At 71.7% G+C, this 56,378-nt stretch carries 52 protein-coding genes, 1 rRNA gene and 1 riboswitch (1 of these 54 running past the window's edge); of the genes, 27 read left to right on the top strand and 26 right to left on the bottom strand.

The window, feature by feature from the left end:
* Window positions 1-739 carry the 5' portion of an alpha/beta hydrolase gene (locus Q343_RS13880; RefSeq protein ID WP_029252755.1) on the bottom strand. It extends 311 nt beyond the left edge of the window, so the window shows 739 of its 1,050 coding nt (coding positions 1-739); it begins with the start codon at window positions 737-739; its stop codon lies beyond the left edge, outside the window.
* Window positions 740-827: 88 nt separating this feature from the next.
* On the opposite strand from Q343_RS13880, the gene Q343_RS0106320 reads away from it, so the two are divergent.
* From Q343_RS0106320 to Q343_RS0106300, 5 genes are all read left to right on the top strand, one after another.
* Window positions 828-1,832, top strand: a complete 1,005-nt coding sequence (locus Q343_RS0106320) for a formylglycine-generating enzyme family protein (protein ID WP_081829676.1) — start codon at window positions 828-830, stop codon at window positions 1,830-1,832.
* Between the two features lie 106 nt (window positions 1,833-1,938).
* On the top strand, window positions 1,939-2,310 hold the full coding sequence (locus Q343_RS0106315; protein ID WP_052366954.1) for a DUF4870 domain-containing protein: 372 nt from the start codon (window positions 1,939-1,941) through the stop codon (window positions 2,308-2,310).
* 86 nt (window positions 2,311-2,396) lie between these two features.
* On the top strand, window positions 2,397-3,677 hold the full coding sequence (locus tag Q343_RS0106310; RefSeq protein WP_052366953.1) for a cation:proton antiporter: 1,281 nt from the start codon (window positions 2,397-2,399) through the stop codon (window positions 3,675-3,677).
* A 117-nt stretch (window positions 3,678-3,794) separates the two neighbouring features.
* Entirely contained in the window at window positions 3,795-4,367 is a 573-nt protein-coding gene (locus Q343_RS0106305; protein WP_029252751.1) for a 1-acyl-sn-glycerol-3-phosphate acyltransferase, read from the top strand.
* A gap of 79 nt (window positions 4,368-4,446) precedes the next feature.
* Entirely contained in the window at window positions 4,447-5,142 is a 696-nt protein-coding gene (locus tag Q343_RS0106300) for an acetate uptake transporter family protein (RefSeq protein WP_029252750.1), read from the top strand.
* Between the two features lie 5 nt (window positions 5,143-5,147).
* Here the strand turns inward: Q343_RS0106300 and Q343_RS0106295 are convergent, their stop codons facing one another.
* The 4 genes from Q343_RS0106295 to Q343_RS0106280 are packed head-to-tail and all read right to left on the bottom strand — an operon-like array spanning window position 5,148 to window position 8,959.
* Window positions 5,148-5,735 (bottom strand): GNAT family N-acetyltransferase, encoded by a 588-nt coding sequence (locus Q343_RS0106295; RefSeq protein ID WP_162175469.1) that lies wholly within the window; start codon window positions 5,733-5,735, stop codon window positions 5,148-5,150.
* A gap of 55 nt (window positions 5,736-5,790) precedes the next feature.
* Complete coding sequence (locus Q343_RS0106290) at window positions 5,791-6,816, bottom strand: phosphotriesterase family protein (RefSeq protein ID WP_081829735.1); 1,026 nt, start codon at window positions 6,814-6,816, stop codon at window positions 5,791-5,793.
* Complete coding sequence (locus Q343_RS0106285; protein ID WP_052366950.1) at window positions 6,813-8,009, bottom strand: alanine racemase; 1,197 nt, start codon at window positions 8,007-8,009, stop codon at window positions 6,813-6,815. Before Q343_RS0106285 ends, Q343_RS0106290 begins: the two co-directional genes overlap by 4 nt.
* A gap of 32 nt (window positions 8,010-8,041) precedes the next feature.
* Entirely contained in the window at window positions 8,042-8,959 is a 918-nt protein-coding gene (locus Q343_RS0106280; protein ID WP_029252746.1) for an ROK family protein, read from the bottom strand.
* 46 nt (window positions 8,960-9,005) lie between these two features.
* Here Q343_RS0106280 and Q343_RS0106275 point away from each other — a divergent pair, with 46 nt between their 5' ends.
* Window positions 9,006-10,250 carry an ROK family transcriptional regulator gene (locus Q343_RS0106275; protein WP_052366949.1) on the top strand — a complete coding sequence of 415 codons (1,245 nt, stop codon included), beginning with the start codon at window positions 9,006-9,008 and terminating at the stop codon, window positions 10,248-10,250.
* Between the two features lie 74 nt (window positions 10,251-10,324).
* Here the strand turns inward: Q343_RS0106275 and Q343_RS0106270 are convergent, their stop codons facing one another.
* Window positions 10,325-11,842, bottom strand: coding sequence for a SulP family inorganic anion transporter (locus Q343_RS0106270; protein WP_407946468.1), 1,518 nt, complete (start codon window positions 11,840-11,842; stop codon window positions 10,325-10,327).
* Between the two features lie 158 nt (window positions 11,843-12,000).
* Window positions 12,001-12,381: a MerR family transcriptional regulator gene (locus Q343_RS0106265; protein ID WP_029252743.1), complete on the bottom strand. Its 381-nt coding sequence runs from the start codon at window positions 12,379-12,381 to the stop codon at window positions 12,001-12,003.
* A gap of 147 nt (window positions 12,382-12,528) precedes the next feature.
* Between Q343_RS0106265 and Q343_RS0106260 the strand changes: the two genes are divergently transcribed.
* From Q343_RS0106260 to Q343_RS0106250, 3 genes are all read left to right on the top strand, one after another.
* Window positions 12,529-12,810 (top strand): hypothetical protein, encoded by a 282-nt coding sequence (locus tag Q343_RS0106260; protein ID WP_029252742.1) that lies wholly within the window; start codon window positions 12,529-12,531, stop codon window positions 12,808-12,810.
* Between the two features lie 143 nt (window positions 12,811-12,953).
* Window positions 12,954-13,844, top strand: a complete 891-nt coding sequence (locus Q343_RS0106255; RefSeq protein ID WP_081829674.1) for a lytic polysaccharide monooxygenase — start codon at window positions 12,954-12,956, stop codon at window positions 13,842-13,844.
* A 386-nt stretch (window positions 13,845-14,230) separates the two neighbouring features.
* On the top strand, window positions 14,231-15,019 hold the full coding sequence (locus tag Q343_RS0106250) for a lytic polysaccharide monooxygenase (protein ID WP_052366947.1): 789 nt from the start codon (window positions 14,231-14,233) through the stop codon (window positions 15,017-15,019).
* 101 nt (window positions 15,020-15,120) lie between these two features.
* Here the strand turns inward: Q343_RS0106250 and Q343_RS0106245 are convergent, their stop codons facing one another.
* The 6 genes from Q343_RS0106245 to Q343_RS0106220 are packed head-to-tail and all read right to left on the bottom strand — an operon-like array spanning window position 15,121 to window position 21,695.
* Window positions 15,121-15,753: a histidine phosphatase family protein gene (locus tag Q343_RS0106245; RefSeq protein ID WP_029252739.1), complete on the bottom strand. Its 633-nt coding sequence runs from the start codon at window positions 15,751-15,753 to the stop codon at window positions 15,121-15,123.
* A gap of 37 nt (window positions 15,754-15,790) precedes the next feature.
* The gene (locus Q343_RS0106240; protein ID WP_081829673.1) at window positions 15,791-16,150 is read right to left on the bottom strand and encodes an RNA-binding S4 domain-containing protein; all 360 of its coding nucleotides are present in this window, start codon (window positions 16,148-16,150) and stop codon (window positions 15,791-15,793) included.
* 19 nt (window positions 16,151-16,169) lie between these two features.
* Window positions 16,170-18,461, bottom strand: a complete 2,292-nt coding sequence (locus tag Q343_RS0106235) for a beta-xylosidase/alpha-l-arabinosidase (RefSeq protein ID WP_029252737.1) — start codon at window positions 18,459-18,461, stop codon at window positions 16,170-16,172.
* A 53-nt stretch (window positions 18,462-18,514) separates the two neighbouring features.
* Window positions 18,515-19,411 carry a carbohydrate ABC transporter permease gene (locus Q343_RS0106230; protein WP_029252736.1) on the bottom strand — a complete coding sequence of 299 codons (897 nt, stop codon included), beginning with the start codon at window positions 19,409-19,411 and terminating at the stop codon, window positions 18,515-18,517.
* Window positions 19,408-20,409, bottom strand: coding sequence for a carbohydrate ABC transporter permease (locus Q343_RS0106225; RefSeq protein ID WP_052366946.1), 1,002 nt, complete (start codon window positions 20,407-20,409; stop codon window positions 19,408-19,410). The genes Q343_RS0106230 and Q343_RS0106225 overlap by 4 nt, the downstream gene beginning before the upstream one ends.
* Window positions 20,406-21,695 (bottom strand): ABC transporter substrate-binding protein, encoded by a 1,290-nt coding sequence (locus tag Q343_RS0106220; RefSeq protein ID WP_029252734.1) that lies wholly within the window; start codon window positions 21,693-21,695, stop codon window positions 20,406-20,408. The genes Q343_RS0106225 and Q343_RS0106220 overlap by 4 nt, the downstream gene beginning before the upstream one ends.
* Before the next feature lie 170 nt (window positions 21,696-21,865).
* On the opposite strand from Q343_RS0106220, the gene Q343_RS0106215 reads away from it, so the two are divergent.
* From Q343_RS0106215 to Q343_RS0106205, 3 genes are all read left to right on the top strand, one after another.
* Complete coding sequence (locus Q343_RS0106215; protein WP_248616763.1) at window positions 21,866-22,855, top strand: LacI family DNA-binding transcriptional regulator; 990 nt, start codon at window positions 21,866-21,868, stop codon at window positions 22,853-22,855.
* Between the two features lie 142 nt (window positions 22,856-22,997).
* The gene (gene pgi, locus Q343_RS0106210; protein ID WP_029252732.1) at window positions 22,998-24,686 is read left to right on the top strand and encodes a glucose-6-phosphate isomerase; all 1,689 of its coding nucleotides are present in this window, start codon (window positions 22,998-23,000) and stop codon (window positions 24,684-24,686) included.
* Between the two features lie 144 nt (window positions 24,687-24,830).
* Window positions 24,831-25,955: a hypothetical protein gene (locus Q343_RS0106205; protein ID WP_029252731.1), complete on the top strand. Its 1,125-nt coding sequence runs from the start codon at window positions 24,831-24,833 to the stop codon at window positions 25,953-25,955.
* 21 nt (window positions 25,956-25,976) lie between these two features.
* On the opposite strand, the gene Q343_RS0106200 is transcribed toward Q343_RS0106205, so the two are convergent.
* From Q343_RS0106200 to Q343_RS0106190, 3 genes are read right to left on the bottom strand one after another with little or no spacing between them, the layout of a single operon-like run.
* Window positions 25,977-26,954 carry an ABC transporter ATP-binding protein gene (locus Q343_RS0106200; protein ID WP_081829672.1) on the bottom strand — a complete coding sequence of 326 codons (978 nt, stop codon included), beginning with the start codon at window positions 26,952-26,954 and terminating at the stop codon, window positions 25,977-25,979.
* On the bottom strand, window positions 26,951-28,645 hold the full coding sequence (locus Q343_RS0106195) for an ABC transporter permease (RefSeq protein ID WP_029252729.1): 1,695 nt from the start codon (window positions 28,643-28,645) through the stop codon (window positions 26,951-26,953). Before Q343_RS0106195 ends, Q343_RS0106200 begins: the two co-directional genes overlap by 4 nt.
* Before the next feature lie 2 nt (window positions 28,646-28,647).
* The gene (locus Q343_RS0106190) at window positions 28,648-29,721 is read right to left on the bottom strand and encodes a thiamine ABC transporter substrate-binding protein (RefSeq protein WP_052366945.1); all 1,074 of its coding nucleotides are present in this window, start codon (window positions 29,719-29,721) and stop codon (window positions 28,648-28,650) included.
* 4 nt (window positions 29,722-29,725) lie between these two features.
* Window positions 29,726-29,830: riboswitch (TPP riboswitch) on the bottom strand.
* 104 nt (window positions 29,831-29,934) lie between these two features.
* On the opposite strand from Q343_RS0106190, the gene Q343_RS0106185 reads away from it, so the two are divergent.
* From Q343_RS0106185 to Q343_RS0106145, 9 genes are all read left to right on the top strand, one after another.
* The gene (locus Q343_RS0106185; protein ID WP_248616762.1) at window positions 29,935-30,246 is read left to right on the top strand and encodes a DUF4235 domain-containing protein; all 312 of its coding nucleotides are present in this window, start codon (window positions 29,935-29,937) and stop codon (window positions 30,244-30,246) included.
* Window positions 30,247-30,336: 90 nt separating this feature from the next.
* Window positions 30,337-31,569, top strand: coding sequence for an MFS transporter (locus tag Q343_RS0106180; RefSeq protein WP_052366944.1), 1,233 nt, complete (start codon window positions 30,337-30,339; stop codon window positions 31,567-31,569).
* Window positions 31,570-31,594: 25 nt separating this feature from the next.
* Window positions 31,595-32,086, top strand: coding sequence for a cyclic pyranopterin monophosphate synthase MoaC (gene moaC / locus Q343_RS0106175; RefSeq protein WP_029252725.1), 492 nt, complete (start codon window positions 31,595-31,597; stop codon window positions 32,084-32,086).
* Complete coding sequence (locus Q343_RS0106170) at window positions 32,083-32,319, top strand: MoaD/ThiS family protein (protein ID WP_029252724.1); 237 nt, start codon at window positions 32,083-32,085, stop codon at window positions 32,317-32,319. The genes moaC and Q343_RS0106170 overlap by 4 nt, the downstream gene beginning before the upstream one ends.
* Before the next feature lie 87 nt (window positions 32,320-32,406).
* Window positions 32,407-36,195 carry a nitrate reductase subunit alpha gene (locus tag Q343_RS0106165; protein ID WP_029252723.1) on the top strand — a complete coding sequence of 1,263 codons (3,789 nt, stop codon included), beginning with the start codon at window positions 32,407-32,409 and terminating at the stop codon, window positions 36,193-36,195.
* Window positions 36,192-37,856 (top strand): nitrate reductase subunit beta, encoded by a 1,665-nt coding sequence (gene narH, locus Q343_RS0106160; protein ID WP_029252722.1) that lies wholly within the window; start codon window positions 36,192-36,194, stop codon window positions 37,854-37,856. Before Q343_RS0106165 ends, narH begins: the two co-directional genes overlap by 4 nt.
* Window positions 37,853-38,611: a nitrate reductase molybdenum cofactor assembly chaperone gene (gene narJ / locus Q343_RS0106155; protein WP_052366943.1), complete on the top strand. Its 759-nt coding sequence runs from the start codon at window positions 37,853-37,855 to the stop codon at window positions 38,609-38,611. The genes narH and narJ overlap by 4 nt, the downstream gene beginning before the upstream one ends.
* Window positions 38,608-39,357, top strand: a complete 750-nt coding sequence (gene narI, locus Q343_RS0106150) for a respiratory nitrate reductase subunit gamma (protein WP_029252720.1) — start codon at window positions 38,608-38,610, stop codon at window positions 39,355-39,357. The genes narJ and narI overlap by 4 nt, the downstream gene beginning before the upstream one ends.
* A gap of 132 nt (window positions 39,358-39,489) precedes the next feature.
* Entirely contained in the window at window positions 39,490-41,052 is a 1,563-nt protein-coding gene (locus tag Q343_RS0106145; protein WP_029252719.1) for a 4Fe-4S dicluster domain-containing protein, read from the top strand.
* 249 nt (window positions 41,053-41,301) lie between these two features.
* Here Q343_RS0106145 and Q343_RS0106140 read toward each other — a convergent pair whose 3' ends face one another.
* Entirely contained in the window at window positions 41,302-41,829 is a 528-nt protein-coding gene (locus Q343_RS0106140) for a MogA/MoaB family molybdenum cofactor biosynthesis protein (RefSeq protein ID WP_029252718.1), read from the bottom strand.
* A gap of 96 nt (window positions 41,830-41,925) precedes the next feature.
* Here Q343_RS0106140 and Q343_RS0106135 point away from each other — a divergent pair, with 96 nt between their 5' ends.
* The 3 genes from Q343_RS0106135 to Q343_RS15715 all read left to right on the top strand — a co-directional run bounded on the left by Q343_RS0106135 (window position 41,926) and on the right by Q343_RS15715 (window position 45,103).
* Complete coding sequence (locus Q343_RS0106135; protein ID WP_029252717.1) at window positions 41,926-42,330, top strand: TOBE domain-containing protein; 405 nt, start codon at window positions 41,926-41,928, stop codon at window positions 42,328-42,330.
* Window positions 42,327-43,115 (top strand): molybdate ABC transporter substrate-binding protein, encoded by a 789-nt coding sequence (gene modA, locus Q343_RS0106130; RefSeq protein ID WP_248616761.1) that lies wholly within the window; start codon window positions 42,327-42,329, stop codon window positions 43,113-43,115. Before Q343_RS0106135 ends, modA begins: the two co-directional genes overlap by 4 nt.
* A gap of 74 nt (window positions 43,116-43,189) precedes the next feature.
* The gene (locus Q343_RS15715) at window positions 43,190-45,103 is read left to right on the top strand and encodes an ABC transporter permease (RefSeq protein ID WP_162175468.1); all 1,914 of its coding nucleotides are present in this window, start codon (window positions 43,190-43,192) and stop codon (window positions 45,101-45,103) included.
* Here Q343_RS15715 and Q343_RS0106120 read toward each other — a convergent pair.
* From Q343_RS0106120 to Q343_RS0106100, 5 genes are read right to left on the bottom strand one after another with little or no spacing between them, the layout of a single operon-like run.
* Window positions 45,100-46,260, bottom strand: coding sequence for an AGE family epimerase/isomerase (locus Q343_RS0106120; RefSeq protein ID WP_162175467.1), 1,161 nt, complete (start codon window positions 46,258-46,260; stop codon window positions 45,100-45,102). The genes Q343_RS15715 and Q343_RS0106120 overlap by 4 nt on opposite strands.
* Before the next feature lie 32 nt (window positions 46,261-46,292).
* Window positions 46,293-47,504, bottom strand: coding sequence for a sugar ABC transporter permease (locus Q343_RS0106115; protein WP_081829669.1), 1,212 nt, complete (start codon window positions 47,502-47,504; stop codon window positions 46,293-46,295).
* Window positions 47,501-48,253 carry an ATP-binding cassette domain-containing protein gene (locus Q343_RS0106110; RefSeq protein ID WP_043109721.1) on the bottom strand — a complete coding sequence of 251 codons (753 nt, stop codon included), beginning with the start codon at window positions 48,251-48,253 and terminating at the stop codon, window positions 47,501-47,503. Before Q343_RS0106110 ends, Q343_RS0106115 begins: the two co-directional genes overlap by 4 nt.
* The gene (locus tag Q343_RS0106105; RefSeq protein ID WP_043109719.1) at window positions 48,250-49,329 is read right to left on the bottom strand and encodes a substrate-binding domain-containing protein; all 1,080 of its coding nucleotides are present in this window, start codon (window positions 49,327-49,329) and stop codon (window positions 48,250-48,252) included. Before Q343_RS0106105 ends, Q343_RS0106110 begins: the two co-directional genes overlap by 4 nt.
* Window positions 49,326-50,525, bottom strand: a complete 1,200-nt coding sequence (locus Q343_RS0106100; RefSeq protein ID WP_172829000.1) for an ROK family transcriptional regulator — start codon at window positions 50,523-50,525, stop codon at window positions 49,326-49,328. Before Q343_RS0106100 ends, Q343_RS0106105 begins: the two co-directional genes overlap by 4 nt.
* 187 nt (window positions 50,526-50,712) lie before the next feature.
* Here Q343_RS0106100 and Q343_RS0106095 point away from each other — a divergent pair, with 187 nt between their 5' ends.
* The 3 genes from Q343_RS0106095 (at window position 50,713) to Q343_RS0106085 (ending at window position 53,921) form a co-directional block, all read left to right on the top strand.
* Window positions 50,713-52,011 carry an ABC transporter substrate-binding protein gene (locus Q343_RS0106095; protein WP_029252709.1) on the top strand — a complete coding sequence of 433 codons (1,299 nt, stop codon included), beginning with the start codon at window positions 50,713-50,715 and terminating at the stop codon, window positions 52,009-52,011.
* Window positions 52,012-52,119: 108 nt separating this feature from the next.
* Complete coding sequence (locus Q343_RS0106090; protein ID WP_029252708.1) at window positions 52,120-53,019, top strand: carbohydrate ABC transporter permease; 900 nt, start codon at window positions 52,120-52,122, stop codon at window positions 53,017-53,019.
* Window positions 53,019-53,921, top strand: coding sequence for a carbohydrate ABC transporter permease (locus tag Q343_RS0106085; protein ID WP_081829668.1), 903 nt, complete (start codon window positions 53,019-53,021; stop codon window positions 53,919-53,921). Before Q343_RS0106090 ends, Q343_RS0106085 begins: the two co-directional genes overlap by 1 nt.
* 94 nt (window positions 53,922-54,015) lie before the next feature.
* Here the strand turns inward: Q343_RS0106085 and Q343_RS0106080 are convergent, their stop codons facing one another.
* From Q343_RS0106080 to rrf, 4 genes are all read right to left on the bottom strand, one after another.
* On the bottom strand, window positions 54,016-54,216 hold the full coding sequence (locus Q343_RS0106080; protein WP_029252706.1) for a hypothetical protein: 201 nt from the start codon (window positions 54,214-54,216) through the stop codon (window positions 54,016-54,018).
* 167 nt (window positions 54,217-54,383) lie between these two features.
* Window positions 54,384-55,337, bottom strand: coding sequence for a sulfite exporter TauE/SafE family protein (locus Q343_RS0106075; RefSeq protein WP_052366941.1), 954 nt, complete (start codon window positions 55,335-55,337; stop codon window positions 54,384-54,386).
* A 208-nt stretch (window positions 55,338-55,545) separates the two neighbouring features.
* Window positions 55,546-56,007: an RrF2 family transcriptional regulator gene (locus tag Q343_RS0106070; protein WP_029252704.1), complete on the bottom strand. Its 462-nt coding sequence runs from the start codon at window positions 56,005-56,007 to the stop codon at window positions 55,546-55,548.
* A gap of 87 nt (window positions 56,008-56,094) precedes the next feature.
* Window positions 56,095-56,211: ribosomal RNA gene (rrf, locus tag Q343_RS0106065) — 5S ribosomal RNA — on the bottom strand.
* Window positions 56,212-56,378 lie beyond the last annotated feature (167 nt).

Genomic DNA, 56,378 nt, shown 5'->3' with positions numbered 1-56,378 from the left:
CGCCGAGCGAGCGCAACGAGTACCGGGGGTAGGCGTACGGCGGTGTCGCCAGATCCCCCTTCAGGTCGCTGTCCCACCACAGGTGCACGTCGGGCCCCAGCCGCGCGAGCCGGGCGAACGGCTCGACGACGGGGACGGGCAGCACCTTGGGCGCGACCAGCGGCGCGATGAGTACGGCCTCGCCGACGTCGTCGCGGTTGGCCGCGGCCCACGCGGCAAGGGAGCCACCGGCGGAGAGCCCCACGACGGTGACCTCGTCCCCGAGACCGGCCGCGATGTCGACGGCGTCCCCCGTCAGCTCGACGAGCTCCCCCGGCGTCAGCTCAGAGAGGTCGTCGGTGAGGCGGTCGCTCAGCCCGTGGTGCGGCAACCGCGGGACGACGACGCTCACGCCCTGGTCGGCGTACGCCTCGGCGATCACCTCGAACTGCGCCGGGCAGTTGGTGAACCCGTGGAGCAGGACGACGGCCTTCGCGGTCCGCTCACCCTGGTCGACCACCCTCGAGCGACACTCGGGTGCGACGTCGTCCCCGTCTCGTGCCTCGAGCGCCCTCGCCGCCGTCACCGCCTCGTCGTAGGTCAGCATCGCCTCCGGCTCGCCCGAGAGGTCGTCGTCGAAGAGCGGCGTGAACGCGACGACGAGCAGAGCGGCGAGGACAACCACGACGCCTCCGAGGGCCACCTTCTTCCACGGCGAGGCCGCGGGTGCGGCGTCGGACGGGGCCTCGGCGTCGGTCATCGGATCATCGTCGCGGGTGCTGCCGCGTCGCGCACCCGGACGCCGTCCCTAGACTGGCGTGGCCCGGACCGTACGACGAGGAGCACCCATGCCGCACGACGAGACCGACCACTCGACCGCGGCGCGCCCCAGCTGCTGCGCCCCGTCCGCGGACCGGGAGCACGCGACGTCGGGCGGACCGCAGCCCGTCACCCTCGGGGCACCGCCCACCGCCCGTCGGTCGCCGACCGGGGACACCCCGATGCCGACCCTCGTCCCGATCGAGGGAGGCACGTTCCTGATGGGGACCGACGACCCGCGCGGGTACGCCTCGGACGGAGAGGGGCCGCCCCACGAGGTCGAGGTGCCGTCGTTCGCGATCGCGGCCCACACGGTGACCGTCGAGCAGTTCGCCGCCTTCGTCGAGGCCACGGGGTACGTCACGACGGCCGAGCAGTTCAACTCGTCCTTCGTCTTCGCGGCCTACCTGCCGCCCGACCACCCGCCGACGCGCGCCGTCGCCGCCGTGCCGTGGTGGCGCGAGGTGATCGGCGCGAGCTGGCGTCACCCGTACGGCCCGGGCAACGACGTCGTCGGCCAGGAGGACCACCCCGCGGTGCACGTCAGCCACGACGACGCGCTGGCCTACTGCGCCTGGAGCGGCACCCGCCTGCCCACCGAGGCGGAGTGGGAGTTCGCGGCACGTGCCGGCGAGCGCGGCCACTACCCGTGGGGCGACGAGCGCGAGCCCGGCGGCGAGCACCGGATGAACGTCTTCCAAGGAGTCTTCCCCCGCGAGGACACCGGCGAGGACGGGTGGCGCGGCACCTGTCCGGTCGGCACGTTCCCGCCCAACGGAAACGGCCTCTACGAGGTCACCGGCAACGTGTGGGAGTGGTGCGCCGACTGGTTCGACCCCACCTGGTACGCGCGCTCGCCACGCCACGCCCCCACGGGGCCCGAGCACGGGCAGGCACGCGTCACCCGCGGCGGCTCGCACCTGTGCCACGACTCCTACTGCTGGCGGTATCGCGTGGACTCGCGAAGCTCGAACACCCCCGACTCCAGCACCGGCAACATGGGGTTCCGCGTCGCGGCCGACGTCGCCCCGTAGGCCGCGCGGTCGGGCAGCAGGTCCGCGGGTTGGCCCCGGGACCGGGTCAGGAGGCGGGATCGGTAGGTTGGCCCCCATCCACCCGACCTGATCACCAGGAGAACCCATGTCCCAGACGCCTCCCCTGCCCCCGCCCGCCTCGGCGCCGCAGCCCCTGTCCGACTCCGACACGCGGCAGTGGGCCGGCCTCTCCCACCTGCTCGGCGGGATCCTCGGGTTCCTCGCACCGCTCGTGATCTGGCTCGTCTTCCGCGAGCGCAGCGCCTACGTCGCCGAGGAGAGCAAGAAGGCGCTGAACTTCCAGCTCCTCGCCCTGATCGTCTACGTCGTCGCCGCGGTCCTGCCCCTCGGGTTCCTGGGAACGCTCGTCACGTTCGGGGTCTGGGTCGTCTCCGTCGTCTTCGGGATCATCAACTTCCAGAAGGTCCAGCGCGCCGAGGCCACGGAGTACCCGGTCACGGTTTCCTGGGTCAGGTAGCGCTCCGGCGGGAGCCGGGTAGCGTCAGGATCCAGACGTTGACCCGGCGGCCCGCCGCCTCCCCTACCCGCTGAGGAGGTCGAGCGATGAGCGTTGCACTCCTCGCTCCCCTGGCCCTGCTGATCCTCGGCTGGTCCGCACTGTCCGGGGCGCTCGCCCGGCGGGACATCACCGGCCCGCTGATCTTCGTGGCCGCGGGCGCCCTGCTCGCCAACGACGCGTGGGGCATCCTGCCCGTCAGCGTGGAGACCGGCTCGGTGCACACCCTCGCCGAGCTCTCCCTGGCGCTCGTCCTCTTCTCCGACGCCGTCCGGATCGACCTCAAGAGCCTGCGCCGCTCCGCCGGGCTGCCCGCGCGCATGCTGCTGATCGGCATGCCGCTGACCCTCGTGCTCGGCACCGGGCTCGCCGTCCTGATTCTCACCGACCTGCCGTGGGAGCTCGCGTTCTTCGTCGCCGCGGCGCTCGCCCCCACCGACGCCGCGCTGAGCGCCCAGGTGATCAGCGACCGGCGGGTCCCCGCCAAGCTCCGCACGGCGCTCAACGTCGAGAGCGGGCTCAACGACGGGCTCGCGACCCCGGTCGTGGCGCTCGCGATCGCGCTGGCTGCCGAGTCCCTCGACGGAGCCGACGCGCAGGAGCTCGGGATCCCGGAGGCGCTGCTCGAGCTCGGGCTCGGGGTCGGGATCGGGCTCGCGATCGGCGCGCTCGGCGCCTGGGCGCTCACCGCCTCCTCGCGGCGCGGGTGGGCCGAGGTCGGCACACTGCGGATCGGCACCTTCGCCACCGCGATCGCCGCATTCTCGGCCGCGGTCGCCGTGGACGGCAACGGGTTCGTGGCCGCGTTCGCGGGTGGTCTGATCTTCGGCATCGTGGCCGACCGGGAGGAGTGCGAGCAGGAGCAGTTCGCCGAGCTGAGCGAGCTCGGCGGCGAGCTGCTCACGCTCGTGGTCTGGTTCCTGTTCGGTGCAGCCCTGGTGCCGATAGCGGTCACGCACCTGTCCGTCGCGACGGTCGGGTACTCGCTGCTGAGCCTGACCCTGATCCGCGCGGTGCCCGTCGCGATCTCCCTGATGGGCACGCACCTGAGCTGGCAGGACGTCGCGTTCCTCGGCTGGTTCGGCCCGCGCGGGCTCGCGTCCGTGGTGTTCGCCCTGCTCGCCCTCGAGGAGCTGACCGAGCGGCCCGAGGTCGAGTTCGCCGTCGGGACGATCGCCACGACGGTCCTGCTCTCCGTGATCCTGCACGGCGCGACCGCCGGCCCCGCCGCCGCACGGTACGGAACCACGAGCGGGATGGACCGACCCGGAGACCGGCGGTCGGCCGACGTCGTGACGATGCGCCCGCGGGACAGCAAGATGGGCTGACGCGGCCTCGGCCGCCGAGCGGCACGTTGCTGCTGCCACCCGGGTCGCGTGACGACACCAACGTGCCGCTCGGCACGCACGACGACCGTGCGCCACGACCCCGAGTACCGTGAGCACATGATCCGCCGCAGACTCGCAAGCGCCTACTGGCGGTTCAGCCGCTGGACGTTCGTCCCCGAGGACCCGCCCGTCACCGAGCCGCGCCTGCTCATCGGCGCACCCCACACCTCCAACTGGGACTTCGTGCTCATGCTCGCGATCACCTGGCAGGAGGAGATCCCGATGCGGTGGCTCGGCAAGCACACCCTGTTCACCGGGTGGCGCGGGCCGATCATGCGCAGGCTCGGCGGCATCCCCGTGGACCGCCGGGACCCGAGCAGGGTGGTCGACGAGGTGCTCGAACGCCTCCGTGCGGGTGAGAAGTTCTCGCTCGTGGTCACCCCCGAGGGCACCCGCAGCGCCGGCGAGTACTGGAAGTCCGGCTTCTACCGGATCGCCCAGGACTCCGGGCTGCCGATCACCCTCGGGTACGTCGACCGCACGACCATGACGACGGGTCTCGGCATCACGCTGCGTGCCACCGGCGACGTGCGCGCCGACATGGACGCGATCCGCGCGTTCTACGCGGACAAGGCCGGGCTCAACCCGGCCAACCGCACCGAGCCGAGGCTGCGCTCCGAGCCGACGTAGCGCCCCGGAGCGCCCCGGAGCACCCCCACCGGCTCGTCGCCCGTTTGTGGGCAGGCCAGCGACCGTGTTCGGTGGGGCGATGGACGACACCACCGACACCGACCGGACCCGCAGCGAAGAGCTGCAGCTCACCCGGATCGTGCTCCGCCCGACCGGCAACCCTCTCCCCCTCGGATTCATGGCGCTCGCGCTCGGGACCGTCGGCTTCAGCACCCTCCAGCTCGGGATCGTCGGCGAGGGCGAGGCGTCGACGATGGCGCTCGCCGTCCTGGTGCTCACGGTGCCGCTCCAGCTGTTGTCCGCGATCATCGGCTTCGGTGCGCGCGACCCGATCGCCGGCACCGGCATGGCGATGGTGTCGGGGGTCTGGGCGATGCTCGCGGTCACGACGCTGACGTCGCCGCCCGGGTCCACGAGCCCGGCGCTGGGCGTCCTGCTGCTCACGGCGGGCGTGGCGATGCTCGTGCCCGCCTCCGCCGGACGGGGCAAGCCGCTGGCCGCGGCGATCATGATCGGCTCCGCGGTCCGGTTCGCGCTGACCGGCGTCGCCCAGGTCACGGCGGTGAGCGCGTGGGACGTCGCGGCCGGCGCCCTCGGGCTGGCGCTCGCCGCCCTCGCGCTCTACGCGGCCTTCGGGTTCGTCCTCGAGGAGGGCGGGTCGCGCACCCAGCTGCCCGTGATGCGGCGCGGCGACGGCCGCAAGCCGCTGCGCGACGACATGGAGGAGCAGGTCGAGGGCATCGCCCGGGAGGCGGGTGTGCGCCAGCAGCTCTGAGCGGGCTACGGCTCCTCGGGCCCCGGACCGAGGTGCATCTGCATGATGGCGGTGTCGAGCCACTGGCCGTGCTTGTACCCGACGTCGGTCAGCCGGCCGATCTCGTGGAACCCCAGCTTCTCGTGGAGCTTGCGCGAGGCGGGCGAGGCCCCGGAGCTGATGATCGCCACGGCCTCACGGGCACCGGCGGCCCGGGACCCGTCGAGGACGCGCTGCAGGAGCGCGCTCCCGAGGCCCTTGCCCGCCTGTCCGGGCAGCAGGTAGATGCTCGTCTCGACCGTGTACCGGTAGGCGGGGCGGGGACGCCACCAGCCGACGTAGGCCCAGCCGAGGATGGTTCCGTCCGGCCCCTCGGCGACCACGAACGGCCACCCCTCGGACTGTGTGGAGTGCATCCGTTCGCGCCAGAACTCGACGTCCGGAGGGTCGGTCTCGAACGTCGCGGTGGACTCACGGACGTAGTACTCGTAGACGGCTCCGATGCCGGCCGCGTCGTCGTCGGTCGCGTCGCGCACGGCGTGGTCGACCGTCCCGAGTGCGGCCCGTGCCGCCTCGGCGTCCGTGTGATGGGCTGTATCTTCGCCGTCGTTCACACCCCTAGTGTGCCAAAACACCCGTCCGGTGCGGGGGATTGCCCACCGGAGCACGTCAGACGCCGAGGATCTCCTGGGGTGTGCGGCGCAGCATCAGGTCGATCTGCTCGTCCGTCACGCCGTGCGCGCGGAGCAGGTCGCAGAACGGCCCCGCGAGGTAGCGGTAGCCCCAGCGCCCGTGCGTCTGCGGGTTGAGGTAGACCTCCTCGCCCGTGAGGTCGTGGGCCAGGACGATCCGCTCGGCCCAGCCGTCCGCGACGAGCGCGGCGATCCGTGCGGCCCGGGTGGCGTCGGCCCGGTGATAGGCGTCCTTGACCATCGGGCCGTCGGGGAGCCGGTCGGGCAGAGGCTCGACGCGGAAGTCCCAGAGCTGCTTGCCGACCGTGTCGAACGCGACGCGCACCCCGGTGTCGAGCACGCGGCGGACGTAGTCGGTCTCCGGGTGGGTGTCCATGTGCCCGACGACGACACGGTCGAGGTCGGCACCCTCCGAGCGGAGGATCCGCACCTGCTCGAGCGCCATCGTCCCGTGCGTGGTGTGGGTCATCAGGGCAAGTCCGGTCTCGGCGTGCGCGCGTGCCGCCGCACGCAGGCACTTCTCCTCGTGCGGCGTGACGACGCCGAGACCGGTGGCCTGCTCCCCCAGCACTCCGGCGCGGACCCCAGTGCCCGCGACGCCCCCAGTGGCATCGCGGACGAACCGCGCCGTCATGTCGTCGAGACTAGCCTCGACGGCCCACCGCGGGCTGAACGCCTCGAGGTACACCGCTGTCCCCGTCACGACGTGCAGCCCGGTGCGGCGGGAGATCTCCTGCAGCCATACGACGTTCTTCCCCTCCTCGTCGCGTCCGACGACGCCGTAGGGGCTGAGGTCGACGACCGTCCCGAACCCGTCCTCCCGCACCCCGGCGAGGGCTGCGACCGCGCGCTCGACCTGGTCGGCGGCGTGCGCGGCGTCGTCGTCCCCGCGGGCCCCGGCGAGCCACGGCCCGGGGGTCAGGGCGAGCAGGTGCTCGTGGACGAGGACGCGCCCGAGCTCGGCCGTCGGGACCGGGCCGAGGACGGTCTGGGCGGTCCTCACGCCGGCCACGCGACCGCGCTGCCGTCGGACGCCCAGATGCCGGCGACCTGCGGGTCGCCCGTCGAGACCCCGGTGACCCCGGCCGTGCAGGCACGGGTGACGAACGCCTGCCCGCGGAAGCCGAGCACCACGGTGTCGCCCGCGGCCGCGCTGCCGCGCTCCCGGTCGAGCTGACCGTAGTAGTCGATCGCCTCGCGCGGCGGGAGCTCTGCCCGCACGCGGGTCAGCCCGTCCGGGTCGGACCCGACGAGGCCGTGGACGGGGCTGCGCCCGAGCACGGGGTCGACGTAGAGGCCGCCGCCGAAGAAGTACGCGCGCCCGCCGTGGTGGTGGCTGACCTCGCTGACGTGCACGGCCGCGGGGATCTCGGGCAGGTCGTCGTCGCCGTCGGTGACGGCGTGCCACGGCGTGGTCCCCGTCAGCGCGTGCCCGGGCTCGACGTGGGTGACGCCCAGCTCGGCCAGTGTCGCGAGGGTGCGGGTCGACGTCGTCCCGGGCCCGTTGACGACGACGTCGCGGCCGGAGTCCCGCAGTCGCGCGGCGGCCCTGGCCAGGGTTGCGGCGTTGCGCGTGGGCCGGACGGTGCGGACCTCGGCGTCGAAGAGCAGGGCGGGGAACGTGGTGACACCGGCCAGCCGGGCACCGTCGAGGGCGTCGACGCGGTCGGCGACGGCGAGGACGTCGTCGGCGGCGAACCCTCCCTCGTGGCCGGCGTAGAACTCGTCGCCGTCGGCGTGGATGCGTGCGAGGAGGTCCTGCTCGCGGCCGATCTCCCGTGCGGCGCGTGCGGCCTCGGCCGCCTTCTCGTGGGAGAAGACGGTCCACTGGGCCGGCTGCATCGCCGCGACGGCCGCCGCCTCGTGCCGGGGAACCTGGACGAGGTGCCCGACGTGCCCGAGCGGCATCCCGGCGGAGGTCGTGGCCCGTGCGCAGGCGGTGTCGACCGCGACCGAGGCGCCGATCCCCGCGGCCCGGACGGTGCGGGTGAGGTCGGGGTTGCGGCCGACCTGCTTGAGCATCGCGTACGGCGTCAACCCCAGCCGCGCGGCCTCCGCCGCCAGCGTCCGGGCGTTGTGCCCGACGGCGTCGAGGTCGTAGACGTACGTCCCGGCGGGGATCTTGCCCGCCTGGTGCAGGGCGACGGCGGCGGCGATCAGGCCGGGGTTGCGACGCCGGACGGTCTCGAGGAACACGGTCTCTCCTTTGAGCGGTGGGTGTGCCGGCGCTACGACGCGGCCGGGATACGGTCGACGGCACCGAGCGCCAGGGCGACCGCCCCGTGCAGCGCCGCGTCGGTGCGGTAGGACGCCAGGACGACGGCGGGCGGGAACGGGACGCGACGGCGCACCTCGGCCTCGACGACGGGCAGGATCAGGCCGGCCGCGGCGGTCATCCCCCCGCCGATCGCGACCACGGCGGGGTCCAGCGTGACCGCGATGTTCGCGATCTCGCGGGCGAGGGTGAGGACGGCCTGGTGGACGAGCCCCTGGACGACGGGGTCGGTGCTCGCGAGCACGTCGGCCGACGTGAAGGCACGCCCGGTGAGCGCCCCGATCCGCGGGCCGAGGAGCCCGCCCCCGACGATCTCCTCGAGCGGCGCCGTCCCGACGGGCGTCAGCGCGGACTCGTGCGGCGTGAGGTACCCGATCTCGCCCGCGGCACGGTGCGCGCCGCGCAGGACGGTGCCACCGACGACGATCGCGGCGGAGACGCCGGTGCCGAGGTTCACGTAGAGCCCCGGGTCGGCGTCGACGAGGGCCCCGCTCCGTGCCTCGGCGAGGCCGGCGGCGTGCACGTCGTTCCAGACAGGGACGTCCGAGAATCCGAGCTCGGTGCCGACCTCCTGCGCGAGGGGGTAGTCGTCCCACCCGGGCATCGTCGGCACCAGCTGCAGGCCGCCGTCGTGCACCACCCCCGGGCTGACGGCGGCTGCCCCCGTGACCGTGAGGCCGAACCGGCTCGCGTCGGCGCCGAGATCCCGCGCCGTCGACCCGATGCGGGCGATAGCCTGGCGGGGACCGTCGCCCGCGCGGGTGGGCAGGCGCTGGCGGTCGTGCACGGCACCGTCCGGGCCTGCCAGGGCGACGTCGATCTTCGTCCCACCGATGTCGATGGCTATCACGCCGTGCGCGAGACCTGTCATGATGAAGAGTCTTTAATAAAGTCTCCTACCTGTCAATGAGGAAGCAATGACCGCGACTCCCCCGGGCGGCCCGACGGACCGCCTGCGCGCCCGACCGACCGCAGCGCTCGCCGCCGCCGTCGAGCCCGCCGGAATGCGCACCGTCAACCGCCAGGTGCTCCTCGGGCACCTGTACGAGGCCAGCCCTCTCAGCAGGCCGCAGCTCGCCCGACGCGCCGGCCTGTCGCAGCCCACGGTGCTCGCCGCCCTCAGCGACCTCGAGCGTGGCGGCCTCGTCCGCGCCGCCGGCCGGCCCGAGACGACGACCGGCCGACCGGCCGTCGTGTACGAGCCGGACCCCACCGCCGGCTCGGTGACCGCCGTCGACATCGGCCGCCGATGGATCCGGCTCGCCGTGGCCGACCTGGCGGGTGACCGGCTCGCGCGCCTCGACATCCCCAACACCGCCGCCCCGGACGACCTCGTCGACGCCGTCGGCGCAGCCGCCGAGCAGGTACGGGCCCAGGCGGGGATCACCGGCCCGTCCACCCACACGCTGATCGCCGCGCCCGGCGTCTTCCAGGCCGAGGAGCAGGCGCTGATGTTCGCGGCCCAGCTCCCGGCGTGGCAGCGGCCGGGGCTCGCGGGCGCGCTCGCCGCACGGATCGGCGGGTCGTTCGCCATCGAGAACGACGCGAACCTGGCGGCCGTCGCCGAGCACGCGACCGGCGCCGGCGTCGGGACCCGCCACATGGCCTACCTCCACGTCGGCACCGGGATCGGGCTCGGCATCATCGTCGACGGCGAGACCTACCAGGGTGCGACCGGGGCCGCCGGAGAGATCGCCTTCATGCCCGTGGGCGAGCGCATCGACGACCACGCCGCCGAGGGCAGGCGTGGCGTGCTCGAGTGGAGGTCGGCCGCCGACTCGGTGGTGCGGTACGCCGTCGACGAGGGGCTCGACGACGACGTCACCGCCGCCGAGGTGTTCCGGCTCGCGGCCGCCGGGGACCCGCGCGCGGTCGCGGCGGTCGAGACCGAGGCACGCCAGCTCGCCGACGTCGTCACGGGCGTCGCCGCGCTCCTGGACCCCGAGATGATCGTCGTGGGCGGCGGCGTCGGGCAGAACCTCGACGCACTGCTGCCCGCCCTGACCGCACGCATGGAGCAGATCACCCCGATGCGGCCGAACCTCGTGACGGCCTCGCTCGGCGAGGAGTCGGTGCTGCAGGGGGCGCTGATCAGCGGCCTGCGCGTGGCCCGCGACATCGCGTTCCTCGAGGCGACCGAGCGGCTCAGCGCCGCGACCTGAGCAGCGCTACGGGCCGGGCCGCGACCGGCGCGACGGCTGCGCCCGCCGTCAGTGCCCGTCCTCAGCGCCCGCGGTCAGTGCCCGGCGCCGAGGTTCCCCGCGAGCCGCTCGTGGCGTGCCGCGGAGTCCTCGTTCAGACCGCGGATCGTGACGGTCTTGCCCTTCGAGGCGTACTTCTGGGTGATCGCGTCGAGCGTGGCGACGGTCGAGGCGTCCCACACGTGCGCGCCCGACAGGTCGATGACGACATCTGCGGGGTCGCCGACGTAGTCGAACTGGTAGACCAGGTCGTTCGACGAGGCGAAGAACAGCTCGCCGGTGACGGCGTAGACGCGCTGGCCGTCGTCGTCCGAGGCGTCCAGGCGGGTGACGGTCGTGAAGTGCGCGACGCGCTGCGCGAAGAGCACGGACGCCACAACGACGCCCACGACCACGCCGATCGCGAGGTTGTCCGTGGCGACGGTGACGACGACCGTGGTCACCATGACCGCCGTCTCCGACTTCGGCATGCGGCGCAGCGTGCCCGGCCGGATCGAGTGCCAGTCGAACGTGCCGACCGAGACCATGATCATCACGGCGACCAGCGCGGCCATCGGGATCATCGCGACGACGTCGCCCAGCCCGACGACGAGGATCAGCAGGAACACACCCGCGAGGAACGTCGAGATCCGGGTGCGCGCGCCCGACACCTTGGTGTTGATCATCGTCTGCCCGATCATCGCGCAGCCACCCATGCCGCCGAAGAAGCCGGTGATGATGTTGGCGGCGCCCTGGCCCCAGGCCTCACGGGTCTTGTTCGAGTGCGTGTCGGTCACGTCGTCGACGAGCTTCGCCGTCATCAGCGACTCCATCAGGCCCACGAGGGCCATCCCGACGGCGTACGGCAGGATGATCTGGAGCGTCTCGAGGTTCATCGGCACGTCGGGGAAGAACAGCGCCGGCAGCGACTCCGGCAGCGCGCCCTCGTCGCCGACGGTCGGGACGGCGAGCGCTCCGACGACGGTGACGACGGTGAGCAGCACGATCGCGATCAGCGGGGCGGGGATCACGGTGGTGACGCGCGGCAGGTAGACCATGATCGCGATGCCGACGGCGACCATCGGGTACACCAGCCACGGCACCCCGAGCAGGTGCGGGACCTGGGAGGAGAAGATCAGGATCGCGAGCGCGTTGACGAAGCCGACCATCACCGAGCGGGGGATGAACCGCATCAGCTTGGCGACGCCGAGCACGCCCAGGAGCACCTGGATCAGCCCGCCGAGGAGCACGGTCGCGATCAGGTAGTCGTACCCGTACTCGGCCATCACCGGGGCGATGACGAGGGCGATCGCACCCGTGGCCGCCGAGATCATCGCCGGGCGACCGCCCAGGAACGCGATCGAGACGGCCATGGTGAACGAGGCGAAGAGCCCGATGCGCGGGTCGACGCCCGCGATGATCGAGAAGCTGATCGCCTCGGGGATCAGGGCGAGCGCGACGACGAGCCCGGCGAGCACCTCGGTGCGCAGCCGCCGGGGCGACCTGAGCGCGGCCAGGACGGAGTTCGCCTCGTCCGCCTCGGGGACGGCAGGGCTCACGGGAGCGGCAGACACGATGTGGATCCGTTCGTTCGGGCGGGACGCCCGCGCACGGGTATCCCTCGATCAGGGCAAGAGGTGGGGCGCGTCGACGCGCACGCCTCCGGGTGCGCACGGACGACGGCGCACGCGACGGAGACGACCAGAGCCTACCCTGACGTAGCGGGAGGGTTCTACCCCCCGCCGCCCTCCAACCGTCGACCGAGGTCCTCGGTCAGCGCCTCGGCGCTCGCGAGCTTGCGCCGCAGCGACGTGCACCGGTCGACCGCCCGGGCGTGGAACTCGGCGAGCGTCGCCTCGCTCGACCGCCCGTCCGCGCCCCCGTGTCCGTCGAGGACGTCGACGAGCTCGCGCATCTCGTCGAGGGAGAAGCCGAGCGGCTTCATGCCCTTCAGCACCTCGAGCCGGGCGACGTCGTCGTCCGTGAAGAGGCGGAACCCGCCGTCCGTCCGGGCCGTCGGCCGGACCAGGCCGACCTCCTCGTAGTAGCGGATCGTGCGGAGGGAGAGCCCTGTCCGCTCGGCGACCTCGCCGATCTTGTGCCGGTTGCTCACGTGGCTCCTTCCGCCGGTGGTCGATTCTATCGATCAGGTCACGACCCGGTGACGATCGGGTGCTGCGGTGGCGACCCGCGCCGATCCGACGTGTCATGGAACAGGTAACCAGGAACGACCACCACACCAAGCACCTCAGGAGCCACGATGATGCGCACGACTCTCGCAGCGGGCGTCACCGCCCTGCTGGGTGGCGTGGGCGCCGGATTCGCCTGGGCGCACGGGAACGGATTCCTCGTGATCCTGGCTGCCGTCGTGACACTTGCAGCCGCACTCGTCGCCATCTGGCCGGTCGGCACCACGGACCACACCGACGCAGCACCGGGCCACCCCCGCGCCCGGACCACGGCGCGCGAACGGCAGAATGCCCGGAATGCCGCGCTCCCGGAGCGCTCCGGCGCACGCGCCGAACGTCCCGCCGGGGCCTGACTACGCACTCCTGCGTACGCATTTCGCACAATTGTGCCCACCTGCAGCCATCCATAGCGTTCCCCGGGTGGTGAGCGCCGGCGCCGACGTCGGCCCCTGAGGGACTCCTCCCTGCCGCCACTTCACCCGACCAGGGAGTGTTGATGACGAGCACGACCATGACCAGTAGCGCCGCACGGCGCGTACGCACCGCGGTGGTGACGCTGGCGCTTGCGATCGGAGGCGCGATCGTCGCCCCGGTGGCGCTCGCACCGTCTGCCGAGGCGCACGGCTGGATCACCTCGCCACCGAGCCGCCAGGACAACTGCTCGACCGGCGCGACGCCGTTCGACTGCGGTGGCATCAAGTACGAGCCCCAGTCCGTCGAGGCCGTCAAGGGCTCGATGAAGTGCTCCGGGGACAGCGGATACGACATCCTCGACGACGAGTCGCTCGCGTGGCCGAGCACCGTCACCGGCCGCGACGTGACGTTCCAGTGGAAGCTCACCGCGAACCACTCGACGAGCACGTGGGAGTACTTCGTCGACGGAGAGCTCTTCGACACCCGCAGCCAGGGTGGCGCGCAGCCGCCGAAGGACATCAGCCACACGCTGACCGGTCTGCCCGAGGGCGACCACACGATCTTCGCGCGCTGGAACATCGCCGACACGCCGATGGCGTTCTACAACTGCGTCGACATCACCGTGACCGCGGACGGGACGGACCCGGGCACGGACCCGACGACCGACCCGACCACGGACCCCACGACGGACCCCACCACGGACCCGACCACGGACCCCACCACGGATCCCACGACCGACCCCACCACGGACCCGACCACGGACCCCACCACCGACCCGACGACGGATCCCACGACGGATCCCACGACCGACCCGGGCCAGTGCTCCGGTGAGCCGTGGTCCGACTCGGCGGTCTACGTCGGCGGTGACGTCGTGATCCACGACGGCCACTTCTGGCAGGCCAAGTGGTGGACCACCAACTCGGCCCCGGTCGCGAGCGACTGGGGTGTGTGGCGGGACCTCGGCGCCTGCTGAGCCGATCCACCGATAGACCCGGCATGACGTGAACTCCCCCTCACGTCGCGCCGGCGGCGGGGTTGTCGACACGGTCGGCAACCCCGCTGTCGTGTCTCTGCCCCTGTCGCCTCTCGGCGGCCGCGAGCGCCTACGTGGTTCCCGCAGATTGCCCTACGCCCCACCCGAATCGATTCGACGAGGCCGCGCCCCGAACTGCACGCTCACCTGCGCAAAGGCCTGTGTACGCACCCTGCGGGGCGGCCCGTGCGGGTGTCCCCGTACGGAACCTCCACGATTGCCGGGCGCACCCGGCCTCCCTAGCGTCGACAACGGTTGCGGCACCGACGCCGCCCACGTCTCGGACGAGGAGGTCCGAGATCCCGTCGACCCGAGGAGCGCCCTTCATGTCCTTGAGATCAACAGTCCGTTCCACGCCGATCGGCCGCGTCCGTGCCGCCGTCGTCGTCCTCGCTCTGGCCTTCGCGGGCGCCGTCGTGGCCCCTGCGTTCGTCGCGCCGTCCGCCGAGGCGCACGGCTGGATCACCTCGCCGCCCAGCCGCCAGGACAACTGCGCCAACGGCGCGACGTCGTTCGACTGCGGCGCCATCAAGTACGAGCCCCAGTCCGTCGAGGCCCCGAAGGGGTCGATGCAGTGCTCCGGCGGCAGCGGGTTCGACATCCTGGACGACAGCTCGAAGCCGTGGCCCCGCACGACCACGGGGTCGTCGGTGACGTTCAAGTGGAAGCTCACCGCCGCGCACAACACGAGCACGTGGGAGTACTTCGTCGACGGCAAGCTGTTCAAGACGTTCAACCAGAACGGCCAGCAGCCGCCGAGCAACATCTCGCACACGCTGACGGGCCTGCCGAGCGGCAACCACACGGTCCTCGCCCGCTGGAACGTCTCGAACACCGCGATGGCGTTCTACAACTGCGTCGACCTCAACGTGAACGGAACCGGGCCGACCGACCCGACGCCGGACCCGACCACGGATCCGACGACCGACCCGACGACCGACCCGACGACGACCCCGCCGGACTGCTCCGCAGCGGCCTGGTCCGGCTCGACCGTCTACACCGGTGGCAACCAGGTCAGCCACGACGGGCACCTCTGGCGAGCCAAATGGTGGACGCTCGGCGACACCCCGGCTCCGAGCCAATGGGGAGTCTGGCAGGACCTCGGGGCCTGCTGACCGAGAACCGCTGAGCCCGCACCCGGCCCCGGGGTGCACGGCGTCCGCCCTCACGGATGCCGTGCACCCCGGGGCCGTCCGCGTGAGCGAGCCGTGCGCAGTCAGTCCTCCCGCACGTTCCAGCCGGCGATCACGTGGCGCTCCCGCTCGAACGCGAGCGTGCTGACGGTGGCCGTCTCGAGCACGAACCGCGACCCGTCGACCGGCGCGAGCTCCAGCCACATCGCGGTCAGGACCCGGAGCAGGTGCCCGTGCGCGACGATCAGCACGTCCTGCCCGTCGCGGAGGTGCGGCTCGATCCGCCGCACGACGGCGCTGGCCCGCCGCGCGACGTCGTCGACGGTCTCCCCGGGGCTGGGCGGGTCCACGACCTGGGCGCTCTCCGGCAGGTCGATGTGCACGCCGTCGGACCACAGCTCCCAGTCGTACCCGACGATCTCGCGGATCTGCAGCGTCGAGATCCCCTCGGTGACCCCGTAGTCCCACTCGACGAGGTTGTCGTCGACCTGCACGTCGCTGAACCCGGCCAGCTCGGCCGTGCGCCGTGCACGCTGCAGGGGGCTGACGAAGACGTGGCTGATGTCGCGGTCGGCGAGCATCGGCCCCGCGGCCCGGGCCTGCCGCTCACCCCGCTCGGTCAGGGGAAGGTCGGTCAGGCCCGTGTGCCGGCCGTCGCGGCTCCACTCGGTCTCACCGTGGCGCAGCAGATAGGCCCGTCCGTACTGGTTGCTCATGCCGCCACTGTGACACCGGGTGCACGACGACGCGCGCTCAGTCGCGTCCCCGGAGCCGGTCGATCTCCCGGCGTTCCCGCTTGGTGGGCCGTCCGGCGCCCCGGTCACGGACGCCGGCGGGAGCGACGGCCTCGGGCGGCGGAGGCGGCGGCGAGTGGTCGACGTACGCCGCGACGGCGACCGACGCACCGACCCGCTTGGCGAGCAGCTGCACCACCTCGACGTCCCGGAACCGGTGGTCGGCCCCGCGGAACGAGACACGGCTGCCGATCACGACCTTGGCCGACGGCTTGACCCGTACCCCGTCGATCCGGACGTGACCGGCCCGGCACGCCGCCGTCGCGATCGACCGGCTCTTGGTCAACCGCACGGCCCACAACCAGCTGTCCACGCGCATGGTCCGAGTCTGGCACGCCTCAGGCGCGCTCCACCCTGACTCCCACGACCCGCGGGTCGTCGACCGTGACCGCGTGGGCGGGGCTGTCGACGACGATCGAGGCCTCGGACTCCCGGGTCGCGCAGTCGGGGCCGACCCAGAGCTCGACCTCTCCCGGCTCGACCACCCGCACCATCGAGCGATCCGTGAAGGCCAACCTCGTCGTGGGGACCTCGAGGTGCACGACGGCGGACTCCCCCGCGGCGAGGTCGACGCGCGCGTACCCGAGGAGCAGCGCGACGGGGCGCGGGATCGAGCCCACGACGTCGTGCGCGTAGAGCTGGACGACGTCGGTCCCGGCGCGGTCGCCGGTGTTGGTCACGCGCACCGAGGCCGCGAACGTCCCACCGCTCGCCACCCGGGCGTCGGCGACAAGACCGGTGCGCTCGAACCTGGTGTACGAGAGCCCGAAGCCGAACGGCCGGGCGGGGGTCGAGTCCGTGCTCGTGACCTCGCTGGGGCCGCCGAGCGTCGGGTGCAGGTACGAGTACGGCTGGGCGCCGCCAGAGCGCGGGAGGGAGACCGGCAGGCGGCCCGACGGGCAGACCCGCCCGGTGATGATGCCCGCGAGCGCCGTCCCGCCCTCCTCCCCGGGGAAGAAGGCCTGCAGCACCGCCCCGTCCTCCAGCATGGGGCCGACGGCGTACGGTCGTCCGGTCAGGAGCACGACGACGGTCGGGGTACCGGTCGCGCGGACGGCCTCGACGAGGTCGGCCTGCACGCCAGGGAGCTCCAGGCTCTCGGCATCGTTGCCCTCGCCGACGGTGCCGCGCCCGAAGAGGCCCGCCTGGTCCCCGAGGACGAGCACCGCGACGTCGGCCGCGGCGGCGTCCTCGACCGCGGCCGCGAACCCCGAGCGGTCGTCCCCGTCCACGTCGCAGCCCGCGGACACGGTGATCTCGGCGTCTGGGAGCTCGGAGCGCAACGCCTCGGCGACGGTCGGGATCTCGAACCCGAGCTCGGTGCCGGGGTGGTGGGCCAGGACGTGGTTGGCGAACGAGTAGCACCCCATGAGCGCCTCGGCGCGGTCCGCGTTGGGCCCGACGACGGCGACACGAGCGGGCGCCGGACGCCCCGGTGCGACAAGGGGCAGGACGCCGTCGTTCGCGAGCAGCACCACGGACTCCTCGGCGAGCCGGCGCGCGATGGCCCGGTGGCCCGGCGGGTCGAGGTCGACGACTGCCGGGGGCTCGTCGTCGAACGTCTCGTCGAGCAGGCCGAGCTCCTCCTTCTGACGCAGGGCCCGGAGCACGGCACGGTCGACCAGGTCCTCGTCCACGAGCCCGTCCCGGACACGCGCCGCCAGCGGTTCCAGGTACGCGTCGCCCGTGGGGAGCTCGATGTCGACGCCGGCGGCGAGCGCGAGGCCCGCGGCCTCGCCGAGATCGGCGGCGACCTTGTGCATGACGTGGAGGAAGGCGACCCCGAAGTAGTCGGCGACGACGGTCCCGTCGAACCCCCAGCGGTCGCGCAAGATGCCGGTGAGGTACTCCTCGCTGGACGCCATCGGGACGCCGTCGACGTCGACGTACGCCTGCATCACCGACCGCACCCCGCCGTCGAGCACGGCCATCTCGAACGGCGGCAGCAGCACGTCGGCCATCTCCCGGGGGCCCGCGGACACCGGGGCGTGGTTGCGCCCCGCGCGGGAGGCCGAGTACCCCGCAAAGTGCTTGAGGGTGGCGTGGACGCCGGCGCCCTGCAGTCCGCGGACGTAGGCGGTGCCGAGCGTGCCCACGACGTACGGGTCCTCGGCGATGCACTCGTCGACGCGACCCCAGCGGGGGTCCCGGACGACGTCCAGCACCGGGGCGAGCCCCTGGTGGATGCCGAGCTCCCGCATGGATCCGCCGATCGCCGACCCCATCTCCTCGACCAGCCCCGGGTCGAACGAGGCGCCCCAGGCGAGCGGGGTCGGGAACGTGGCGGCACGCCACGCGGCCAGCCCGGTCAGGCACTCCTCGTGCACGAGCGCCGGGATCCCGGTCTCCGCCACCAGCCTCCGCTGCTCCGTCCAGAGCCACCGGGCGCGTTCGGCCGCGTCGACCGGGCGGGTCCCGTACACGCGGGTGAAGTGCCCGATGCCGTGCCGGGTGATGTCGGCAAGGTCCTCGGGCACGCCGGACATCTCCCCCTGCATCGGGGCCACGACCTCACCACCCTGGTCGAGCCAGTACCCGACGATCTGGGCGAGCTTCTGCTCGAGCGTCATCCGGGCGACCATCGCCCGGACACGGTCAGATGCGGCGGCCGAGGCCGTCCGGTCCGTCATCGGAGTACTCCTTCGTGGGTCGGGTGCACGGTGCACCTCTACAGTCTGATAGCTCATCCCTTGACCGCTCCCTGGAGCCCGTTGACGATCCGCTTCTGCATGGCGAGGAAGAAGATCAGGGCCGGGATCATCGCCAGGGTCGTGAATGCGAAGACACCTGCCGTGTCGGCCGAGTGTTCGCTCGAGAAGTCGGCGACGCCGAGCGGGAGCGTCTTGGTCTCGTCCTGGAGCAGCAGCAGCGGGAGCAGGTACGAGTTCCAGGACCCGACGAACGCGAGCACCCCGACCGTCACCATGCCCGGGCCGGAGAGCGGCAGCAGGATTCGCCAGAAGAAGCCGACGCGCGTCGCACCGTCAAGGAGTGCAGCCTCCTCGATCTCGTCGGGCAGCGCCATGAGGAACGGGCGCAGGATTACCACCGTCATCGGCAGCCCGAACGCCGCCTGGGGCAGTGCGACACCCCACCACGTGTTGCCGAGGCCGAGGTCTCGCGACACGAGGATGAAGAGCGGGATGATGGCAACGGTCGCGGGGAACAGCAGGCCGGTCACGAAGACCATGAACAGCTTCTCGCGACCGCGGAACCGGTAGCGCGCGAGCGGGTAGGCCGCCATGACGCCGAAGAGCACGACGAGCGCGGTCGTGATCACCGCGATGGCCGTCGAGTTGAGCGTATAGCGCCAGAAGTCCGGGTTCGAGAGCACACCGACGTAGTTCGTGAGCACCCAGGGGTCCGGCATCGCGGCAGGTGCCTCCGCGAGCTGCGCGTTGGTCCGGAAGCCCCCGAGCACCCCGTAGACGACGGGCCCGAGCGTGACGGCCACGACGACGAGAGCGATCCCGTACACGAGCGGACCGGCGTCGTGGCGGGGCCGACGGCGCCGGGAGCTGGTCTCGGCCCGGTGGGCGGGCCCGGTGGTCACCGGGCCGGGTCGGGTCGTGGTGCTCATCGCTTCACCTTCTTCTCAGGACGGTCCGCGGCCGTGTCGCGGCGCAGAACGAGTCGCTGGTAGAGCAACGCCATCACGAGTGCGACGACGAAGAGGATCACGGACGCAGCCGCAGCAGTGCCGTAGTTCTGCCTCTTGGTCCCCTCGGTGATGAGGAACGTCGCCATCGTCATGGTCGAGTTCGCCGGCCCTCCCTTGGTCAGGATCCAGACCATGTCGAAGAGCTGAAGCGAGCCGATCATCGACAGGAACGCCCACGTCCGGATGGTCGGGCCCAGGAGCGGGATCGTGATGCTCCGCTGGGACTGCCACCAGCTCGCGCCGTCGATCTGTGCGGCTTCGTGGAGCTCCGGCGGGACGCCCTGCAGCCCGGCGAGGAAGAGGATCACGGCGAGACCGAGGTACTTCCAGGTCAGGACGACGATGACTGTCGCCAGCGCGTAGCGCGGGTCACCGAGCCAGCCTTGCTCGGGGCCCTGGAGCCCGACCGCCGCGAGCAGCGTGTCCACGACGCCGTAGCGCGGCTGGAGGAGTTGGAACCAGATGACCCCGGCAATTACCTCGGCCAGCACGTACGGCACGAAGATGATGGTTCGCAGTGCTCCCTGCCCCCACATCGTGCGGTTGAGCAAGAGCGCGATCGCGAGGCCGAGCGGCAGCTGCAGCGCGATCGACGCGACCACGATGATCAGGTTGTGCACGAGCGCGTCGGTGAAGACCTCGTTCTGCAGCACGGCAACGTAGTTTTGGAGCCCGACGAAGTCGACGAGCGGCCCAAAGCCCTTCCAGCGGTAGAGCGAGAACTGGATGGCCTTGGCGATCGGCCAGACGACGAAGAACCCGAACAGGCACAGTGCGGGCGCGACGAAGAAGAGGATCTCAAGCCGCATCCGCAGGGACGTACCGCCACCGCTGCGGAACTGCCGCGGCGCGGCCGCCGGTCGTGCCGCAGCACGATCGGCGACCGCGGTCGAACCGTCGAGGGACACCGGACTCACTTCTCCGCGTCGGCCGCGGCCTGCGTGGCGTCCACGACGTCCTGCGGGCCGGCCTGGCCGGCGAACATCAGCGCGATCTCGTCGTTCATCGCCCCGCCGACCGAGGGGCCGAACGCGGTGTCGAAGTAGAGCTGGACGTAGGGTGCTGCGTCGCGCACCTCGAGAAGCTGGGCGAGCGCGGGGTCGGCGACGAACTCTGATGCGCTGCTGTTCGTCGGCAGTCCCATGTCTAGCTCGGCAAATCGCTTCTGCACGTCATCCGACAGCAGGTACTCCGCGAGCTCGACGGCCTCGTCAGGTGCGTCCTGTGAGACAGCCCACGCATCGCCGCCGCCGAGCGCCGCGTCCGGAGCGCCCTCTCCCCCGTCGACCGATGGGAAGGCGAACCATCCGGTGTCGTCACCAAGACCCTGCTCGTCCTCGGTGAGACCCTGCATGACGCCAGGCTCCCAGTGCCCGGCGAGCTCCATCGCGACCTTGTCGGTGGCCAGGAGACCCGAGGCGCTCGTCGGGCCCGACTGCGCCGGGGTCGAGAGGAATCCGGCGTTGAAGGGTTCAGTGCCGACCAGTTGCTCCAGGTCGCCGCCTGCGCGGACAAAGCAGTCGTCAGAGAAGTCGAGCGTGCCGACCGCGTCAGAGAGCACCTGCTCGGAGCACTCGCGCATCGCGAAGTAGTACCAGTAGTGCGCTGCTGGCCACTTGTCACCCGCGCCCACCGAGACCGGCGTGATTCCGGCGTCCTTGAGCTGAGCAACGGCGTCGTCGAACTCGTCGACAGTCGTCGGGGGCGTGTCGATGCCGGCGTCCGCGAACAGCGCCTTGTTGTACCAGAATCCGACGACTCCGACGGAGAAGGGCAGGCCGTACGTGCGGTCGTCGACCTGCCACCCGGCGATCGAGCCGCCGATGCTGTCGATCGTCTCGGGGACTAGGTCGGTCAGGTCCTTGGTGAGGCCCGCCTCCACGTGGTCCTGCAGCTCACCGCCACCACGTTCCATGTAGAGCGACGGCGCCTCGCCGCTCTGGAAGGCAGCGTCGAGCTTGGTGAGCATGTCCTCGTGCTGCATCGCGCTGACCTCGACGACGACGCCGGGGTGCTCCGCCTCGAACTCCGCGGCCACGTCGTCGTAGAACGTCTTGCCCTCGCCGGTGTTGGCGTTGTGCCACCAGGTGATGACGACATCGCCGTCGGCGTTCGTCGTGGAGCCGTCGTCACCGCCGCAGGCGGTCAGCAGCCCGATGCTCGCCGTCAGCGCGACGGCGGTTGCGAATCGTGCGGTCCTCATGGGATTCCCCTCGGTCGTCATTGACTGAACGGTCGAAGTCTCACCCCGGGTCATGGTGCGTGTCAATCGTTATCGATAACGTTTTCGACACGTGGCGTTCTCGTCCCCGAATCAGGTCGAGGCGGCACGGGTGCGCGGGTAGGGTCACCCTCGTGCAGCCAACGGGAAGAGTGACCATCGGAGACGTCGCACGCGACGCCGGCGTCTCGGTCGCGACGGTCTCCAAGGTGATCAACGGTCGCTACGGAGTCGCGGTCGCCACGTCGGCGCGCGTCCACGAGGTCATCGAGAGGCTGGGGTACGAGTCGTCGCTCGTCGCACGAAGCCTGCGGTCGACCCGCACCAACGTCATCGGAATTCTCGTCGCCGAGTTCGAGCCGTTCAGCACCGAGCTCCTCAAGGGAATCTCCGACGCCGTCGCCGACACCGGGTACGAGTTGCTCGCCTACTCCGCCGGCGGCCGCCCCGGGGCGGACGTCGGATGGGAGCAGCGATACCTCTCCCGGCTGAGCGGAACGCTCATCGACGGTGCCATCCTCGTCACCCCCACGGTGGTCGACCCGCACCCGGGAATCCCCGTCGTCGCCGTCGACCCGCACCTCGGCCCCGAGGGGCCCCCGACGGTCGACTCGGACAACCTGGGCGGGGCGCGCCTCGCGACCTCACACCTCGTCGGGCTCGGCCACCGACGCATCGGGTTCCTCGGTGGACGCGAGGACCTGGAGAGCTCGCGACTGCGCGAGGAGGGGTACCGGGCCGCGCTCGCCGAGGCCGGGATCGCCGTCGACCCCGACCTGCTGCGTGTCGGCGGCTATCGCTCCGACACGGCCGACCTGCCCGCCCACGAGCTGCTCACGCTGCCCGACGCACCGACCGCCGTCTTCGCCGCCAACGACCTCACCGCGATCCGGACCGTCGAGGTGGCCCGGTCGCTCGGGCTGGACGTCCCGGGCGACGTCAGCGTCGTCGGGTTCGACAACGTCCCCGAGTCCGCGCTCTGCACCCCGCCCCTGACGACCGTCGAGCAACCCCTGCGGCGGATGGGCGCCGAGGCGCTGCGACTTCTGCTCGACCTCCTCGCCGGAGGCGACCGTCCGCACCACGTACGCCTCGAGACCACGCTCGTCGAGCGCGCGTCGACCGCACCGCCCCGCCGGTAGCCCGACCGTCTCGGGAGCACCCCTGCCTTCTGCTCGCACTGCGGCTACGGCGGCGCGCGCACCGCGCACGTCATACGGTGGTGGGTGGCGGTCGACGACGACGCCTCCCCCGAGACACAGCGACCGAAGGCAGGCACCTGGCGTGAGCACGGCACCCATCGATGCGACGACGACCACGGCCTGGGCGGACCTGACCGCCCACCACTCCGACCTCACGAGCGACCTGCGCGGATGGTTCGCCGCGGACCCGCAGCGCGCCGAGCGCTTCACGCACCGGGCGGGCGACCTCTACGTCGACCTGTCGAAGAACCTGATCACCGAGGAGACCGTCGCCCTGCTGACGCGTCTCGCGGACGAGGTCGGTCTCGCCGGCCGCCTGGACGCCATGTTCACCGGCGAGCACATCAACGTCACCGAGGACCGCGCCGTCCTGCACACCGCCCTGCGACGCCCGCTGCCCGAGGACGGCGACGCGCACCTCGTCGTGGACGGCCAGGACGTGGACGAGGACGTGCACGAGGTCCGCGCGGCGCTCGCCGAGTTCGCCGACAAGGTCCGCTCCGGCGAGTGGACCGGCGTCACGGGCAAGCGTGTCGAGACGGTCGTGAACATCGGCATCGGGGGCTCCGACCTGGGCCCCGTCATGGCGTACGAGGCGCTCGAGCCCTACGTCCAGGACGGCCTCGAGGTGCGGTTCGTCTCCAACATCGACCCGACCGACGTCGCGCAGAAGACCGCGGACCTCGACCCCGAGACCACGCTGTTCATCGTCGCGTCCAAGACGTTCGGCACGCTCGAGACCCTGACCAACGCGCGCCTGGCCCGTGAGTGGCTGTGGACGTCGCTGGCCGGGGCCGGGGCGCTGGCCGACACCGACGACGCCCGTCGTGACGCCGTCGCCAAGCACTTCGTCGCCGTCTCGACGGCGCTCGACAAGGTCGCGGACTTCGGGATCGACCCGGCCAACGCGTTCGGGTTCTGGGACTGGGTGGGCGGTCGCTACTCCGTCGACTCCGCGATCGGCCTGTCGCTGGCCATCGCGATCGGCCCGGACGGGTTCGAGGAGTTCCTCGGCGGCTTCCACACGATGGACGAGCACTTCCGGACCGCACCGATCAGCGAGAACGTCCCCGCGCTCATGGGCCTGCTGAACATCTGGAACGTGAACTTCCTCGGTGCCGAGACGCACGCCGTGCTCCCCTACGCGCAGCAGCTCAACCGCTTCCCGGCGTACCTGCAGCAGCTCACCATGGAGTCCAACGGCAAGTCCGTGCGATGGGACGGCTCACCCGTCACGTCGCAGACGGGCGAGGTCTTCTGGGGCGAGCCCGGCACCAACGGGCAGCACGCGTTCTACCAGCTGATCCACCAGGGCACCCGCCTGATCCCCGCCGACTTCATCGCGTTCGCGCAGCCGGCGTACCCGCTCGCGGACGGGGACACGGACGTCCACGGCCTCTTCCTCGCCAACTTCTTCGCCCAGACGAAGGCGCTGGCGTTCGGCAAGACGGCGGACGAGGTGCGGGCCGAGGGCACCGACGAGTCGATCGTGCCCGCCCGCGTGTTCTCGGGGAACCGGCCGACGACGTCGATCCTCGCCCCGGCCCTCACCCCGGCGGTCCTGGGTCAGCTCGTCGCGCTGTACGAGCACATCACGTTCGTCCAGGGCGTCGTGTGGGGCATCGACTCGTTCGACCAGTGGGGCGTCGAGCTGGGCAAGAAGCTCGCGCTCGAGGTCGCCCCGGCCGTCGCCGGCGACGCCGAGGCGCTCGCCGCCCAGGACTCGTCGACCAAGGCCCTGATCGAGACGTACCAGGCGCTGCGCGGCTGATCCCGCGCGTCGTCGGCCCGCCCGCTGCCGACCACGCGGTTTTGTCCACTTCCCGCCCCCGGAAGTACACGGAACCACGTGGTCGGCGGTGACGCGGACGGTAATTGTGTGGACGACGCCGACCCACCGGGTGACGATTGACGGGTGACCTCCGGCCCGCGCGTCGTCCGCGCCCCGCATCCCCCGCACCTGGACCACCCCGACGCGTGGGCGTACAAGGGGCGTGCCGACGTCGAGGTCGAGGCCGAGCTCGCGACGTTCGGCCACGACGACCTCGTCTTCCCGGCCGACCAGATCCTGGTCATCCAGGGGAACCAGCGGTACGCCCGGCGCGCCGTGCTCGTCGCGGTCGACCCCGCGGCCACCGCCGACCCTCCGCGACCGCGCGACGTCGTCGGGTTCGCGTCCTACGCGATGCCGCTGACGGACAACACGCACCTGCTCGACGCCACGCTCACGGTCCGTCCGGGGCACGAGGACGGCGTGGTGCACGACGCGCTTCTCGCCGCGGTGGAGCGCGACGCGGCGGAGGCCGGGCGCCGGACGGTCGGCCTCGCGACGGACCACGCACCCGAGCCGCCTCCGGGACCCGGTGCGATCGAGGCACCGACCGGCAGCGGCCGCGTTCCGGCCGACGACCCGACCGTCCGTGCCGCGCTCCGCGCCGGGTTCACCCTGCGCCAGGTGGAGCGGTACTCGGTGCTGACGCTGCCGGTGGACACCGGCCTGCTCGGGCGCCTGCACGCGGAGGCCGCGGAGCACGCCGGTGACGACTACCGCACGCACGTGTGGGACGACGTCGTGCCGGACGAGTGGATCGACCAGGTCGCCCACCTGCAGCAGCGGATGAGCACCGACATCCCGCACGGCGACCTCGAGGTCTCCGAGGAGGCGTGGGACGCCGAGCGCTACCGGTCGCTGATCGACGAGCAGCACGCGCGCGGCAACGTCTTCCGCATGGCGGTGGCCGAGCACGTCCCGTCGGGCACGCTCGCCGGGTTCACGATCGTCGTCGGCCCGGCGACCGACCAGTTCGCGTTCCAGGAGGACACGCTCGTGCTGTCCGAGCACCGGGGGCGCCGTCTCGGCATGCTGATGAAGGCGGCGAACCTGCTCGCGCTGCAGGCCGACCGCCCGGGGATGACGCGCATCCACACGTGGAACGCCGAGGAGAACGGCCCGATGCTGGACATCAACGTCGCGCTCGGGTTCCGCGGAGCGGGCGTCTGCGCGCTGTGGGAGAAGCCGCTCGCGTCGAGCGGGGGCTGACCGAGCTCTGGCCGCGCGCGGTCACGGGGCCGGGAGGGGCGCGCACCCGTCGGCGCGCAGGCGCAGGCCGACCGAGGTGTCGCTGCCGTCGGTGAGCTCGGCGCCCGGCACCGCCGTGTAGCGTCCGACGCCGCCTCCCAGGTCCACGTCGACCGTCACCTCGGTGCGGCCGCGCCGCCGGACCGACCGGACGACGTCGCCCACCCACCGGCCGACGTCGGGCACCGTCGTCTCGAGCCCCGTCGGGCCGACGGCGACCCGCTCGTGGTCGACGTCGGCGACCGCCTGGTACCCGAGGAAGTCTGCGACCCGCCACGACACCGGTGCGGCCCAGAGCTCCTCCGGCGGGGCGACCTGCAGGATCGTGCCGGCGTCCATCACGGCGACGCGGTCCGCGACGGCGAACGCCTCGTCGTGGTCGTGCGTGACGAAGATCCCGGTGGTGCCCGTGGCCGTGAGGATCTCCCGGAGCTCGGCCGCGAGTCGCTCCCGCAGCGCACGGTCGAGCGCGGAGAGCGGCTCGTCGAGCAGCAGCAGGCGGGGCCGGGGCGCGAGGGCACGTGCGAGCGCGACGCGCTGCCTCTCCCCTCCCGACAGCGCCGTGACCGCCCGGGACCCGTACCCGGAGAGCCCGACGAGCCCGAGCAGCTCGTCCACCCGGGCCTCGCGGTCCGTACGGCGTACGCCGGCGACGCGCAGCCCGTACCCGACGTTGCTCGCGACGTCGGCGTGCGCGAACAGCTGTCCGTCCTGGAAGAGCAGCCCGAACGCCCGGCGGTGCACCGGCACGGCCGCCAGGTCCCGCCCGTGCCACGCGACGGACCCATCCGCCAGCGGCTCGAGGCCGGCGACCGCGCGCAGCAGCGACGACTTGCCGCAGCCGCTCGGACCGAGCAGGGCGAGCACCTCGCCCTCGGCGACGTCGAGGCTCACCCCGTCGACCGCCGTCGTCGTCCCGTACCGCACGACGGCGTCGCGCACCTCGAGCCCGCGGCTCATAGCTCTCCTGCACTTTCTCCGCGCAGCCGCTCCGCGAGGAGCATGACCGTCGCGGTGACGAGGGCGAGGACGACGCTCGCGGCGAGCGCCATCCCGTAGTTCTCGGCCCCGGGCTTGCCGATGAGCCGGAAGATCACGACCGGGAGGGTCGCGGTGTCGGGGCGGGCGAGGAACGACGTGGCGCCGAACTCCCCGAGGGAGGTCGCGAACGCGAACCCCACGGCCAGTCCGACAGGGCGGAGCACGACGGGCAGGTCCACGGTGGCAAGAACCCGGCCCGGCCCGGCGCCGAGCGTCGCGGCGGCCTCGCGCAGGCGCGGGTCGATCGCCCGCAGCACGGGCAGCACCACACGGACCACCAGCGGGATCGCGACGACGGCCTGCGCGATCGGGACGAGGAGCCCGGAGGTGCGCAGGTCGACGTCGAGCCCCAGCGGCCGGTCGAGCGTGATCAGGAACCCGAAGCCGACGGTGACGGCGGAGACGCCGAGCGGGAGCATGAAGACGGAGTCGAGGGCTCGCAGGGCACGCCTGCCGACGCGTGCCCGTGGTCGGCGCGAGACCACGAGGGCCACCAGACCGCCGACGACGACCGCGATCAGCGCTGCGAGCGCAGCGGCCCGCAACGAGTTGCCCGCGGCCTCCCACACCGTGACGGACAGCGCGTTGGGGCCACCGGTCGTCGCGAGGTTGCGGTAGTTGTCCAGCGTCCAGGTGCCGTCGGCGGCATGCAGGGAGCGGGTGACCAGGGTGGCGACCGGCAGGGCCAGGAGCAGGATCACGACGGCGGCCGTCACGGCGGTCGGCACGGCGTCGGCGCGCAGGCTCAGCCGCCGCCCGCCGTGCGCCTCGGGGAGCAGGCCCAGGGCGTTCTCGCGGCGCGCCCGGGTGCGGTCAGCGGTGACGAGCGCCCCGGCCACGACGACGAGCTGGACCACGGACAGGACGGCCGCCGAGCGCAGGTCGAGGAACTGCGTCGTCTGGACGTAGATCTCCGTCTCGATGGTGCCGTACCCGGGCGGGCCGAGGACGAGGACGGTGCCGAACGCCGTCGCGCAGTAGAGGAAGACGAGCGATGCGGCGGAGGTGATCGCGGGGGTCAGGGCGGGCAGGGTGACCGTCCGGAACGCCCGGGCCGGGGAGGCTCCGAGCGCCCGCGCGGCCTGCTCGGCCCGGGGGTCGAGCCGTTCCCAGAGGCCGCCGACAGTCCGGACGACGACGGCGTAGTTGAAGAAGACGAGCGCGAGCACGATCGCGGTGAAGGTCTGGTCGATGCCGAGGAACGCGAGCGGTCCGCCGGGGGCGAGGAGCGCGCGGAACGCGACGCCGACGACGACGGTGGGCAGGACGAAAGGCACCGTCACCAGACCGCGGAGGAACGTACGACCGCGGAACTGGCATCTGTACAGGACGTAGGCGCCGGGGACTCCGAGCACCAGCGAGGCGACGGTCCCGGCCACCGCCTGGCCCAGCGTGATCCCGAGCAGACGCCAGGTGCGCGACTCGCCGAACACCTCGGCGACCCCGCTCAGGTCCAGGGATCCGTCGGTCACGAAGCCTCGTCCGACGAGGGCGAGGACGGGCCACGCGAAGAAGATCGCGAGGAAGGCGAGCGGCACGCCTGCCGCCAGCCCCCAGAGCACGACGCGTGCCACCGGGGGCCGGCTGCGGCGCGCGCGAGCCGGGCGCATGGTCAGCCGAGGACCGTGGCGGTCCAGGTCTCGATCCAGTCGCCGCGGTGCGCGGAGATCTCGGCCGGGTCGACGTCGAACGGGTCGTCGGCGAGCGGGGCGAACTGGGCCCACTCGTCGGGCAGCGCGGCGTCGCCGTCGACGGGGTACATGTACATCTGGCCGGGGATGTCCTCCTGGACCGTGCGGCTCACGAGGAAGTCCACGAGCTCCCGGGCGCCGTCGGGGTTCTCCGCACCGGCGAGCACGCCCGCGTACTCGACCTGGCGGAAGCAGGTGTCCAGCAACGCCGTGGTGGTGGTCTCCGAGCCGTCCTCGGTCACGGTGAACGCCGGTGAGGTGGCGTAGGAGAGCACGAGCGGACGGTCACCGGCTCCGCCGGCACCCGTGAAGTCCACGTAGTACGCGTCCTCCCAGCCGTCGGCGATCTTGACGCCGTTCTCCGAGAGCGCCGTCCAGTAGTCGGTCCACCCGTGCTCGCCCTTGGCCCCGACGGTCGCGAGCAGGAAGGCCAGTCCGGGCGACGACGTCGCGGGGTTCGTGACGACGAGGAGGTCCTGGTAGGCGGGGTCTGCCAGGTCGTCGAGCGTGGTCGGGGCGTCGAGGTCGTTCTCCTCGAACCAGGCGAGGTCGGCGTTGATGCAGACGTCCCCCCGGTCGACCGGGGTCAGGCTCTCGCCCGCGGGCACCTCGGCGGCCGCCGACTCGGGGAGCGCGGAGGAGAGGTACGGGTCGAAGACGCCCTCGTCGACGGCGCGGCTCGCGTAGGTGTTGTCGACCCCGAAGACGGCGTCGCCGAGGGGCGAGTCCTTCGTGAGGATCAGCTGGTTGACCAGGGTGCCGCCGTCCCCGGGGGCGACCAGTTCGACGTCGTACCCCGACTCCGCGGTGAACTCGTCGAGCAGGCCGTCGCTGAGGGCGAACGAGTCGTGGGTGACCAGGGTGACGGAGCTGCTCCCCGTCTCGGCCGACGAGCCCTCGGCGTCGCCGGTGTCGCTGCTCGCGCAGCCCGTCAGGGCGAGCGCGAGGACCGCGCCGGACGCGGCGACGGAACGGGTGGTGATGGTGGTGCGCAAGAGTCCTCCTCGGACGTCGACTTCCTCCGCCGGTGCTGACCGGATCAGGTTCAAGGGTCTGCGGCGTGCCGCACTCTCAGCGCTCTGGGGCGCTCCCCTGTCGTACAGCCGCAGTCTACGACGCCGCGCAATGCCCGTGGGTCCGTGGTCCGGCGGAGTCGCCCCGGTCGCACTACGGTGGGAATCGTCCAACGGAGCGGCTGAGGAGACGACGTGTCGAAGAAGAAGCAGAAGAAGAACGACGACCAGGACATGGCGACCAAGGTCGCGACCCTGGCCCTGACCTTCGCGGCCGGGTGGATCGCCACCAAGGTGGTCTCGACGATCTGGAAGAAGGCCTCGGGGCACGACGCCCCGACCGACACCGACGATCCCGACATCTCCCTCCCCGAGGCGATGGCCTTCGCCGCGATCACGGGTGGCGTCGGCGTGCTGGCGCGCCGTCTCGCGGCCGGGCAGGCGACGAGGGTGAGCGCGCGGCTGACCGGCGGCAACCCCCACGCGGTTCCTGACGTCGAGCCGTAAACACCCTTTTTTACGAGATTTTCAAGATCAATAGACGGAGAGACACCAGAACGCTACGTTGAAGCCACGCATCCAGCCGAGGAGAGCACGATGACCACAGGTTCGACGGCACCCCCGCAGGCCATCCCCGACGAGGGGTACGGCAGCCGGGCCACGGTCCAGCTGGTCCTCTCCACCGTCGGCTTCGCGCTGAACTTCTGGGCCTGGGCCCTGCTCAGCCCGCTGGGCGGGACGTTCCAGGAGGCGCTGGGCCTGTCCGACGTCGAGACCTCCGTGGTCGTGGCGGTCCCGGTGATCGTCGGCTCGCTCGGGCGGATCCCGGTCGGCGCACTGACCGACCGCTTCGGCGCCCGCATCATGTTCCCGCTGGTCAGCGCGCTGACGATCCTGCCGGTGCTCTACCTCGGGTTCCTCGCCGACAGCCTGCCGGGCCTGATCGTCGGCGGGTTCTTCCTGGGACTCGGCGGCACGACGTTCGCGATCGGGATTCCGTTCAACAACGCCTGGTTCCCGCCGTCACGGCGCGGGACGGCGCTCGGGCTCTTCGGCGCCGGCATGGGTGGTACCGCGATCGCGGCGTTCACCACGGTGCCGATCCGCGACGCGTGGGGCGAGGAGGCCCCGTTCGTCCTCGTCGCCACCGTGCTCGCGATCTTCGCGGTCGTCTCGTGGATCTGGCTGCGCGACTCGCCCAGCCGCCCCGCGCCGGCCTCGGGCGGATTCTGGTCCCGGACGTGGAGCACGTTCAAGCTCCCTGCGACGCTGCAGCTCTCGTGGCTCTACGCGATCGGGTTCGGCGGGTTCGTCGCGTTCTCCGTCTACCTGCCGACGTTCCTGACGAACGCCTACGGGCTCGAGGCGGCCGACGCCGCCAACCGCACGGCCGGGTTCGTCGTCCTCGCCGTCATCATGCGCCCGATCGGAGGGACGCTCTCCGACCGGTTCGGTGGTGTCGCGGTCAACGTCGTCTGCTTCGCCCTGGTGACCCTCGGCGCCGCCGTGATCGCGTTCCAGCCCTCCCTCTTTCCGGTGGGCACGATCGCGTTCCTCACCATGGCGGCGGCGCTCGGCGCATCCTCCGGCGCGACGTTCGCCCTGGTCTCCGACCTCGCACCGCCCGACAAGGTCGGCGGTGTCACCGGCCTCGTCGGCGCGGCCGGCGGCCTCGGCGGCTTCATCCCGCCGCTGATCATGGGGGCCGTCTACGGCGCCCAGGGCGACTACGACATCGGCTTCATCCTGCTCGCCGTCACCGCGCTGGCGACGCTGCTCTTCACGCTCGGCCCGGTCAGGCGCCGTGCCGCACGCGGCCGGGCATCCTGACCGCCCGATCGAGCATGATCACCCCATGACATTCACGCACCTGGACGACGCCGGCCACGCCCGCATGGTCGACGTCACCGAGAAGACGCCCACCGTCCGGTCCGCGACGGCCGCCGGCACCGTCCTCGCACCGCCCCCCGTGGTCGCCGCACTGCGCGACGGGACCGTCCCCAAGGGCGACGTCCTGGCCGTCGCGCGGATCGCCGGCATCGCCGGGGCCAAGCGCACCGCCGAGCTCCTGCCGCTGGCCCACGTCATCGGGGTGCACGGCGCGACCGTCGACCTCACCGTCACGGACGACGGCGTCGAGATCACGGCGACCGTCCGGACCGCCGACCGGACGGGCGTCGAGATGGAGGCACTCACCGCGGTGAGCGTCGCCGGCCTCGCGACGGTCGACATGCTCAAGGGCCTGGACAAGTCGATCGTGCTCACGGACATCCGGCTCCTCGCCAAGAGCGGCGGGAAGTCGGGCGACTGGTACCGCGACCCCGCGTCCGCCGGAGGGTCTCGATGATCACCGTGCGCTACTTCGCCGGGGCCCGTGACGCGGCCGGGACCGAGACCGAGACGGTCGACACGGGAACTCTCGGGACGCTCACCGAGCAGATCGTCGCGACGCACCCGACGCTCGCCGACGTCCTGCCCCGATGCTCGGTGCTCGCCGACGGGATCCGGGTCCACGACCCTGCGACGCCGCTCTCGCCGGGCAGCACCGTCGACGTCCTCCCGCCGTTCGCCGGGGGGTAGCCCGAGCATCTGACCCGAGAGGTCGCTGTCGCGACCGATCGACGACATAGTGAGTTACGCAGGTCACACCGCAATTCGGAGGGCAGCATGGCGCAGTCGACGATCGATTCCGAGAGCACGGGAGGGTTCGAGGACTCCCTCGTCCGGCTCGGCAGCCATCTGCGGAAGGGCGAGGTCTCGTCCGACCTGCGGCAGCTCTTCCTCCAGGGCGGCCGCGAGGGCGACGCGTTCTACCGCGACCGCTGGTCGCACGACAAGGTGGTGCGCTCGACCCACGGCGTGAACTGCACCGGGTCCTGTTCGTGGAAGGTCTACGTCAAGGACGGGATCATCACGTGGGAGACCCAGCAGACGGACTACCCGTCCGTCGGCCCGGACTCCCCCGAGTACGAGCCCCGCGGATGTCCCCGGGGTGCCGCATTCAGCTGGTACACCTACTCCCCCACCCGGGTCCGGTACCCCTACGTGCGGGCTGTCCTTCTCGAGGCCTATCGCGCCGCCAAGAAGCAGGTCGGCGGCGACCCCGTGCTCGCGTGGGCCGCGGTGACGGGCGACCCGGAGGTCTCACGCCGCTACAAGTCGGCTCGCGGCAAGGGCGGTCTCGTCCGGGCGTCGTGGGACGAGGCCGCGGAGATCGTCGCCGCCGCCCACGTCCACTCGGTCAAGGAGTACGGCCCCGACCGCATCGCCGGGTTCTCGCCGATCCCCGCGATGTCGATGGTCTCGCACGGTGTGGGCTCGCGGTTCATCACCATGCTCGGCGGGACGATGCTCTCGTTCTACGACTGGTACGCCGACCTCCCCATCGCCTCCCCGCAGGTGTTCGGCGACCAGACCGACGTCCCCGAGTCCGCCGACTGGTGGAACTCGACCTACTGCATCATGTGGGGCTCCAACATCCCCGTGACGCGGACCCCGGACGCGCACTTCATGACCGAGGCCCGCTACCGCGGCCAGAAGGTCGTCACCGTCTCCCCCGACTACGCCGACAACACCAAGTTCGCGGACGAGTGGCTCGCCGTCCATCCCGGGACGGACGGGGCGCTCGCGATCAGCATGGGGCACGTGATCCTGCGGGAGTTCCTCGTCGGACGCCGCACCGAGCGGTTCGTCGACTACATGAAGCGGTTCACGGACTCGCCGTACCTGGTCCGCCTCCTGCCCCGTACCGAGGGCGAGGCGAGCACGTACACGGCGGGCAAGTTCCTCACCGCGGCCGACCTGCCGTCGCAGGCGGAGACCCCCAACGCGCAGTTCAAGACCGCGCTCCTCGACGCCGACGGCTCGCTCGTCGTCCCGAACGGCTCTCTCGGTCACCGCTACGGCGACGCCGACGCAGGCTCCTGGAACCTCGACCTCGGCGACGTCACCCCCGCACTGTCGGTGGCCGACGTCGACGGCGCACCGCGCACGGTGGCGATCGACCTGCCGCGCTTCGACATCTCACCGACCGTGGACGACGACACCGGCGCCCACACCGGCCGCGCCGGCACCGTCACCCGCGGTGTCCCCGTCCACGAGGTCGAGGGCCACCTCGTCACGACCGTCTACGACCTCCTCCTCGCCCAGTACGGCGTCGAGCGCGAGGAGCTGAACCTTCCCGGCGAGTGGCCCACCGGCTACGACGACGCGGACTCGCCGGGCACCCCCGCCTGGCAGGAGCAGTTCACCGGCGTCGACGCCGGCCAGGCGGCGCGGATCGGTCGCGAGTTCGCGCAGAACGCCGAGGACTCGGGCGGGCGCTCGATGATCATCATGGGGGCCGGGACCAACCACTGGTTCCACTCCGACACCATCTACCGCGCCTTCCTCGCGCTGACGACGATGACCGGCTGCCAGGGGGTCAACGGAGGCGGCTGGGCCCACTACGTCGGGCAGGAGAAGGTCCGACCCATCACGGGCTACACCCAGTACGCCAACGGCCTGGACTGGGTCCGTCCGCCCCGGCACATGATCGGCACGGCGTTCTGGTACATCGCCACCGACCAGTGGCGCTACGACGGGCTGCCGGCCGACACCCTGTCGGCGACGACCGGCACGGGGATGTTCAAGGACCGCACCACCGCCGACATCCTGGTCGAGTCGGCCCAGCGCGGCTGGATGCCGAGCTACCCGACGTTCGACCGCAACCCCCTCGACCTCGTGGACGAGGCCCGGGCGGCGGGTAAGGAGCCGGCGGACCACGTCGTCGACGAGCTGAGGTCCGGGGGCCTGCGCTTTGCCGTCGAGGCACCGGACGACCCCAAGAACTTTCCCCGCTGCGTCACGGTGTGGCGCGCGAACATCCTCGGGTCCTCGGGCAAGGGCAACGAGTACTTCCTCAAGCACCTGCTGGGTGCGGACTCGGCGATCCTCGCCGAGGAGTCCGGCCCCGGACGTCGCCCGGCGTCGATGGAGTGGAGCGAGGAGGCCCCGCAGGGCAAGCTCGACCTGCTGACGACGCTCGACTTCCGGATGACGAGCACGACGCTCTACTCCGACGTCGTCCTCCCTGCCGCCACGTGGTACGAGAAGTACGACCTGAGCTCGACGGACATGCACCCGTTCGTCCACTCGTTCAACCCGGCGATCAACCCGCCGTGGCAGACGAAGACGGACTTCGCGACGTTCCAGGCCATCGCCGACCGGTTCTCCGAGATGGCGGTCGAGCACCTCGGCGTCCGTGAGGACGTCGTCGCGGCGCCGCTGCAGCACGACACGCCCGACGCGATGGCCGTGCCGCACGGCACGATCGAGAACTCGGGGGCGGGAGTGAAGGACCGCCCGTTGATCCCGGGCGTCACGATGCCCAAGCTGATCACGGTGACCCGCGACTACCCGGCGCTCGCCGCGCAGATGAAGGCGCTCGGCCCGCTCACGGAGAAGGCGGGGATGACGACGAAGGGCGTCACGTTCCGGCCCGACGTCGAGGTCAAGCGGCTCGGCGAGGTGAACGGTCTCGTCAAGGACGGACCGACCGCCGGGCGACCCCGTCTCGACAAGGACATCCACGCCTGCGAGATGATCCTGGCGCTCTCCGGCACCACGAACGGCCGGCTCGCGACGCAGGGGTTCGAGACGCTCGAGAAGCGCACCGGCACCGAGCTCGCGGACCTCTCGCGCGACGAGGCCGGCAAACGGGTGACCTTCCCGGACGTGCAGTCGCGCCCGACGACGGTGATCACGTCTCCCGAGTGGTCCGGCTCCGAGCACGGCGGGCGCCGGTACACGGCGTTCGCGGTCAACGTCGAGCGCCTGAAGCCGTGGCACACCCTCACGGGGCGCCAGCACTTCTTCCTCGACCACGACTGGATGACCGAGCTCGGCGAGCAGATGCCGGTGTTCCGCCCGCCGCTGGACATGCACCGCATGTTCACGGGCGACCGGGAGCCAGGAGACACGTCGCCGACGGGTCGTCCCGGGGCCGACGGGCACGCCGAGGTCTCGGTGCGCTACCTGACGCCGCACTCGAAGTGGTCGATCCACTCGGAGTACCAGGACAACCTCTTCATGCTCTCGCTGTCCCGTGGCGGCCCCAACATCTGGATGTCGCCGCAGGACGCCGCGAAGGTGGGGGTCCGGGACAACGAGTGGATCGAGGCGTACAACCGCAACGGCGTCGTGGTCGCCCGCGCCGTCGTCAGCCACCGGATGCCCGAGGGCACGGTCTACATGCACCACGCCACGGACCGCACGATCGACGTCCCGCTCGCCGAGACCTCGGGTCTGCGCGGCGGCATCCACAACTCGCTGACCCGGATCCTGCTCAAGCCCAGCCACCTCGCGGGCGGGTACGCGCAGCTGTCGTTCGCGTTCAACTACATGGGCCCCACGGGGAACCAGCGCGACGAGGTCACGACCATCCGCCGTCGCAGCCAGGAGGTGCGTTACCAGTGAAGGTCATGGCGCAGATGTCGATGGTGATGAACCTCGACAAGTGCATCGGGTGTCACACGTGCTCGGTCACGTGCAAGCAGGCGTGGACCAACCGGACGGGCACGGAGTACGTCTGGTTCAACAACGTCGAGACGCGCCCCGGGCTCGGCTACCCCCGCACCTATCAGGACCAGGAGAAGTGGGGCGGTGGGTGGGTCCGCACCAAGCGCGGCAAGCTCAAGCTGCGCTCGGGCGGAAAGTTCAAGAAGCTCGCGACGATCTTCTCCAACCCCAAGCTCCCGTCCATGAAGGACTACTACGAGCCGTGGACGTACGAGTACGACATGCTGCTCTCGTCCCCGCAGACGGACTACACGCCCGTCGCGAAGCCGAAGTCGCTCATCACCGGTGAGGACATGGCGATCGAGTGGTCGGCGAACTGGGACGACGACCTCGGCGGGTCGACGGAGACCATGCAGGACGACCCGGTCCTCATGCACATGAGCGAGCACGTCACCGAAGAGCTCGAGCAGACGTTCATGTTTTACCTGCCGCGCATCTGCGAGCACTGCCTGAACCCCGCGTGCGTGGCGTCGTGCCCCTCGGGGGCGATGTACAAGCGCGTGGAGGACGGCATCGTCCTCGTGGACCAGGACCAGTGCCGCGGCTGGCGGATGTGCGTCTCGGGGTGCCCGTACAAGAAGGTCTACTTCAACCACAAGACCGGCAAGGCCGAGAAGTGCACGATGTGCTACCCGCGCATCGAGGTGGGCCTGCCCACCGTCTGCTCGGAGACGTGCGTCGGTCGGCTGCGGTACCTCGGCCTGGTTCTGTACGACGCCGACAAGGTCACCGAGGCGGCGTCGGTCGAGAACGAGCACGACCTCCTCGAGGCCCAGCGCAGCGTCTTTCTCGACCCGAACGACCCTGCCGTCGTCGAGGCCGCGCGGGCCGAGGGCATCCCGGAGGACTGGATCGAGGCCGCCCAGGCGTCCCCGATCTGGTCGCTGATCCAGAAGTACAAGGTCGCCCTGCCCCTGCACCCCGAGTACCGCACGATGCCGATGGTCTGGTACATCCCGCCGCTGTCCCCCGTCGTCGACATCGTCGGCACGTCGGGCAACGACGCGGAGGACCCCAAGACCCTCTTCGCGGCGATCTCCAAGCTCCGGATCCCGCTGGAGTACCTCGCGGGCCTGTTCACCGCGGGCGACACCGTCCCCGTCGAGCGGACGCTGCGCCGACTGGCGGCCATGCGCTCGTACATGCGCGAGATCAACCTCGGCAACGAGCCGGACGAGCAGACCGCCGCCGCCGTGGGCATGACCGGCCGGGAGGTCGAGGAGATGTACCGCCTCCTCGCCATCGCCAAGTACGAGGACCGCTACGTCATCCCCACCGCTCACCAGGAGATCGCGCGCGAGCTCGAGGAGCTCAGCTGCTCGCTCGACTACGAGGGCGGGCCCGGGATGGGCGGCGCAGGACCCTTCGGCAGCTCGAGCGGGACACCGACACCGGTGGCCGTGGAGAACTTCCACGCGCTGAAGAACCGGCAGAACGCGGACGACCCGGCCGGCCCGTCGACCCCCGGGCGCGTGAACCTCCTCAACTGGGACGGCAACGGCAGCACCGACGGGCTCTTCCCGCCCGGCTCGCCGGAGCAGCAGAAGGAGGAGCGGTGAAGACCACGTTCCTGCCGAAGCCGACGCGGCGCACGCCGCAGCTGGCCCCGCTGAGCCCGGTCCCTGCCACCGCCTCCCAGCGTCGCACCACCCACATGGCGGCGTCGCTGCTGCTCGGCTACCCGAGCCCGCGCACGCCGCAGATCGTCGCCGAGGTGCGCCGCGCCGTCGTCGGCCTGCCCGACCCGGTGGCCGCGCGGTTCACGGCGTTCTGCGACTACACGGAGACCCGGGACCCCGCCGACCTCGAGGCCGAGTACGTCAGGACCTTCGACCTCAAGCGCAAGTGCTCGATGTACCTGACGTACTTCGCCACCGGAGACACCCGCAAGCGCGGGACGGCGCTCGTCCGCTTCGTCGAGGCCTACAAGGCGGCGGGCTGGGAGATCGCCGACGACGAGCTCCCCGACTACCTGCCCGCCGTCCTCGAGCTCTCCGCGAAGGCGGGCGACGACTCCCCCGAGGCGGCGCAGATCGCCGCGGGTCTGCTCGGGTCGCACCGCGAGGGTGTCGAGGTGCTGCGGTCCGCGCTGGCGTCCATGACGAGCCCGTGGACGGGCGTCGTCGAGGCCGTCTGCCTGACCCTGCCCGCCCTCGACCGGGCCACCGAGAAGCGATTCGTCGAGCTGGTCACGTCCGGCCCGCCGACGGAGATGGTCGGACTCTCTGCCATGGGTCCGCACGAATCCGGTCCCTCCGGGACCCTCGCGCCGTTCGCCCTGGGCGGCGCCTCTGCCGAGGAGGCTCGCCGATGACCAGCACCCTGGACGCCCTGCTCTGGGGCGTTCTGCCCTACGTGACGATCGCGGCCTTCGTGATCGGCCTGTTCTGGCGCTACCGCTACGACAAGTTCGGGTGGACCACGCGCTCGAGCCAGCTCTACGAGAACCGGCTGCTGCGCTGGGGCTCGCCGATGTTCCACTTCGGCCTGATCCTCGTGATCCTCGGCCACCTGGTGGGCCTGCTGATCCCGAAGTCCTGGACGGAGGCCGTGGGCATCCCCGAGGCCGCCTACCACTTCGTCGCGACGTGGATGGGTTCGTTCGGCGCGCTCCTGGTGGTCGCCGGCCTCATCATCCTCATCGTCCGACGACGCACCACGGGTCCGGTCTTCAGCGCGACCACCCGCATGGACAAGACGATGTACGTCTTCCTCGCCGCATCGATCCTCATCGGCTCGTGGGCCACCGTCGAGACGCAGATCCTGGCCGGCGACCACGGGTACGACTACCGCGAGACGATCTCGCCGTGGTTCCGGAGCATCTTCGTCCTGCAGCCCGAACCCGCGCTGATGGCCGGTGTCCCCCTGGCATTCAAGTTGCACATCATCGCCGCCGAGCTCCTCTTCATCCTGTGGCCCTTCACGCGGCTCGTGCACGCGTTCTCGGCCCCCGTGCCGTACGTCTTCCGCCCGTACGTGGTCTACCGCTCGCGCGACGCCGCCGTGCAGTCGCGCGAGTCGCGTCCTGGCTGGGACCCCTCCGGGCGGCCCAAGAACTAGCGCACCCCGCAGGCCGTGACGCACGACGGCGCGGGTCACCCGGGGCGGACGCCCTCCCGGTGGCCCGCGCTCGCTATGGTCGGACCATGATCGCCACCGAAGGAGCGACGCACGCATGACGAGGGTTCTCGCATGAGGGTTCTTGCCCACATGGGGATGGTGATGCACCTCGACCGGTGCATCGGGTGCCACACGTGCTCGGTGGCGTGCAAGCAGGTGCAGTCCGCTGCCGAGGGCCTGGAGTACGCCTGGTTCAACGACGTCGAGACGCGGCCCGGACGCCCGTACCCGTCGGGCCCGCGAGCGCCGGGCGGCCCCGACTCGGTCGCGGGCTGGGTGCGTACCTCCGCCGGCGAGCTGCGGCTGCGCGACGGAGGCCGCCTCCGACACCTGTTCCGGCTCTTCGCGGTGCCGGGGATGCCGACGATCGACGAGTACGTCGCCCCCGCGGAGGACGCCCTGCGTCCCCGCGTGGGCGGACCCGCACCGGAGCGGATGGGTGGCGCCCGTGGCCCTGAGCCCGAGTGGCGTCCGGCGCCCCCCGCCGACCGGGCGGCCGACCCCGTGCTCCGCCACCTCGGGGAGCACGCCACCGCGGAGATCGCCCAGACGTTCTCGTTCTACCTTCCACGCATCTGCGAGCACTGCATCAACCCGGCCTGTGTGGCGGCGTGCCCCTCGGGGGCGCTGAGCAAGCGCGTCGAGGACGGGATCGTCCTGGTCGACCAGGACCGGTGCCGCGGCTGGCGCTCCTGCGTCCCGGCGTGCCCCTACGGGAAGATGTACATCAACCCGGTGACGGGCAAGGCCGCGAAGTGCACGCTCTGCGTCGAGCGGATCGAGGTCGGAGAGCCGACGCTGTGCTCGGAGACCTGCGTGGGCAGGCTCCGGTACACCGGGATCGTGCTGTACGACGGCGACCGGGTCGAGGAGGCGGCGTCGGTCGAGGACCCGCAGGACCTCCTGCAGGCCCAGCGCGACATCATCCTGGACCCGCACGACCCCGAGGTCGTCGCCGCTGCGGAAGCGGCGGGGTTCGACGAGGACTGGATCATGGCGGCGCAGTACTCGCCGATATACCAGCTGGTCTCGCGCTTCCAGGTGGCTCTGCCCCTGCACCCGGAGTACCGGACACTGCCGATGATCTGGTACGTCCCGCCGCTGTCGCCCGTCGTCGACGTCGTCGCGTCCACCGGGGCCGACGGCGAGGACTTCGACACCCTCGTCGCCGCCTTCGAGCAGCTCGACCTTCCCGTCGACTACCTGGCCGAGACGTTCAGCGCCGGGGACCGCGACGTCGTGGCGGGGGTCCTGCGGCGGCTCGCGGCCGTACGCTCCCTGACCGCTGGCTCCGGGGCCAAGGGACCCACCGGCCGGGCGCCGCGGGCCCGGCGCCCCGACCCGAAGGTGGCCCGCGCCGTCGACCTGTCCCCCGCCGACCTCGGCGAGCTGCACCAGCTCCTCACGAACGCCGACTACGCGGACCGCAACATCATCCCGCCGGCCCCCGAGCCTGGGTCCGCGCCGCCGGGCGGGTGCTCGCTCGACGACCTCGGGGGCCCCGGCGGCACGGGCCCGGGTGCGGGTGCGGAGAACGGGCCGACCGCGGCGGAGAAGACCCGCGGCAGTCGGTTCAACCTCCTGGGGTGGAGCGGCAAGGACCGCCCGCACCAGCTCTTCCCGGACCGCGTCTGACCCGCCGGTCGAGCCCCGTCGGTCGAGCCCCGTCGGTCGAGCCCTGTCGGTCGAGCCCCGTCGAGACCCGGTTTAGACACGCTCAACCCTCGTCGGTCGAGCCCCGTCGAGACCAGGTTTCGACAAACTCAACCCCCGCAGGTCGAGCCCTGTCGGTCGAGCCCCGTCGAGACCCGGTTTCGACACGCTCAACCCTCGTCGGTCGAGCCCCGTCGAGACCCGGTTTAGACACGCTCAACCCCCGCCGGCTCAACCCGCGTGGTCTCCCCCCGCGAGCTGATCGACGAGGTGCCCGAGCAGCGGCCCGACGACGGCCAGCCCGTCCCGCACCCCGCCCACGGACCCGGGCAGCGCGACGACGACGGTCCCGCCACCCTGCGTCCACGTCCCGTCCGGAGCCGCGGAGCCGCGCCGCGCGATCCCGGCGACGCCCCGTGAGAGCACCGCGGTGGGGACGACGGAGGCCCCCGCCCGACGGACGGCGTCGGCGACCCCGGGCAGCTCCTGGGCGAGGAGCGGCGCCAGCGCCTCGGGCGTGGCGTCCCGCGGTCCGACGCCGGTGCCCCCGGTGGTGAGGACGACGTCGGTCCCCGCACCGATCGCCTCGGCGACGGCCGAGCGCACGGTGGGGACGCCGTCGGGCACCAGGACCAGCGTGGTCGTGAAGCCCAGCGCCTCGAGACCGTCGACCAGCGTGGGCCCGGAGCGGTCCTCGGCCTCGCCGCGGGCGCAGCGGTCGGAGACGGTGACGACGACGGCGGTGCGCGGGGTGGTCATCCGCCCACGGTAGCGGGCGGGCTCACGCCGTGCCGTCGAGCCACGTGGTCCCACAACACCTCGCTCAACCGCAGGTGCGGCACTATCGTGACCTTCATGCCGCACTATCGGATAAGCGAGGCCGCCGACCTGCTCGGCGTCAGCGACGACACCGTCCGCCGGTGGGTCGACCAGGGGATGCTCCCCTCGCGCCGGGACGACGTCGGTCGCATGGTCGTCGACGGAGCGGCTCTCGCCGAGCACTCGGCGACGCTGACGGCCCAGGCGCCCGACCCGTCGGGGGTGGCACGCTCTGCCCGGAACCGGTTCGTCGGGCTCGTCACTCGGGTGCAGTCCGACACCGTGATGTCCCAGGTGGAGATGACGTGCCGGGGTCAGCGCGTGGTCTCCCTGATGTCGACGGAGGCGGTGCGCGAGCTCGGCCTGGAGCCGGGAAGCCTCGCCGTCGCCGTCGTCAAGGCGACCACCGTCGTCGTCGAGACGCCCGGAGGCCCGGCATGAGCGGCATGAGCGGCACGGCCGGACGAGCGACCGCGGCGAGCGCCACGGTCCTCGCGCTCGGAGTGCTGAGCGCGTGCTCGACCCCGGGTACACAACCGGACGACGTCGCCCGGACGTCAGAGATCACGGTGCTGGCCGCCGCCTCCCTCGCCGCCCCCTTCGACGAGATCACCGCACGGTTCGAGGCCGACCACCCCGACGTCGACGTCCGGGTCTCGTACGCGGGCTCCGACACGCTCGTCGACCAGCTCGTCGCCGGAGCACCCGCGGACGTCCTGGCCACCGCCGACCAGGCGACGATGCAGCGGGCTGTCGACGCCGACGTCGCGTACGACCCGGTGCTGTTCGCGTCGAACGCCCCGACGGTCGTCGTGCCGTCCGACAACCCGGCCGACGTGGGGGCGCTCGCCGACCTCGCCGATCCCGACGTCGACGCCGTGGTCTGCGCGCCCGAGGTCCCGTGCGGGGCCGCGACCCGCGCGCTCGAGGAACGGGCGGGCGTCACGATCCACCGGGTCTCCGAGGAACGCTCGGTGACGGACGTGCTCGCGAAGGTCGCGGCCGGCCAGGCGGACGCGGGTGTCGTGTACGCGACCGACGCGCGGGCTGCGGGCGACGACGTGCTCGTGATCGACACGCCCGAGGCCGAGGGCGTCGTCAACCGCTACCCGATCGCCGAGACCGCGGACGCGCAAGACCACGGGCTCGCAGGCGAGTTCGTCGCCGCGGTGACCAGCTCTCACGGCCGCCAGTCACTCCGCGACGCCGGGTTCGGCCCACCATGACCGCGGACGCGGATGCGGGAGCCGGCATGACGTGGCGGGGTCGGGGCGGCGCCGTCCTGCCACGGTGGGTTCTGGTGCCCGCCGCAGTCGGGCTCGCACTCGTCGTCGTGCCCGTGGTCGCACTTGTTCTCGCAACGCCGTGGCCGGACCTGCCCGACCTCCTGACGTCCCGGTCCGCGGTGGAAGCGCTGTGGCTCTCCCTGCGGACGTCGGTGCTCGCGACGGTGATCTGCGCGGCCCTCGGGGTGCCGCTCGCACTCGTCCTGGCACGCGCGTCGTTCCCGGGGCAACGCGTGGTCAGGGCCCTCGTGCTTCTGCCGCTCGCACTCCCCCCGGTCGTCGGGGGCGTCGCCCTGCTGGAGGCGTTCGGCCGACGCGGGCTCGTCGGTGAGCCGCTGGCGGTGCTCGGCCTCGAGATCGGCTTCACGACGGCGGCCGTGGTGCTCGCGCAGACGTTCGTCGCCCTGCCGTTCTTGGTGCTGTCCCTCGAGGGCGCTCTCCGGGGCCGTCGCGAGGGCGCCGAGGACGTCGCGGCCACCCTCGGGGCCGCGCCGAGCCGGGTGCTCACGCGGGTGACGCTGCCCGCGGTCGCCCCGGGGCTCGTCTCCGGGCTGGTCCTCGCGTGGGCGCGCGCGCTGGGCGAGTTCGGGGCCACGATCACGTTCGCCGGCTCCCTCCCGGGCGTGACGCAGACCCTCCCGCTGCACGTCTACGTGACGCGGTCCTCGGACCCCGAGGGCGCGATCGCGATGTCCCTCCTGCTCGTCGTCGTCGCGCTCGTCGTCACGACCGCGGTCTACCGCCCGCCGCAGCGACCCCGCGCGGCTCGGGCCCCCGACCCGGCGGCGGCGTCGTCGGGCCCACCTCCGACCACCACCGCACCGACCACCACCGCGCCGGCCGACCCAGGACCGTCGGGACCTGCGGTCGACGTCGCACGCCCCGCGCCCGCCGCGGCGACCGTCACCGCCCGGGTCCCGGACCGGGACGTGGACGCCACGATCTCGGTGGCCGCCGGCGAGGTCGTCGCCGTGGTCGGCCCGAACGGCGCCGGGAAGTCGACCCTGCTCGCGGCTGCCGCGGGCCTCGTCCCGGGAACCCTCGCCGTCGACGACGGGCCGGTCGAGGCCGCCCCGGTCCACCGGCGGCGCGTCGGGTGGGTGCCGCAGCAGCCGACCGCGGTGGCCCGCCGGACTCTCGACGACGTCGCGTTCGGCCCCCGCGCGGCAGGCCTTCGCCCGGACGCGGCCCACGGCCGGGCGCACGCTGAGCTCAGACTGCTGGATGCCGATCACCTCGCGGAGGTCCCCAGCACGGCGCTGTCCGGAGGCCAGGCCCGGCGGGTCGCGATCGCCCGCGCACTCGCCGCCGACCCGCGCCTCCTGCTTCTCGACGAACCGTTCGCGTCGCTCGACACCGCCGTCGCGCACGAGGTCCGGACAGCCCTCCGGGACCGCCTGGCCGCCAGTCCCTGTTCGACCCTGCTCGTCACCCACGACCCGCTGGACCTCCTGCTGCTGGCCGACCGCGTCGTCGTGATGGAGGACGGGCGCGTGGTCGACGACCGGCCCGTCGCCGACGTCCTCGGCGCACCCCGGACCACGTTCACGGCGCGCCTGGCGGGCATCAACCTTCTCCGTGGAACCGCCGTCGCCGACGGGCTCGACACCCCGACCGGCCGGATCAGCGGGGTCCCCGGCGACGGCGGGCCACCGGAGGTGGGAGCGGGCGGCGTCGCGGTCTTCGACCCCGCGGCGGTGGCGGTGCACCGCACGCCTCCCGGCGGCAGCCCGCGCAACACGATTCCCGTGAGGGTCACCGGCGTCCGGCCGCACGGTGCGCTCGTCCGCGTGCACGCCACGTCCGACGACGGGACGCACCTGGCCGCCGACCTCACCCCGGCCGCCCTGGCCGACCTCGACGTGCGGGCCGGCGAGCGGCTGCTGTTCGTCGTGAAAGCCGCCGAGGTGCGCGTGGTCGGGCTCTAGCGCGTCGCCGTCGGTCCCGTCGCCCGCAACCCCTGGCGCACGGCCCCGCCGAACGACGCACCCACCGGGAGGTCTGGCGCGAGCAGCGCCTGGACGGCGACGTGAACGTCCTGCGGCCCGCTGCACCACGGGTCCGGGTCGGCGGGCCACCAGTCCTCCGCCCGGCGGGCGTACCGTTCGTCCCCGGTCACCCGGGCCAGCTGGTAGGCCGTGGTGATCGCGGCACAGCGCGCCGCGACCGGCGTTCGGGTGTCGAGCGCGTTGCCCTGCCAGTCGACGGTCGCGACGAACCCGTCGCCCGTCCACGCGTCGGCGAGCGCCCGTTCGAACAGGGAGATCGCGGCGTCGGTCCGTCGCCCGGTCGACCCGTGCGCCGCCTCGAGCGAGAGCAGCAGACGCGCCCAGACGAACCCGTGCCCAGGGACCGATCCGTAGGGCCGCTCGGCGTCCCGCGGGTCGTGGACGTTGTAGTCGCGGTCGGGGATCCAGTCGGGGGTGAAGTGCTCGGGCAGCCGCCAGCGGTTGGCCGAGGCCCAACCGACGACACGGTCGACGACGGCACCGGAGCTCTCGAGCCACTGCAGGTCGGCGGTGGCGTCGTAGGCGGCCAGCATCGCCTCCACCCCGTACATGTTGGCGGCGAGTCCGCGGTACGGCCCGGGTGCGTTCCAGGCACGGTCCCACTCCGTGCGCAGCATCGACGCCTCGGGGTCCCAGAACCGCTGGCCGAGCACCACCAGCGCCTCGTCGAGCATCACGCGCGCCCCCGGCCTGTCCGCGAGCGCCGCCGTGGCGGCCGCGAGGACGACGGCAGTGTGGGTCCCGGCGTCCTTGGCCCCGTCGACGCCGTCGCCTGGGCCCCGACCGGCGAACCAGCCGCCGTGGTCCGGGTCGGCGAGCATCGTCCGGAGGCTGGCCAGGGCGGCGTCGGCGCGCTCCGCGCTGTTCTCGGCACCGACGAGGTGCCCGAGGGAGTGGACGTGCGCGAGTCGCGCTGCGACGTCCGTCCTCACCCCGATGCGCTCGACGTCGACGGCGGCACACCCGTCCAGGAGCGCTCGCAGCCTGGCCGCGCGCCGCACCGCCGCACGGCCCGGATCGCTGACGGGCTCGAGCTGTGCGTCTGCCGAGGGACTCACCCCTGCGTGGTCTGCCACATCCAGAACGCTACCCCGGACTGCGACCCGGGTCACACACGGGTGACCGACCGCTGCTGACGCTGTCGCAGGAGCGTGTCGATCGAGACGGCGAAGGCGAGGACGAGCCCGGTCACGATGTTCCGGGTCGCGGCGTCGAGGTCGAGCAGGGTGAGCCCGTTCGCGATCGACTGGATGACGAGCACCCCGAGCAGGGCCGACCAGGCACTGCCACGCCCGCCGAAGAGACTGGTCCCCCCGATGACGGCGGCCGCGATCGCGGTCAGGAAGAGACCTCCTCCCCCGGTGCCCTGGTTCGCCGCGGCGAGGCGTCCGGCCGCCAGCACTCCCCCGAGGGCGGCCAGCGTCGAGCAGGCGACGAACGCGGAGACGAGGGTGCGCCGGACCGGTACGCCGGCGAGCAGAGACGCACGGTGGTCGCCCCCGACCGCGCGCACGTGCCGCCCCCACCGGGTCCGGCGCAGCAGGACGTCGGTGACGGCGACCAGGACGACGAAGAGCACGACGCTGTACCCGATGCCTCGCGCCTGGCCCAGATAGCCGACGACCACGGCCAGGAGGACGGCAAGGACCGCCGGCCTGATCAGGACGCCGAGCACGGTGGGTGCCGGGAGCTCGGCGAGCACGCGCCGTCGTCGTTCGACGATCCCGATCGTGGCGACCCCGGCGACGACGACCGCCGCCCCGACCCAGGCCACGCCGTCGGGCACGAACCACGCCTGGTTGAACTTCACGAGCCACGAGTCGAACGGCAGGTTGACCGAGCCGTCGGCGCCGAGCACCCGCCACTGGACACCTGCGACGACGAGCAGACCGGCGAGCGTGATCACGAACCCCGGGAGGCCGAACCGGGCGACGAGCACACCATAGAGGAGCCCGATCAGCGCGCCCGCGACGAGCGCGACGACGACCCCGAGCGCGACGGGCCAGTCGCCCGCGACCGCCCCGACCGCCACGATCGCGGCCGCGAGACCGCTCACGGACCCCACCGAGAGGTCGATCTGGCCGGCCAGCAGCACGATGACGATCCCGAGCGCGATGACACCGGTCGAGACGGACTGCAACGAGAGGTTGACCAGGTTCTCGGGCGTCCAGAACGTGGGGTTGGCGATGCCGAACGCCACCCAGATCACGACCAGCGCCCCGGCGATCGGCGCGAGCCGGTGGTCGCCGTCGGTCCACGTCTGCCACGCCGACGAGATCCGCCCGCCGTCCGTGCGCGGGGCTGTGCGTGCCGTCGTCATGATGCCCTCCCGCCCGCACGCGGGGCGACCGCACCGGTGATCGCCCCGAGCAGGTCTTCAGTGGTGGTCGTCTCGGCGTCGAACTCCCCGATCAGGTGGCCCAGCCGCAGCACGGCGATCCGGTCCGCGACGGCCTGCACGTCGGTGATCGAGTGGCTGATCAGCACGACGGCGTGCCCTCGCTCGCGCAGACGTTCCACCAGGGTGAGCACCTGGGCCGTCTGGCGGATGCCCAGGGCAGTGGTCGGTTCGTCGAGCACGATCACCCGCGGGTCGCCGAGGAGCGCCCGCGCGATCGCGATCGTGCGGCGCTGACCGCCGGAGAGCGCCGCGACCGGGACGCGGACGCTGGGGACGCGCGCGGCGAGCTGGTCGAGGAGCTCCCACGCCTGACGTTCCATCGACACCTCGTCGAGGAAGATCCCGGCCGCGGCCTCGTGCCCGAGGAAGAGGTTCTCGACCACGTCGAGGTTGTCGCAGAGCGCGAGCTCCTGGAACACCGCGGCGATCCCTTCGCGCCGTGCCGCGGCCGGGGAGGTGAGGTGCACGGGCTCGCCGTCGATCCGCACCTGCCCGCGGTCGGGGGTGTGCACGCCGGACAGCAGGCCGGCGAGCGTGGACTTGCCGGCCCCGTTGTCGCCGACGACCGCGAGGACCTCGTGCGTGTTGACCTCGAGATCGACGTCGACGAGGGCCTGGGCTGCACCGAAGCTCTTGGAGACTCCGGCGAGGGTGATCGCTGCGGTCACGACGCTCCTTCATCGGTCAGGCCGAGCCGCGCGCACGCGTCGGCATACGGGTCGGTGCAGATCTCGTCGACCGCGTGGATCCGGCCCTGGACCACCACGCGCTCGACGTCGTCCGCCCAGATACTGGTGGGGGCGAGCAGGAAGCTCGGGACGCCGCCGATCGTGGTGGAGGCGACCGGGTCCTCGCCGCGCAGCACCCGGACGGCGACCTCGGCGGCGGTCCGGGCCTGCTGGTCGGTGGCCTTCGCCACGGTCATGAGCTGGTCGCCGTCGACGATCCGCTGGACCGCGGAGAGCTCGGCGTCCTGACCGGTCACCGGCGGGATCGGCTCATAGCCCGCGGCCTTCATCGCGGCGATCGACCCACCGGCGATTCCGTCGTTGGCCGCGTAGACGGCGTCCACCCGACCGGCGTACTGCGTGAGCTGGGCAGTGACCCACTCCTGCGCCCGGGTGGGGCTCCAGTCCGGGGTGTCGTACTCGGCCAGGATCGTCACGTCCGCGCCGTCGAGCGCCTGATGGACGCCGGCCTTCAGCGCCGCCGAGTTCGGGTCGGTGGGCGAGCCGTGGACGAGGAGTGCGCCGGGCGGCTCCTCCCCCGGCTCGGCGTCGGCGAGCGCCCTCACGATCGCCTTGCCCTGCTCGTAGCCGATCATCCGGGAGTCGAACGAGACGTAGTAGTCGACGCGGGGGTCGTCGATGAAGCGGTCGTAGGCGATGACCGCGACGTCGTTGCGCTCGGCCGCGGCGACGATGCTCGTGGCCGCGGTCGTGTCCACCGCGTCGATGACGAGCACGTCGGTGCCGCGCGCGATCATCGCCTCGGCCTGCTCCTGCTGCGCCGCCGCGTCCTGCTCCGCATTCGCGTACAGCAGCTGGCAGTCGGGACAGCGTTGACGCGCAACCTCCTCGAACGTCGGCCGGTCGCTGGTCTCGTACCGCGCAGCCTGTGCCTCGGGCAGGAGCAGCGCGATCGTCCCGGCACGCTCCTGCTCGGCGTCCGTCTGCCCGGTGCAGGCGCCGAGGCCCAGCGCGGCGACGGCGGCCAGGGCGACCCCGGCGAGTGCCCGCCTCATGCGCTCACCCCCAGCGCGCCGTCGGACCGCGCCCGGTCGAGCGCCACGGCGAGCGCACCACGCGCCTCGGCCCACTCGCCGAACTCGGAGGGGACGACGACGGGCGGGCCCTCCGCGCTGGGGACGGTCCGCTGCTCGACGGCGGAGCGGAGCGGAGCGAGGATGATGTCGCCCGCCGCGGCGAGCTGGCCACCGACGACCACCACCTCGGGGTCGACGAGGTTGCAGAGGTTGGCGACGGCCGCGCCCAGGTGGGCCCCGGCGTCGGACAGGACCCGACGGCAGCCGGCGTCCCCGTCCTGGGCGCGGGTGACGACGTCGCCGAGCGTCAGGTGCCCGTGGCTGGCGGCGAGCATGCCGAGCAGGACAGGCGACCCGACGAACGTCTCGAGGCACCCGCGGTTCCCGCACCGGCAGATCGGCCCGTTCTCGTCGATGGTGACGTGGCCGATCTCGCCCGCGGACCCGGCCCGGCCGTGGAGCAGGCGCCCCCCGAGGACTATCCCGCCGCCGATCCCGTGCGACGCACGGACGTAGACGACCGGGTCGTACCCGACGGCGGCGCCGTACCGTGCCTCCGCGAGTGCTCCGAGGTTGGCGTCGTTGTCGACGCTGACCGGCACGCCCAGCTGCGCGGAGAGGTTCGCGGCGACGTCGGCACCGTCCCAGCCGCGCAGCAGACCGGCGCTCGAGACGACGCCCCGGGCCGTGTCGACGGGCGCGGGGACGCCGATCCCGACCGCGAGGAGCTCTCCCACGCCCGCCTCGACGGAGTCGGTCATCTCCTGGATCAGCATCGAGGCGCGCTGCATGCCCATGTCGGCGCGGTGGTCGGGCGCGAGCGGCATCTGCTCGGACGCGAGCAGGCGCATCGACGCGTCGGCGAGGACGACCCGCATGGTACGAGAACCGAAGTCGACGCCGGCCACGAGGCCGAGGCTGCGTGCCAGGGTGACGAGCTGGGCGCGTCGCCCGGAGCGCGTCGACGGCGCCGTGCTCAGCACCCCGGTGCCGGTGAGCTCCTTGACGATGTTCGAGATCGTCGCGGGCGAGAGCCCCGTGATCCCCGAGAGCTCGACCTGGGTCAGCGACCCGTGCTGTTGCACGGCAGCGACGATCCTGGCCCTGTTGGCCTCACGCAGTGAAGTCTGCGATCCGGGCGTCTCCCGCGTCGTCCGCACCGAGTCAGGATACATCGGGCAGAGCGAGCACTCCTTGAGTTGACGTTATAACGCGATGGTCACGGTTGGGTGATTCTTGTCTTCACTTCTTGACACCAAGGATTCGGAGCCCTTTGATGGGGAGCGAGCCACCACGGACGTGATGATGCGTCCGGTCGCACCACGGTGCGATCCCCACGGCAACGAAGGCGACGGGATCACGATGCGCGTCAACACACGATTTGCTGCAGCGGCAGCAGGTGCCGCAGTTCTGGCACTAGGCCTCACCGCATGCGGCGGCGACGACTCCAGCGACACCTCCTCCGGAGACGGCGGGTCCTCCGGCGACAGCGCCGGCGAGGTCGAGGTCTTCACCTGGTGGGCCGCCGGGTCCGAGAAGGCGGGACTCGACGCCCTCGTCGGCGTCTTCAACGAGCAGCACCCGGACACCGAGTTCATCAACGGCGCCGTCGCCGGTGGCGCCGGCTCGGCGGCCAAGGACCTCCTGCAGTCGCGTCTGCAGACCAACGACCCGCCGGACACGTTCCAGGCGCACGCCGGTGCCGAGCTCCAGGACTACATCAGCGCCGGGCAGATCGAGGACGTCAGCGACCTCTACGACGAGTTCGGGCTGACCGAGGCCTTCCCGGCCGACCTCGTCGACCGCCTGACGGTGGACGGCAAGATCTACTCGATCCCGTCCAACATCCACCGTGCGAACGTCGTCTGGGCCAACCCGACGGTGCTCGAGGACGCGGGCCTCGACCCGGCCGCGACCTACGACAGCATGGACGACTGGTTCACTGCGCTCGACGCGGTCGAGGAGTCCGGCGTGACCGCCCTGTCGGTCGCCACCACGTGGACGCAGGTCAACCTGCTCGAGACCGTGCTCCTCGCGGATCTCGGTGCCGAGGGCTACAACGGCCTCTGGGACGGCTCGACCGACTGGGAGGGTGCCGAGGTCACCGGCGCTCTCGAGGACTTCGAGAAGCTCATGGGCTACACCAACACCGACCGTGACGGCCTCGACTGGCCTGACGCGACCCAGCAGGTCATCGACGGCCAGGCCGGCTTCAACGTCATGGGCGACTGGGCCGAGGCCGCGTTCGCCGAGGCCGGCAAGTCGTCGCCCGCCGATTACACCTACTTCCCGGTCCCCGGGACGGACGGCGTCTTCGACTTCCTCGCCGACTCGTTCACGCTGCCCGTCGGTGCACCGCACCCGGACGGCGCCAAGAACTGGCTCGAGACCGTCGGCTCCGCCGAGGGCCAGGCCGCGTTCAACAAGGCCAAGGGCTCGATCCCGGCCAACACCGACGCCGACACGTCGGACTTCAGCGAGTACCAGAAGACGGCCATCGAGTCGTTCGGGCAGGACACGATCGTCTCGTCCCTCGCCCACGGTGCCGCCGTCCCCGTCGCCACGCTGAACGACATCAGCGACGCGACCAGCAAGTTCACGACCGGTGCCAGCGACCTCGCCGGCTACCAGTCCGAGCTCGCCGCGGCCGTCAACGGCTGACCCGGTAGACGGGGCCCGTCCGGCACTGCCCGGGCGGGCCCCGTCGTCCGCCGCCCACCCTCACGTCGCGCCGCGACGCGCACCCCGGATCCCGGGAGGAACATCCCCATGAACCATCGCTTCAGGCGGTACGGGCCGCCCATCCTGCTGCTCGCCCCGTCCCTCATCCTCATGGCCGTGTTCGTCTACGGGCTCATCGGGGCGAACTTCTCCACGTCGATCACCGACAACCACTCCGCAGCGACGGCAACGGGCGTGGAACCGACCAGCACCGTCTGGTTCGAGAACTACACGCGGCTGCTCGGGTCCGAGGACTTCCAGCACTCGTTGATCAACCTCTTCCTCTACACCGTCGTCTTCCTGCTCGGCACGCTCGCGATCGGGTTCGTCTGGGCGTGGCTCCTCGACAAGCCCATCAAGGGCGAGGGGTTCTTCCGCTCGATCTATCTGTTCCCGATGGCCGTCTCGTTCATCGCCTCGGGCGTGGTGTGGCGCTGGCTCCTGAACTCGAACCAGGGCGAGAACGCGAGCGGCCTCAACCGGCTGTTCCAGATGATCGGCCTCGACTTCCTGCAGAACAACTGGTGGAACAACGTCACCTTCGGGATCCTGGCGATCACCATCCCCGCCATCTGGCAGCTCTCCGGCTACGTCATGGCGCTCTTCCTCGCGGGCTTCCGCGGGATCCCCGACGAGCTGCGTGAGGCCGGCCGGATGGACGGCGCGAGCGAGTGGCAGGTCTACCGCCACGTGCTCTTCCCGCAGCTGACGCCGATCATGCTCTCCGCCCTGATCATCATCGGCCACATGTCGCTTAAGTCCTTCGACCTCATCATGTCGATCTCGAAGCCGGCCAACTACCAGACGAAGGTCCCCGCCGTCGACATGTATCTCGCCAAGGCGAGCTTCGACTACGCGGACGCCGCCGCCATCGGCACGATCCTCCTCGTGCTCGTCGCGATCGTCGTCGTCCCGTATCTGATCAAGACGAACCGTCAGGAGAAGTGATGTCGGCGACCCTCAGCACCCCGGTCCCGCCGCCCGACGTGGCAGGCGAACCCCTCGAGCTCCGACGCGACAAGGGAACCCCACGGTTCGGCGTCGGGCGCACCCTCCGCTACGCCGCGCTCATCTTCGGGATCGTCATCGTCCTGATCCCCGTCTACGTGCTGCTCGTGACGAGCTTCAAGGGCCCGGGCGACGCCTCGCCGGTGCGCGCCTGGAACCTGCCCCAGATCTGGACCCTCGAGAACTGGAAGGAGGCGTGGACGGCCCTGTCGCCGTCGTTGTGGCGAACCTTCCAGATGGTCATCCCGGCGTCGATCATCGCGGCGTTCCTGGGCTCGATGAACGGGTTCGTCCTCTCACGGTGGAGCTTCCGTGGGGCGAACACCGTGTTCGCCCTCATCCTGTTCGGGATGTTCATCCCCTACCAGGCCGTGATGATCCCGCTGCTGCAGATCTTCCTCGACGCCGGCATCCCCAGCGGTGTGCCGTCCCTGATCCTGCTGCACGTCATCTACGGGATCCCGATCACGACGCTGATCTTCCGCAACTACTACCAGACCATCCCGCACGAGCTCGTCGAGGCCGGTCGCGTCGACGGGGCGGGCATGCTGCGGACGTACTGGTCGATCATCCTGCCGATCTCGATCCCGAGCTTCGTGGTCGTCCTCATCTGGCAGTTCACCAACGCGTGGAACGACTTCCTGTTCGCCGTGTTCTTCTCCAACAACCAGAACGGGCCCGTCACCCTCGCTCTGAACAACCTCGCCAACGGCGCCCTGCTGCAGGACTACGGCGTCTCGATGGCGGGGGCACTGCTGGCGTCCCTGCCGACGCTGATCGTCTACATCATCCTCGGCAAGTACTTCGTCGGCGGTCTGATGTCAGGATCCGTGAAGGGCTGAACCGCTCGCGGACGACGAAGGGCCCTGGACACCGCGGTGTCCAGGGCCCTTCGGGGCTTCGGGGGCCGGCGCGCGGCCTGCCCGGCGCGACGAGCTACTCGACGGGCTCGCCACTCTGACCCGCGCTCTCGCTGAAGATCGAGAGGGGATTCGTGAAGATCTCGTCGTTCGTCGTGTCGCCGGCCTTCGCGCCGAGCATCATCCCGAACGTCATCAGCGCGAGGCACACGACGCCGATGAAGATCCACCAGCCGAGGTAGCCGCGCTTCTTGTTGTGTACCGATGCTGCTGCCATGCGAGTTCCTTTGAGAGTTGCCGTCCGAGTGCGTGGACTACGGCGTCCCTACGCTCTATTCAACGACAGAGACGGCCCCGCTGCCCGGTCTATGACGGCAACCCCGGTGTGACCTTCGCCTCCACGAACCGCAGGATCACAGGAAGAACGGGGCAGACCCACCAAGATCAGGCATCATGCCGACCAGAAACGACGGCGCCCGCGACCCCTCCCTGCTCCGCGCCCGCCGACCCCTCGACCAGGGGCGACCCCACGCGCCGGGTGCGCAGGTGCGCACGGACGGAGTACGCGACCGCGCCGGCCCACACCGCAACCACCAGCGCGTAGACACCCCAACGCACCGCACCACCCGCATCGACCACGTCGAGCGTCAGAAGCGTCCGCACGTTCGTGAGGACGATCAGCCCGCCGACGGCGGAACCCAGGACGCGCGGGGGCAGGATCCGTACCAGCCACGCCGCGACGGGCGCAGCCACGAGGCCGCCCGCGAGAAGCGCCAGCGCCCAGGCACCGTTGATCCCCGCAGAGCCGAGCCCGAGCAAGAACCCGGCACTGGCCGCGATCGCCACGAGGAACTCGCTGGTGTCGATCGACCCGATCACCTTGCGGGGTTCGAGCCGACCGCTCGCGAGGATCGCCGGGGTGCCGACCGGCCCCCACCCACCGCCGCCCGTCGCGTCCACGAATCCGCCCACCAGCCCGAGCGGCGCCAGGAACCGCTTCCGCAGGGGCTTGCCCAGATTCTCGGAACTGATCCCGGTGAAGGTGAACCGCGCCAGGACGTAGAGCCCGAGGGTCAGGAGCACGAGAGCCATGACGGGAGCCGCGACGTCGGTCGCCAACCAGGACAGGAACGTCGCCCCGACGAAGGCACCGACCGCCCCAGGGACCCCGATCCGGAGGACGACCCGCCAGTCGACGTTGCCGAACCGCCAGTGCGAGACACCGGAGGCGAGCGTCGTGCCGATCTCTGCCAGGTGGACGGTCGCCGACGCCGCTGCCGGATTGGTCCCGACCGCCAGAAGGAGCGTCGTCGACGTGACGCCATACGCCATCCCGAGACTTCCGTCGACGAGCTGGGCGCCGAGACCGATCAGGGCAAGAAGAACGAGGGTGCGCATGGGATTCCTTCGGACGTGATCGACGAGGGGACGGGGACACCGCAGGTGCCGAGGCTGCTTCGCTCAAAAAGACTACCGATCTCCCTACTATGTTGCTAGGGAATGACCATCGGGCAAGACCTTGTCACAACGAACAGAGACCTTCGGGGCCACCGATCCCATCGGTGCACCGCGTGCGCCTTGAGCGCACACGCCGACCGTCAGGGGCTCAGGGGTTCTCCCACGCCGTCTCGTCGGCGACGAGGTCTCGCACCTCGGCAGGCAGGCCGCCGCTGGCGAGCTGCTGGAGCGTCACCGCCTCGAGCACTGCTCGCACGTTCGCACGGAGCGCCACCCACACGTCGAGAAGCCCGGAGGCTGCCCCGCTGTACCGCTCGAGGTCGGAGGGTCGCTCTCCCCGGACGAAGACGAGCGGTCCGTCGACGGCCCTGAAGACGTCAGCCAACGTGACCTCGTCGGCGCGGCGGGCCAGTCTGTAGCCGCCGCCCGCACCGCGTTGGCTGAGCACGAGGCCGTCTCGGCGCAGGTCGGTGAGAATTCCCTCGAGGAACTTGTGCGGGATGCTCTGCGCACTGGCGAGCTCCGCTGCCGTGACGGCGCGCGCGTCGTCCGCGGCGGCCAGTTCCGCGACCGCACGGATTGCGTAGTCTGCCCGTGCTGAGATCCTCATGCACGCAGTATCTCAGCCGGCGACGACGAAGATCACGGGGTATGCCAAAGGCCCACCCCGGTTGGGGTGGGCCTTTGGTGAATGGTTGTCCGGCGGTGTCCTACTCTCCCACCCCGTTCCCAGGGCAGTACCATCGGCGCTGAAGGGCTTAGCTTCCGGGTTCGGAATGGGACCGGGCGTTTCCCCTTCGCTGTGACCGCCGTAACTCTATGGAGATGTTGGGTTTCCTTCCCCCGGGTGGCCGCGTGGTGCGGGTGGGGGTTGGTGGTGCCCGTGTCTCGGGAACCGCATAGTGGACGCAAGCATTGAAGTGTTGGGTTGTGAAGTTGTTGGCTGATTAGTACCGGTCAGCTGCGGCAGTCTTTAGTCCT

It is taken from the genome of Paraoerskovia marina DSM 21750 (genome assembly GCF_000701465.1).
In the GTDB taxonomy this organism is placed as follows: Bacteria; Actinomycetota; Actinomycetes; order Actinomycetales; family Cellulomonadaceae; genus Paraoerskovia; species Paraoerskovia marina.
This window is presented reverse-complemented; position numbering and strand designations above follow the sequence as displayed.

What these genes read in the sequence shown, in the direction of transcription:
- Q343_RS0106200 (WP_081829672.1), bottom strand. Translation starts at nt 26,954, where the DNA reads ATGAGCCGCGGGCTCGAGGTGCGCGACGCCGTCGTGCGGTACGGGACG.
- Q343_RS0106310 (WP_052366953.1), top strand. Translation starts at nt 2,397, where the DNA reads ATGAGCGTTGCACTCCTCGCTCCCCTGGCCCTGCTGATCCTCGGCTGG.
- Q343_RS0106320 (WP_081829676.1), top strand. Translation starts at nt 828, where the DNA reads ATGCCGCACGACGAGACCGACCACTCGACCGCGGCGCGCCCCAGCTGC.
- Q343_RS0106105 (WP_043109719.1), bottom strand. Translation starts at nt 49,329, where the DNA reads ATGAGGCGGGCACTCGCCGGGGTCGCCCTGGCCGCCGTCGCCGCGCTG.
- Q343_RS0106180 (WP_052366944.1), top strand. Translation starts at nt 30,337, where the DNA reads ATGACCACAGGTTCGACGGCACCCCCGCAGGCCATCCCCGACGAGGGG.
- narI (WP_029252720.1), top strand. Translation starts at nt 38,608, where the DNA reads ATGACCAGCACCCTGGACGCCCTGCTCTGGGGCGTTCTGCCCTACGTG.
- Q343_RS0106115 (WP_081829669.1), bottom strand. Translation starts at nt 47,504, where the DNA reads ATGACGACGGCACGCACAGCCCCGCGCACGGACGGCGGGCGGATCTCG.
- Q343_RS0106260 (WP_029252742.1), top strand. Translation starts at nt 12,529, where the DNA reads ATGATGCGCACGACTCTCGCAGCGGGCGTCACCGCCCTGCTGGGTGGC.
- Q343_RS0106195 (WP_029252729.1), bottom strand. Translation starts at nt 28,645, where the DNA reads ATGCGCCCGGCTCGCGCGCGCCGCAGCCGGCCCCCGGTGGCACGCGTC.
- Q343_RS0106095 (WP_029252709.1), top strand. Translation starts at nt 50,713, where the DNA reads ATGCGCGTCAACACACGATTTGCTGCAGCGGCAGCAGGTGCCGCAGTT.
- Q343_RS0106255 (WP_081829674.1), top strand. Translation starts at nt 12,954, where the DNA reads ATGACGAGCACGACCATGACCAGTAGCGCCGCACGGCGCGTACGCACC.
- Q343_RS0106075 (WP_052366941.1), bottom strand. Translation starts at nt 55,337, where the DNA reads ATGCGCACCCTCGTTCTTCTTGCCCTGATCGGTCTCGGCGCCCAGCTC.
- Q343_RS0106230 (WP_029252736.1), bottom strand. Translation starts at nt 19,411, where the DNA reads ATGAGCACCACGACCCGACCCGGCCCGGTGACCACCGGGCCCGCCCAC.
- Q343_RS0106235 (WP_029252737.1), bottom strand. Translation starts at nt 18,461, where the DNA reads ATGACGGACCGGACGGCCTCGGCCGCCGCATCTGACCGTGTCCGGGCG.
- Q343_RS0106250 (WP_052366947.1), top strand. Translation starts at nt 14,231, where the DNA reads ATGTCCTTGAGATCAACAGTCCGTTCCACGCCGATCGGCCGCGTCCGT.
- Q343_RS0106100 (WP_172829000.1), bottom strand. Translation starts at nt 50,525, where the DNA reads ATGTATCCTGACTCGGTGCGGACGACGCGGGAGACGCCCGGATCGCAG.
- Q343_RS0106080 (WP_029252706.1), bottom strand. Translation starts at nt 54,216, where the DNA reads ATGGCAGCAGCATCGGTACACAACAAGAAGCGCGGCTACCTCGGCTGG.
- Q343_RS0106280 (WP_029252746.1), bottom strand. Translation starts at nt 8,959, where the DNA reads ATGACAGGTCTCGCGCACGGCGTGATAGCCATCGACATCGGTGGGACG.
- Q343_RS0106085 (WP_081829668.1), top strand. Translation starts at nt 53,019, where the DNA reads ATGTCGGCGACCCTCAGCACCCCGGTCCCGCCGCCCGACGTGGCAGGC.
- Q343_RS0106070 (WP_029252704.1), bottom strand. Translation starts at nt 56,007, where the DNA reads ATGAGGATCTCAGCACGGGCAGACTACGCAATCCGTGCGGTCGCGGAA.
- Q343_RS0106245 (WP_029252739.1), bottom strand. Translation starts at nt 15,753, where the DNA reads ATGAGCAACCAGTACGGACGGGCCTATCTGCTGCGCCACGGTGAGACC.
- Q343_RS0106275 (WP_052366949.1), top strand. Translation starts at nt 9,006, where the DNA reads ATGACCGCGACTCCCCCGGGCGGCCCGACGGACCGCCTGCGCGCCCGA.
- Q343_RS0106220 (WP_029252734.1), bottom strand. Translation starts at nt 21,695, where the DNA reads ATGAGGACCGCACGATTCGCAACCGCCGTCGCGCTGACGGCGAGCATC.
- Q343_RS0106170 (WP_029252724.1), top strand. Translation starts at nt 32,083, where the DNA reads ATGATCACCGTGCGCTACTTCGCCGGGGCCCGTGACGCGGCCGGGACC.
- Q343_RS0106090 (WP_029252708.1), top strand. Translation starts at nt 52,120, where the DNA reads ATGAACCATCGCTTCAGGCGGTACGGGCCGCCCATCCTGCTGCTCGCC.
- Q343_RS0106315 (WP_052366954.1), top strand. Translation starts at nt 1,939, where the DNA reads ATGTCCCAGACGCCTCCCCTGCCCCCGCCCGCCTCGGCGCCGCAGCCC.
- modA (WP_248616761.1), top strand. Translation starts at nt 42,327, where the DNA reads ATGAGCGGCATGAGCGGCACGGCCGGACGAGCGACCGCGGCGAGCGCC.
- Q343_RS0106165 (WP_029252723.1), top strand. Translation starts at nt 32,407, where the DNA reads ATGGCGCAGTCGACGATCGATTCCGAGAGCACGGGAGGGTTCGAGGAC.
- Q343_RS0106140 (WP_029252718.1), bottom strand. Translation starts at nt 41,829, where the DNA reads ATGACCACCCCGCGCACCGCCGTCGTCGTCACCGTCTCCGACCGCTGC.
- moaC (WP_029252725.1), top strand. Translation starts at nt 31,595, where the DNA reads ATGACATTCACGCACCTGGACGACGCCGGCCACGCCCGCATGGTCGAC.
- Q343_RS0106305 (WP_029252751.1), top strand. Translation starts at nt 3,795, where the DNA reads ATGATCCGCCGCAGACTCGCAAGCGCCTACTGGCGGTTCAGCCGCTGG.
- Q343_RS0106145 (WP_029252719.1), top strand. Translation starts at nt 39,490, where the DNA reads ATGAGGGTTCTTGCCCACATGGGGATGGTGATGCACCTCGACCGGTGC.
- Q343_RS0106300 (WP_029252750.1), top strand. Translation starts at nt 4,447, where the DNA reads ATGGACGACACCACCGACACCGACCGGACCCGCAGCGAAGAGCTGCAG.
- Q343_RS0106240 (WP_081829673.1), bottom strand. Translation starts at nt 16,150, where the DNA reads ATGCGCGTGGACAGCTGGTTGTGGGCCGTGCGGTTGACCAAGAGCCGG.
- Q343_RS0106135 (WP_029252717.1), top strand. Translation starts at nt 41,926, where the DNA reads ATGCCGCACTATCGGATAAGCGAGGCCGCCGACCTGCTCGGCGTCAGC.